Origin of the sequence: Lysobacter sp. cf310 (assembly GCF_900114355.1) — a bacterium.
In the GTDB taxonomy this organism is placed as follows: Bacteria; Pseudomonadota; Gammaproteobacteria; order Xanthomonadales; family Xanthomonadaceae; genus Lysobacter.
Genome location: NZ_FOSS01000006.1, coordinates 114,394 through 172,064 on the forward strand (window position 1 = coordinate 114,394; position 57,671 = coordinate 172,064).

General features: G+C 69.9%; 48 protein-coding genes (2 of these 48 only partly in view). 38 read left to right on the forward strand and 10 right to left on the reverse strand.

Annotated elements, in window-relative coordinates; all coding sequences use genetic code 11:
* On the reverse strand, nt 1–393 hold the 5' portion of the coding sequence (locus BMZ45_RS19185; RefSeq protein ID WP_056182314.1) for a Dps family protein. 183 nt of this gene lie to the left of the window's left edge; only the first 393 of its 576 coding nucleotides appear in the window; it begins with the start codon at nt 391–393; its stop codon lies off the left edge, out of view.
* Between the two features lie 144 nt (nt 394–537).
* Here BMZ45_RS19185 and hrpA point away from each other — a divergent pair, with 144 nt between their 5' ends.
* A complete protein-coding gene (gene hrpA, locus BMZ45_RS19190; RefSeq protein WP_254776699.1) occupies nt 538–4,728 on the forward strand; it encodes an ATP-dependent RNA helicase HrpA in 4,191 nt (1,396 codons plus the stop codon).
* A gap of 128 nt (nt 4,729–4,856) precedes the next feature.
* Here hrpA and BMZ45_RS19195 read toward each other — a convergent pair whose 3' ends face one another.
* Both BMZ45_RS19195 and BMZ45_RS19200 read right to left on the reverse strand, forming a co-directional pair.
* The gene (locus BMZ45_RS19195; protein ID WP_091638131.1) at nt 4,857–5,363 is read right to left on the reverse strand and encodes a hypothetical protein; all 507 of its coding nucleotides are present in this window, start codon (nt 5,361–5,363) and stop codon (nt 4,857–4,859) included.
* Between the two features lie 425 nt (nt 5,364–5,788).
* The gene (locus tag BMZ45_RS19200; RefSeq protein ID WP_091638132.1) at nt 5,789–6,283 is read right to left on the reverse strand and encodes a hypothetical protein; all 495 of its coding nucleotides are present in this window, start codon (nt 6,281–6,283) and stop codon (nt 5,789–5,791) included.
* A gap of 76 nt (nt 6,284–6,359) precedes the next feature.
* On the opposite strand from BMZ45_RS19200, the gene BMZ45_RS19205 reads away from it, so the two are divergent.
* Nucleotides 6,360–8,540: a RelA/SpoT family protein gene (locus tag BMZ45_RS19205; RefSeq protein ID WP_091638133.1), complete on the forward strand. Its 2,181-nt coding sequence runs from the start codon at nt 6,360–6,362 to the stop codon at nt 8,538–8,540.
* A 79-nt stretch (nt 8,541–8,619) separates the two neighbouring features.
* Nucleotides 8,620–10,236 carry a hypothetical protein gene (locus BMZ45_RS19210; protein ID WP_254776700.1) on the forward strand — a complete coding sequence of 539 codons (1,617 nt, stop codon included), beginning with the start codon at nt 8,620–8,622 and terminating at the stop codon, nt 10,234–10,236.
* Nucleotides 10,237–11,051: 815 nt separating this feature from the next.
* Here the strand turns inward: BMZ45_RS19210 and BMZ45_RS19215 are convergent.
* A complete protein-coding gene (locus BMZ45_RS19215; RefSeq protein WP_091638134.1) occupies nt 11,052–13,154 on the reverse strand; it encodes a glycosyltransferase in 2,103 nt (700 codons plus the stop codon).
* Nucleotides 13,155–13,292: 138 nt separating this feature from the next.
* Between BMZ45_RS19215 and mrcB the strand changes: the two genes are divergently transcribed.
* The 7 genes from mrcB (at nt 13,293) to lepB (ending at nt 20,649) form a co-directional block, all read left to right on the forward strand.
* On the forward strand, nt 13,293–15,683 hold the full coding sequence (gene mrcB / locus BMZ45_RS19220; protein WP_091638244.1) for a penicillin-binding protein 1B: 2,391 nt from the start codon (nt 13,293–13,295) through the stop codon (nt 15,681–15,683).
* A gap of 7 nt (nt 15,684–15,690) precedes the next feature.
* Entirely contained in the window at nt 15,691–16,263 is a 573-nt protein-coding gene (locus tag BMZ45_RS19225; RefSeq protein WP_139215589.1) for a hypothetical protein, read from the forward strand.
* A gap of 19 nt (nt 16,264–16,282) precedes the next feature.
* Nucleotides 16,283–18,394 carry an ATP-dependent DNA helicase gene (locus BMZ45_RS19230; RefSeq protein WP_091638135.1) on the forward strand — a complete coding sequence of 704 codons (2,112 nt, stop codon included), beginning with the start codon at nt 16,283–16,285 and terminating at the stop codon, nt 18,392–18,394.
* Nucleotides 18,387–18,815: a VOC family protein gene (locus BMZ45_RS19235; protein WP_091638136.1), complete on the forward strand. Its 429-nt coding sequence runs from the start codon at nt 18,387–18,389 to the stop codon at nt 18,813–18,815. The genes BMZ45_RS19230 and BMZ45_RS19235 overlap by 8 nt, the downstream gene beginning before the upstream one ends.
* 21 nt (nt 18,816–18,836) lie before the next feature.
* Nucleotides 18,837–19,592: a tRNA (adenosine(37)-N6)-threonylcarbamoyltransferase complex dimerization subunit type 1 TsaB gene (tsaB, locus tag BMZ45_RS19240; RefSeq protein ID WP_091638137.1), complete on the forward strand. Its 756-nt coding sequence runs from the start codon at nt 18,837–18,839 to the stop codon at nt 19,590–19,592.
* Nucleotides 19,593–19,612: 20 nt separating this feature from the next.
* Nucleotides 19,613–19,909 (forward strand): hypothetical protein, encoded by a 297-nt coding sequence (locus BMZ45_RS19245; RefSeq protein ID WP_091638138.1) that lies wholly within the window; start codon nt 19,613–19,615, stop codon nt 19,907–19,909.
* 122 nt (nt 19,910–20,031) lie between these two features.
* Nucleotides 20,032–20,649, forward strand: coding sequence for a signal peptidase I (lepB, locus tag BMZ45_RS19250; RefSeq protein WP_091638139.1), 618 nt, complete (start codon nt 20,032–20,034; stop codon nt 20,647–20,649).
* Between the two features lie 84 nt (nt 20,650–20,733).
* Here lepB and BMZ45_RS19255 read toward each other — a convergent pair whose 3' ends face one another.
* Together BMZ45_RS19255 and gshB are read right to left on the reverse strand one after the other, a co-directional pair.
* Nucleotides 20,734–21,618, reverse strand: coding sequence for an energy transducer TonB (locus BMZ45_RS19255; protein ID WP_091638140.1), 885 nt, complete (start codon nt 21,616–21,618; stop codon nt 20,734–20,736).
* Entirely contained in the window at nt 21,615–22,568 is a 954-nt protein-coding gene (gene gshB / locus BMZ45_RS19260; RefSeq protein ID WP_091638141.1) for a glutathione synthase, read from the reverse strand. Before gshB ends, BMZ45_RS19255 begins: the two co-directional genes overlap by 4 nt.
* A 339-nt stretch (nt 22,569–22,907) precedes the next feature.
* Here gshB and pilG point away from each other — a divergent pair, with 339 nt between their 5' ends.
* The 8 genes from pilG (at nt 22,908) to BMZ45_RS19315 (ending at nt 36,188) form a co-directional block, all read left to right on the forward strand.
* A complete protein-coding gene (pilG, locus tag BMZ45_RS19265) occupies nt 22,908–23,306 on the forward strand; it encodes a twitching motility response regulator PilG (protein WP_055900524.1) in 399 nt (132 codons plus the stop codon).
* 19 nt (nt 23,307–23,325) lie between these two features.
* Nucleotides 23,326–23,691 (forward strand): response regulator transcription factor, encoded by a 366-nt coding sequence (locus BMZ45_RS19270; RefSeq protein ID WP_056182274.1) that lies wholly within the window; start codon nt 23,326–23,328, stop codon nt 23,689–23,691.
* An 18-nt stretch (nt 23,692–23,709) separates the two neighbouring features.
* Complete coding sequence (locus tag BMZ45_RS19275; RefSeq protein ID WP_056182272.1) at nt 23,710–24,261, forward strand: chemotaxis protein CheW; 552 nt, start codon at nt 23,710–23,712, stop codon at nt 24,259–24,261.
* Nucleotides 24,262–24,372: 111 nt separating this feature from the next.
* Complete coding sequence (locus BMZ45_RS19280; RefSeq protein ID WP_091638142.1) at nt 24,373–26,397, forward strand: methyl-accepting chemotaxis protein; 2,025 nt, start codon at nt 24,373–24,375, stop codon at nt 26,395–26,397.
* Between the two features lie 106 nt (nt 26,398–26,503).
* Nucleotides 26,504–33,037, forward strand: coding sequence for an Hpt domain-containing protein (locus tag BMZ45_RS22050; RefSeq protein ID WP_139215590.1), 6,534 nt, complete (start codon nt 26,504–26,506; stop codon nt 33,035–33,037).
* A complete protein-coding gene (locus BMZ45_RS19305) occupies nt 33,030–34,586 on the forward strand; it encodes a chemotaxis protein CheB (protein WP_091638143.1) in 1,557 nt (518 codons plus the stop codon). The genes BMZ45_RS22050 and BMZ45_RS19305 overlap by 8 nt, the downstream gene beginning before the upstream one ends.
* 11 nt (nt 34,587–34,597) lie before the next feature.
* A complete protein-coding gene (locus BMZ45_RS19310; protein ID WP_091638144.1) occupies nt 34,598–35,080 on the forward strand; it encodes a chemotaxis protein CheW in 483 nt (160 codons plus the stop codon).
* 19 nt (nt 35,081–35,099) lie between these two features.
* Complete coding sequence (locus BMZ45_RS19315) at nt 35,100–36,188, forward strand: acyltransferase family protein (protein WP_256374563.1); 1,089 nt, start codon at nt 35,100–35,102, stop codon at nt 36,186–36,188.
* 115 nt (nt 36,189–36,303) lie between these two features.
* Here BMZ45_RS19315 and BMZ45_RS19320 read toward each other — a convergent pair whose 3' ends face one another.
* Entirely contained in the window at nt 36,304–37,041 is a 738-nt protein-coding gene (locus BMZ45_RS19320; RefSeq protein ID WP_091638145.1) for a 16S rRNA (uracil(1498)-N(3))-methyltransferase, read from the reverse strand.
* Nucleotides 37,038–38,432 carry an adenosylmethionine--8-amino-7-oxononanoate transaminase gene (gene bioA / locus BMZ45_RS19325; protein WP_091638247.1) on the reverse strand — a complete coding sequence of 465 codons (1,395 nt, stop codon included), beginning with the start codon at nt 38,430–38,432 and terminating at the stop codon, nt 37,038–37,040. The genes BMZ45_RS19320 and bioA overlap by 4 nt, the downstream gene beginning before the upstream one ends.
* Before the next feature lie 80 nt (nt 38,433–38,512).
* Here bioA and nudE point away from each other — a divergent pair, with 80 nt between their 5' ends.
* The 9 genes from nudE to BMZ45_RS19370 all read left to right on the forward strand — a co-directional run bounded on the left by nudE (nt 38,513) and on the right by BMZ45_RS19370 (nt 45,598).
* Nucleotides 38,513–39,076 carry an ADP compounds hydrolase NudE gene (gene nudE / locus BMZ45_RS19330; RefSeq protein WP_091638146.1) on the forward strand — a complete coding sequence of 188 codons (564 nt, stop codon included), beginning with the start codon at nt 38,513–38,515 and terminating at the stop codon, nt 39,074–39,076.
* Entirely contained in the window at nt 39,073–39,906 is an 834-nt protein-coding gene (gene cysQ, locus BMZ45_RS19335) for a 3'(2'),5'-bisphosphate nucleotidase CysQ (RefSeq protein ID WP_091638147.1), read from the forward strand. Before nudE ends, cysQ begins: the two co-directional genes overlap by 4 nt.
* A complete protein-coding gene (mazG, locus tag BMZ45_RS19340) occupies nt 39,899–40,747 on the forward strand; it encodes a nucleoside triphosphate pyrophosphohydrolase (protein WP_091638148.1) in 849 nt (282 codons plus the stop codon). Before cysQ ends, mazG begins: the two co-directional genes overlap by 8 nt.
* A gap of 444 nt (nt 40,748–41,191) precedes the next feature.
* Nucleotides 41,192–41,986 carry a hypothetical protein gene (locus tag BMZ45_RS21435; protein ID WP_139215591.1) on the forward strand — a complete coding sequence of 265 codons (795 nt, stop codon included), beginning with the start codon at nt 41,192–41,194 and terminating at the stop codon, nt 41,984–41,986.
* 22 nt (nt 41,987–42,008) lie between these two features.
* Complete coding sequence (locus BMZ45_RS19350; RefSeq protein ID WP_139215592.1) at nt 42,009–42,851, forward strand: 2-dehydro-3-deoxygalactonokinase; 843 nt, start codon at nt 42,009–42,011, stop codon at nt 42,849–42,851.
* A complete protein-coding gene (locus tag BMZ45_RS19355; protein ID WP_091638151.1) occupies nt 42,848–43,672 on the forward strand; it encodes a Fic family protein in 825 nt (274 codons plus the stop codon). Before BMZ45_RS19350 ends, BMZ45_RS19355 begins: the two co-directional genes overlap by 4 nt.
* 170 nt (nt 43,673–43,842) lie before the next feature.
* The gene (locus BMZ45_RS19360; protein ID WP_139215593.1) at nt 43,843–44,484 is read left to right on the forward strand and encodes a hypothetical protein; all 642 of its coding nucleotides are present in this window, start codon (nt 43,843–43,845) and stop codon (nt 44,482–44,484) included.
* Nucleotides 44,485–44,555: 71 nt separating this feature from the next.
* Nucleotides 44,556–45,260, forward strand: coding sequence for a hypothetical protein (locus BMZ45_RS19365; protein ID WP_091638153.1), 705 nt, complete (start codon nt 44,556–44,558; stop codon nt 45,258–45,260).
* Between the two features lie 32 nt (nt 45,261–45,292).
* A complete protein-coding gene (locus tag BMZ45_RS19370; protein WP_091638248.1) occupies nt 45,293–45,598 on the forward strand; it encodes a DUF962 domain-containing protein in 306 nt (101 codons plus the stop codon).
* A gap of 15 nt (nt 45,599–45,613) precedes the next feature.
* Here the strand turns inward: BMZ45_RS19370 and BMZ45_RS19375 are convergent, their stop codons facing one another.
* On the reverse strand, nt 45,614–45,955 hold the full coding sequence (locus BMZ45_RS19375; protein WP_091638154.1) for a DMT family protein: 342 nt from the start codon (nt 45,953–45,955) through the stop codon (nt 45,614–45,616).
* A 106-nt stretch (nt 45,956–46,061) separates the two neighbouring features.
* Here BMZ45_RS19375 and BMZ45_RS19380 point away from each other — a divergent pair, with 106 nt between their 5' ends.
* The 7 genes from BMZ45_RS19380 (at nt 46,062) to BMZ45_RS19410 (ending at nt 54,279) form a co-directional block, all read left to right on the forward strand.
* Nucleotides 46,062–46,772 (forward strand): response regulator transcription factor, encoded by a 711-nt coding sequence (locus BMZ45_RS19380; RefSeq protein WP_055900565.1) that lies wholly within the window; start codon nt 46,062–46,064, stop codon nt 46,770–46,772.
* A 10-nt stretch (nt 46,773–46,782) separates the two neighbouring features.
* Nucleotides 46,783–48,060, forward strand: coding sequence for a sensor histidine kinase (locus BMZ45_RS19385; RefSeq protein ID WP_091638155.1), 1,278 nt, complete (start codon nt 46,783–46,785; stop codon nt 48,058–48,060).
* Between the two features lie 313 nt (nt 48,061–48,373).
* On the forward strand, nt 48,374–49,942 hold the full coding sequence (locus BMZ45_RS19390) for an efflux RND transporter periplasmic adaptor subunit (protein ID WP_091638156.1): 1,569 nt from the start codon (nt 48,374–48,376) through the stop codon (nt 49,940–49,942).
* Nucleotides 49,939–50,652 carry an ABC transporter ATP-binding protein gene (locus BMZ45_RS19395; RefSeq protein ID WP_175489159.1) on the forward strand — a complete coding sequence of 238 codons (714 nt, stop codon included), beginning with the start codon at nt 49,939–49,941 and terminating at the stop codon, nt 50,650–50,652. The genes BMZ45_RS19390 and BMZ45_RS19395 overlap by 4 nt, the downstream gene beginning before the upstream one ends.
* Nucleotides 50,649–51,884, forward strand: coding sequence for an ABC transporter permease (locus BMZ45_RS19400; protein ID WP_091638157.1), 1,236 nt, complete (start codon nt 50,649–50,651; stop codon nt 51,882–51,884). Before BMZ45_RS19395 ends, BMZ45_RS19400 begins: the two co-directional genes overlap by 4 nt.
* Before the next feature lie 124 nt (nt 51,885–52,008).
* Complete coding sequence (locus tag BMZ45_RS19405; protein WP_091638158.1) at nt 52,009–53,211, forward strand: hypothetical protein; 1,203 nt, start codon at nt 52,009–52,011, stop codon at nt 53,209–53,211.
* 42 nt (nt 53,212–53,253) lie between these two features.
* Nucleotides 53,254–54,279, forward strand: coding sequence for an isoaspartyl peptidase/L-asparaginase family protein (locus BMZ45_RS19410; RefSeq protein WP_091638250.1), 1,026 nt, complete (start codon nt 53,254–53,256; stop codon nt 54,277–54,279).
* A gap of 287 nt (nt 54,280–54,566) precedes the next feature.
* Here BMZ45_RS19410 and BMZ45_RS19415 read toward each other — a convergent pair whose 3' ends face one another.
* Nucleotides 54,567–55,034 carry a VOC family protein gene (locus BMZ45_RS19415; RefSeq protein WP_091638159.1) on the reverse strand — a complete coding sequence of 156 codons (468 nt, stop codon included), beginning with the start codon at nt 55,032–55,034 and terminating at the stop codon, nt 54,567–54,569.
* Between the two features lie 531 nt (nt 55,035–55,565).
* On the opposite strand from BMZ45_RS19415, the gene BMZ45_RS19420 reads away from it, so the two are divergent.
* The 4 genes from BMZ45_RS19420 to BMZ45_RS19435 all read left to right on the forward strand — a co-directional run.
* Entirely contained in the window at nt 55,566–55,946 is a 381-nt protein-coding gene (locus BMZ45_RS19420) for a diacylglycerol kinase (protein ID WP_091638160.1), read from the forward strand.
* A 70-nt stretch (nt 55,947–56,016) separates the two neighbouring features.
* A complete protein-coding gene (locus tag BMZ45_RS19425) occupies nt 56,017–56,751 on the forward strand; it encodes a TerC family protein (RefSeq protein WP_254776701.1) in 735 nt (244 codons plus the stop codon).
* Nucleotides 56,752–56,876: 125 nt separating this feature from the next.
* Nucleotides 56,877–57,521, forward strand: a complete 645-nt coding sequence (locus BMZ45_RS19430) for a LemA family protein (protein ID WP_091638162.1) — start codon at nt 56,877–56,879, stop codon at nt 57,519–57,521.
* 25 nt (nt 57,522–57,546) lie between these two features.
* Nucleotides 57,547–57,671: the 5' portion of a TPM domain-containing protein gene (locus tag BMZ45_RS19435; protein WP_091638163.1), read on the forward strand. The gene runs 799 nt beyond the window's last position; only the first 125 of its 924 coding nucleotides appear in the window; it begins with the start codon at nt 57,547–57,549; its stop codon lies beyond the right edge, outside the window.

Below are 57,671 nucleotides of genomic sequence, written 5' to 3' on the forward strand. Positions count from 1 at the left end.
GTCGCTCAGGCCCGGCTCCTCCGGGATCGAGCTCAGGCGCACGAACTCGGCATAGGAGCCCGGCGCGTTGAAGCCCAGGGCGCGGATGCGCTCGGCGATCTCGTCCAGCGCGGTCCACTGCTCGGTGTACTGGGTTTCGAACATCACGTGCAGGGCGTTGAACATCGGGCCCGTCACGTTCCAATGGAAGTTGTGGGTCTTCAGGTACAGGGTGTAGCTGTCGGCCAGGAAGCGCGACAGGCCCTCGGCGATCTTCTTGCGATCGGCCGGCGAGATCCCGATATCGATGGACGGCGCGCTGCTGCCCGGCGCGGGCGAGGCGGCCTGCGCCAGCGGCTTGGCGGCTTTGGTCTTGCTGGTCTTGCTCTTGTCGGGCTTGGTCGACTTGGCCATGGGGGGCTCTGTCCTTGTGTGGGGATGCGGATGGGTGGGAAAGGGCGCCGGATAGGGTTTTTCCGGCATTGCGACGACAATAGGCGCTGTCGCCGCCGATGTGAAATGGTTTGTGCCTAGCGCTGCGATGCAGACGATCTATCGATGAAGAACGAGTCCTCCAAACAATCACCTGCCGACGATGCTAGCGCCACGAACGCTAGCGCCGCGTTACGCCAGGCCCGGCGCGCCATCGATGGCGCGATGAGCCGCGACCGCGGCCGTCTGCACGGGCTGTGGTCGCGCTGGAGCGGCAAGCCCGCCGACGCGGCCGCGCGCGACGCGTTCGCGCAGGCCCTGGCGGTGTCGGTGGCGCAGCGCGAGGCGCGCGCCGCGGCCCTGCCCAGCGCGCCGGTCGAGGCCTCGCTGCCGATCGCGGCCGAGGCCGAGCGGATCGTGGCGCTGATTCGCGCGCACCCGGTGGTGGTGATCGCCGGCGAGACCGGTTCCGGCAAGACCACCCAGTTGCCCAAGCTATGCCTGGCGGCCGGGCGCGGCGCGGCCGGCATGATCGGCTGCACCCAGCCGCGCCGGATCGCCGCGCGCGCGGTGGCGCGGCGCGTGGCCGAGGAGCTGAACACTCCGGTCGGCGGCGCGGTCGGCTACCAGGTGCGCTTCAACGAGAACGTCGGCGAGCGCACCGCGATCAAATTCATGACCGACGGCATCCTGCTGGCGGAGATCCAGTCCGACCGCTGGCTGTCGGCCTACGACACCATCCTGATCGACGAGGCCCACGAGCGCAGCCTCAACATCGACTTCCTGCTCGGCTATCTGAAGCAACTGCTGAAGAAGCGCCCCGACCTCAAGCTGATCGTGACCTCGGCGACCATCGATACCGAGCGTTTCGCCGCCCATTTCGACAATGCGCCCGTGGTCAGCGTGGAAGGCCGCGGCTATCCGGTGTCGGTGCGCTATCGGCCGCTGGAAGGCGAAGGCGAGAGCGAGACGGCCGACGGGCGCGTGCGCGAGGCGCGCCAGGGCGAGCGCAGCGTCAACGACGGCATCGTCGCCGCCTGCGACGAGATCACCCGCGAGGACCCGCGCGGCGACGTGCTGATCTTCCTGTCCGGCGAACGCGAGATCCGCGACGCCCACCAGGCCCTGGAACGGCGCAAATACCGCGAGACCGAAGTGCTGCCGCTGTACGCGCGGCTGTCGGTGCGCGACCAGGACCGGGTGTTCAATCCCGGTCCGAAGCGCCGCATCGTGCTGGCCACCAACGTCGCCGAGACCTCGCTGACGGTGCCGCGCATCCGCTACGTGGTCGACCCCGGCCTGGCGCGGGTGAAGCGCTACAGCCCGCGCGGCAAGCTCGACCGTCTGCATATCGAGCCGGTCTCGCAGGCCAGCGCCGACCAGCGCAAGGGCCGCTGCGGCCGCATCAGCGAAGGCACCTGTTACCGGCTCTACAGCGAGGCCGATTTCGAATCGCGGCCGCGCTACACCGATCCCGAAATCCGCCGCGCCGCCCTGGCCGGGGTGATCCTGCGCATGCTCTCGCTGGGCCTGGGCAGCATCGACGGCCGCGCCGGCAAGCGCGCGGGCGAGGCCGACGCCGGCGGCGCGGCACGCATCATCGAGGACTTCCCGTTCCTGGAGCCGCCCGACAGCCGCGCGATCGCCGACGGCTGGCAGCAGCTGACCGAACTGGGCGCGGTCGACGAGCAGCGCCGCCTGACCGCGGTCGGCCGCAGCATGGCGCGCCTGCCGGTGGACGTGAAACTGGCGCGCATGCTGGTGGCCGCGCAGGCCCACGGCTGCCTGCGCGAGATGATCGCGATCGCCGCCTTCCTCGGCATCCAGGACCCGCGCGAACGCCCGGCCGATCAGCGTGGCGCGGCCGACGCCGCGCACGCCGAGTTCGCCGATCCGCGCTCGGAATTCGTCGGCATCCTCAAACTGTGGGAGGCCTACCAGAGCGCGCACGAGGAGCTGACCCAGTCCAAGCTGCGCAGCTGGTGCGAGAAGCACTTCCTGGGTTTCCTGCGCATGCGCGAATGGCGCGAGCTGCATCGTCAGCTCAAGCTGCTGTGCGAGGAGCTGGGGTGGGCGAGCGACCGCGCTCATGAGCCGCAGGCTGCGGCCGCGAGCGCCCGGCCACGGGCGAGCGGGCAGGACGATCCGCGAGCGCGCCTGTCGCGCCAGGGTGGGCAAGCGCGCAAGCCCGGCGAAGACGAGGCCGTCAGCTACGACGCCTCCGCCTACGCCACCTTGCACCGCGCGCTGCTGGCCGGTCTGCCCAGCCAGATCGGCCAGCGTGGCGACAAAGGCTTTTACGACGGCCCGCGCGGCCGCAAGTTCCAGCTGTTCCCCGGCTCGCCGCTGGCCAAGAAGCCGCCGCCGTGGGTGCTGGCCGCGACCCTGCTCGACACCGAGCGAGTGTGGTCGATGACCAACGCCGGGATCGAGCCGGATTGGGCGATCCAGGAGCTGCCGCATCTGCTCGCGCGCCGTTATCACGACCCGCGCTGGGCGCGTTCGCAGGGCCGCGTGGTCGGCAGCGAGCAGATCAGCCTGTTCGGCCTGGTGCTGGCGCCGAAGCGGCCGGTGCACTACGGCGCGCTGTTCCCGGAGGAGAGCCGCGCGATCTTCGCCCGCGATGCCCTGGTCACCGGCGAGATCAACACCCGCGCCGCCTTCCTGCAGCGCAACCTGGCCACGCTTGCGAAGGCGCTGGACGAAGAGGCCAAGCAGCGTCGCGCCGGCCTGGTGGTCGACGAGGAGTGGATGGCGCAGTGGTACCTGGACCGGTTGCCCGCGCAGATCCATAACGCGCAGGCCCTGGACGCCTGGTACGCCAAGTTGTCGGCTGCCGAGAAAGCGGCGCTGGAATGGTCCAATGCGGACCTGATGGTCGGCGGCGAGAGCGAGGCTGCGCGGTTTCCGCCTTATCTGCAGCTCGGCAACGCGCGCCTGGCGGTGCGCTATCGCTTCGAGCCCGGCGCGCCCGACGACGGCATGACCCTGGCGGTGCCGCTGCATCTGCTCAACGCGCTGGATCCGGCCCAGCTGTCGTGGCTGGCGCCGGGCTTCGTCGCCGACAAGGCGGCGGCGCTGATCAAGTCGCTGCCCAAGACCCTGCGCCGCAACTTCGTGCCCGCGCCGGACTTCGCCAAGGCCTTTCAGCAAGCGCACACCCAGCCCGAGGCCGACGATCTGGCCGGCGCGCTCGCGCGCTTCCTGCGCAAACTGACCGGCACCGAGGTCGCGGCCACCGATTTCGATCCGAGCGCGATCGAAGCGCATCTGCGCATGAACCTGCGTCTGCTCGATGCCGGCGACGACAAGAGCGGTGGACGCAAGAGCGAACCGCTGGTGCTGGCCGAGTCGCGCGATCTGGACGAGTTGCGCGCGCGCTTCGGCGAGCGCGCGGCGCGCGCGTTCGCGGCGCGGGCCGCCGACGGCCTGGGCCAGCGCGGCTTGCTGACTTTCCCCGAGCCACCGATCCCGGTCTCGGTGCCCGGCGCGGCTGGCGTGCCGGCGTTCCCGGCTCTGCACGACGACGGCGACAGCGTGTCCCTGCGCGTGCACGCCGAGCGCGAGGCCGCGCTGCGCGCGCATCCGGACGGGGTGCGCCGGCTGCTGGCGATCGCGCTGGCCGACAAGCTCAAGCAGGCGCGCAAGCAACTGCCGGTGTCGCCCAAGACCGGCCTGCTGTACGCGGCGATCGAATCGGCCGCGCCGCGCGCCGACGGTCCGCGCGACAGCGATCGTTTGCGCGACGACCTGGCCGGCGGCGCGCTGCGCTCGCTGCTGGGCGACGACGACGAATTGCAGCAGGTGCGCGATGCGGCCGCGTTCGAGGCGCGCCGCGAGGCCGTCGCGCGCAAGCTGTTCCCGGAAGCGATGGAGCGCTTGCGTCAGGCCGAAGTCATCCTGGGCGCGGTCGCCGAGGCGCGCGCCAAGCTGGAATCGCCGTTGATGGGCTGGGCCAGCGGCAACCTCGACGACATGCGCAAGCAACTGGCGACGCTGACCCCGCCGGGCTTCCTGCGCGAGGTGCCGGCCGAAGCGTTGCGCGAGTACCCGCGCTACCTCAAGGCGCTGGCGCTGCGCGGCGAACGCGCCCTGCGCGACCCGGTGCGCGACCAGGCGCGGATGCTGGAACTCAAGCCGTTCGCCGACGCGCTGGCGGCCGCGAACGCCGCCGGCCACGCCGGTTCGGCGGGCTGGCAGGCGCTGCGCTGGGACCTGGAGGAGCTGCGGGTGTCGCTGTTCGCGCAGGAGCTGGGCGTGCGCGGCGGGGTGTCGCCGAAGAAGCTGGCGAATCGGTTGGCGCAGTTGCGGGGGTGACGTTTCGGCGAAGCCTCGTGCGTCGCACCTACTCTCGCACCGGCGGCACAACGCCTAGTCGCTGGATCCCCGCTTCCGCGGGGATGGAGCACTGGCAAAGCCGCACGCTGCGCGTGCGGGTCATTGCCTCACTTGATCCGCTGCACCCTCGCCTTGGGCAGATCCTCATCCACCTGCAGGAACCAGCGCCCGCTCACGCCCGGCACCACCACGATCGCCGGCGCCTGCATCGGCTTGGGCAGCTTCAGGCTGCCCTTGAGCACGCGCCACTGCTGGCCGTTCTCCAGCGCGAACACGGTGCCCGGCGCCCACTGCGCGATTTCGCCGACCAGACGGCTGCGGATCGGGCCATCGCCGGCGCCTTCGAGCAGGCCGGCATCGTCGCGGCTGGGCGCGACGCTTGCGAACGCCGGAGCGGGAGCCGGCGGCGCGGCCGCGGCCTCGCGTTCGGCGTCCTCGCGCAGCAGGCGGTTGAGCAGGGCCAGCTGGGCGGGCGTGAGCGCGTCCAGGCCGGTCTCGCGCAATTGTTCGGGGCTGAGGCGGCGTTCGACGTTGCGGTAAGCGGTCTGCGCGCCGGCCAGGGCGGGCAGCAGGGCGAGCGCGAGCAGGAGGGCGGTGCGGTGGAATCGAGGCATGGATTCGGGCCTGGCGACAGCGGAGTCGGGTACAGGCGCGGTCGCCAGCCGGAGTAAGGCGGCAGCAGGCGGCGCGCTCAGGCCGCCCACACTATTGCGGTGGCGTGACAGTTTCTTGACACGGGTAACGGTGGCGGTGGCCACCACAGTCGGGATTGGAGCGCGCGGCCGTCGCGTTGCCGTTTGCTCGTCGTCTTCGCGAAGGCGGGGGAGGGCGCTCGCTGCGAGCCGCTGGTTCGCGCTCGGCCTGCAAGGAGTTACTTCAGCGCCATCCGGATACGGCGCGACTTGCCGCCCCGGCCCGAGCGCGTGGCGCTCGGGCGTTCGCGAATGCGCGAGCCCATGGCTGGCAAGCGCATCCGCTCACTCCGCCTGCGAGGGGCGAGGCAATGGCAAAGCCGTGCGCCGCGCGCACGGCCATGGCGTCACTTGGTGCGCTGGACCTTGGCGCGGGCGTTGTAGCCCTGCACCGACAGATACCAGACGTTGCCGATCAGGCCCGGATTGATCTTCACTTCCGGATTGCTGAGCTTCACGCCGGCCAGCGTGGCGTCGTCGGACTGCTGCCAGACCTGGCCGTTGTCGAGCGTGTACTGGCGGCCGCGGCCGAAACCGCGGAACTCGCCGCTGATGCGCGAGACGATCGGTTCGCTGGAGCCGCCGAAGTTGAAGAAACCGCGGTGTTCGGTCTCGATCACTTCCTTGGCGCTCTTGGCGGCTTTGGCGCTCTCGTCGCCGATCTTGCGGTTGAGCCAGTCGTTGAGGCGGGCCAGCTCCTCCGCGCTGAGCTTGTCCAGGCCCGCGGCCTTGAACTGCTCGGGCGTCATCTCCTGTTGGATCGGCGGCAGCGATTGGGCGAAAACGGCCAGCGGTGCCAGCGCGAGCAGGGTGGCGACGATCAGCGGACGGGTGCGGAGCATGTGCTGTTCCTCGGGTCGGTTGGCGGCTAGTGTAGACGCTCCCCCAAACCGCTTCGATCCCGATACGCAATCCGCGATGAACGCATCGCCTTCCGCCCCCACTCCGGTCCAGACCGCGCTCGCGCACGCCTCGGCGGCGGCGATCGCCGGTCCGCTGCGGCAGCGCCTGGAGCAGGCCGCGCAGGACCCGGCCGCCACGCGCGACGCGCTGGACGCGCCGCCGGTGGTGGCGGCCACCCTGGACGCACTGGGCCTGCTCGGCGCCGACGGCGACACCGTCGCGGCCGCGCTGCTGCATGCCTATCCGGGCTTGGCGGCGGCGTTGGGCGCGGCCTTGGACAAGCAATTCCCGGCAGTGGCCGCGTTGCTGGACGGCCAGCGCGCCGCCGCCCAGGTCTGGACCCTGCACGCCGAGCACGGCGCGCGCTCCGGCCACGAAGGCCTGCGCCGCTTGCTGCTGGCGATCGTGCGCGACCTGCGGGTGGTACCGATCCTGCTGGCGCGCCAGCTCGCGCGCATGCGCAACGCCGACGCCCTGGCGCCGGACGCGCGCCGCGAACTGGCCGCGCTGACCCGCGACATCCACGCCCCGCTCGCCAACCGGCTCGGCATCTGGCAGCTGAAATGGGAACTGGAGGACCTGGCGTTCCGTTACCTGGAACCGCAGACCTACCAGAAGATCGCGCGCCTGCTCGACGAGAAGCGCGGCGACCGCGAGCGCTACATCGAACAGGTCAAGCGCACCCTGCGCGGGGCCTTGGCCGCGGCCGGCCTGCAGGGCGCGGAGGTCGCCGGCCGGCCCAAGCACATCTACAGCATCTGGAAGAAGATGCAGCGCAAGGACGTGCCGATCGGCGAGCTCTACGACCTGCGCGCGGTGCGGGTGATGGTCGAGGATCTGGCCGCCTGCTACGCCGCGCTGGGCGTGGTCCACGCGCAATGGACGCCGATCCCCAGCGAGTTCGACGACTACATCGCCCGGCCCAAGCGCAACGATTACCGCTCGCTGCACACCGCCGTGGTCGGGCCGGAAGGCAAGACCCTGGAGGTGCAGATCCGCACCCACGACATGCACCGCCAGGCCGAGCTCGGCGTGGCCGCGCACTGGAAGTACAAGGAGGTCGGCAGCCAGGCCGCCGACGCCTCGTTCGACCGCAAGATCGCCTGGATGCGCAAGCTGCTCGACGCCCACGGCGAGGGCGGCCGCGACGGCGGCGACGCGACCCTGGCCGGCGAACTCGACACCGAGCTGGTCGAGGATCGGGTTTATGTGCTCACGCCCAAGGGCGAGGTGATCGACCTGCCGACCGGGGCGACGCCGCTGGACTTCGCCTACCACGTCCACACCGAGGTCGGGCATCGCTGCCGCGGCGCCAAGGTCGACGGCCGCATCGTGCCGCTGGACCACAAGCTGCGCAGCGGCGACCGCGTCGAGATCCTCACCGCCAAGACCGGCGAACCGCGCCGCGACTGGCTGGTCGCGGCCAACGGTTTTCTCGCCAGCGGACGTTCGCGCGACAAGGTCCGGGCCTGGTTCCACAAACTCGACCGCGCGCGCAACGAACAGGCCGGGCGCGAGCTGCTGGACAAGGAACTGCGCCGGCTCGGCCTGCTCGGCGCCGACCTGGCACCCGCGCGCGAACGCTTCAATCTGAGCAACGACGCCGAGCTCTACGTGCAGGTGGCGCTGGGCGATCTCGGCCCGCATCAGGTCGGGCGCGCCCTGCACGAGCACGAACGCGCCGCCGCCGCGCCGCCGCCGGCGAGCGGAGTCACCACCCTGGCGCCGGCCCCGCGCCGGCGCCCCAGCAAGAGCACCGACTTCACCGTCGAAGGCGTCGGCAACCTGCTGGTGCAGCTGGCGCGCTGCTGCCAGCCGCTGCCGGGCGAGCCCATCGTCGGCTACCTCACCCGCGGCCGCGGCGTCAGCGTGCACCGACCCGGCTGCGCCGCGTTCGAGCGCCTGGCCGCGGGCCAGCCGCAGCGCGTGCTGCCGGTGGAGTGGGGGCGCAAGGGCAGCGGCTACGAGACCGACATCGAAGTACTGGCGCTGGATCGCAAGTGGCTGCTCAAGGAAGTCACCAACCTGATCGCGCAAGGCAACGCCCATGTGGTCAGCATCCGCAGCGACGTCGAACGCAGCGGCGCGCGCGTGCGCCTGCGTCTGCGCCTGCGGGTGGCCGACTACGGCCAGCTCTCGACCCTGCTGGGCAAGCTGTCCTCGCTGCCCGGCGTGGAGCAGGCGCAGCGCTGCTGAGGCGTCTTCGGCGCCGCGCCATCCCGCGCCCGTCGCCACCGTCACTCAGACGCAGCCACGACGGGGCTATGCTTCGGCCGTGACGTCAGAACGCCCGCCCCGCAACGACCGCAACCCGCCCGCCGGCGCGCACGCGCCGGGTCCCGCGCCGACGCGGATCGAGCCCGAATTCGGGCGTTGGAACGAGCTGCGTTTCGATCGCCGCGAGCGCCCGCAGCGGCCGCCGGGCCCGCAGCCCTGGTTCGGCTGGGGCGCCGCCGGCGCGGTGATGCTGGTCCTGCTCGCGCTGGTGCTGCTGCGCCAGCCGCTGTCGGACCGGTTATGGCCGAATTCGCGCCTGCAGCAATTGCGCAGCGATGCCGCGCAGGCCCTGCGCGAAGGCCGATTGAGTTCCGCCGACGGCCGCGGCGCGCGCCAACTCTACGAGGCCGCGCTGGCCCTGGATCCGGACCGCGACGAAGCGCGCGCCGGCCTGACCCAGGTCGGCCAGGCCGCGCTGGCGCAGGCCGAACGCGCGATCGCGCAGCGCCGCTACGCCGACGCCCACGCCGCCCTCACCCTGGCCGCCGAGCTGGCGGTGCCGCGCGCCCAGGCCGAAGCGCTGGAGCGACGCCTGCGCGCGCGCGAAGCCGCCGACGCCGGCCTCGATCAGTTGCTGGCGCAGGCCGCCAGCGCGCGCGCGGCCGGCCACCTCGACGACGGCGAAAGCGCCGCGCTGCCGCTGTACCAGCGCGTGCTGGCGCTGCAGCCCGAGCGCGTCGAAGCCCTGGAGGGCCGCGAGGACACCCTGGCCGATCTGCTGCAGCAGGCGCGTCAGGCTCTGGCCCACGGCGATCTGCTGGCCGGCGCGGCGCGCATCCGCCGCGTCCAGGCCGCCGATCCCGGCCATAGCGAACTGCCCGACGCGCTGACCGACCTCGCGCGTCGCGCCGATGCCGGCCGCGGCGAGGCCGAGCGCGCGCTGCGCCGCGGTCGCCTGCCCGAAGCCGCCGCAGGCTATCGCGACCTGCTGACGGCGCTGCCCGAAGACGCCGCGGCCCAGCGCGGCCTGAGCGCGGTCGCGACGGCGTATGCGCAACGTAGCGAACGCCTGGCCGCGGATTTCCGCTTCGACGAAGCCGCTGCCGCCCTGCGCGAGGCCGACGCGATCGCGCCGGGGACGGCGGCGGTGAGCGAGGCGCGTCAGCACCTGGAACGCGCGCGCCAGTCGCGCAAGCGCCTGGGCGGCGAGCTGCCGGTCGCGCAGCGCCAGCAGCGTCTGCGCCGCCTGCTCGAGGAGGCCGCGGCCGCCGAGGCGCGCGGCGAACTGCTGGCGCCGCCCGGCGACAGCGCCTACGACAAGCTGCGCGCGGCGCAGGCGATCGCGCCGCAGGACCCCAAGGTGCGCGCCGCCGCGGGCCGTCTGCTGCCGGCGGCGCGCCGCTGTTTCGAGGACGAGCTGCGCGGCAACCGCCTCAGCCGCGCCGGAGAATGCCTGGACGCGCGCCGCGCGCTGGAAGGCGAGGGGGCGGCGCTGGGCGATGCGCGCCGGCGCTTGGCCCAGCGCTGGATCGCGGTCGGCGACGAGCGTCTGGGCGCGGGCGAGCTGCGCGCGGCGCAATCGGCGCTGGACGCGGCGCGCCGCTTGGACCCGGGGGCGCCGGGTCTGGACGACTTCGCCAGGCGCGTGCGCGCGGCTGCGCCTGGGGCGAACTGAGGGCGGCGCGGCTTTGCTTTCGTCGGCTTGTCACGAAAGTCAAAGATTCCGCCTGCTGCGCACCCGGGCTACCTTTTCTTGCTTCTGGCTCCCTCCTTTGAAAAAGGGTGAAACCGTGCGGCTTACGAACCGCAAGTTCGTGCACGGCTGAGCGCCGGCAGGCTCTTGCTCCTAGCTCCTCCTTTGGAAAAGGGTGAAGTCGCGCGGCTTACGAACCGCAGGTTCGTGCACGGCTGAACGCCAGCAGGCTCTTGCTCCTAGAGCTCCCTCCTTTGAAAAAGGAGGGTTGGGGAGGATTTGCTTTTGCTTTGCTTTCGTCTTTTCTGACCGAAGGTCAAAGGCTTCCGCCTGCTGCGCATGCGGGTCACTTTCTCTTGCTAGCCCAAGAGTCCGTCTGGATTCCCTTCGGTCAAAAGTAACCAAAGAGAAGGGCTAGCGTGACCAAACCTCCCCTGCGGGTTCGGGGCTGGCGCCGGGATTTTTCGAATGGACATCCTTGTCCATTCGAAAAACGGCGCGCGTCCTGCGCGCCGCCCTTCGGGTCTACGGTTGGTCGGATGAGTGCGGGGCTTTTGGGCTTCAATGCCGCGGCAACGGCAACGGCAACGGCAACGGCAACGGCGCGCGCTATGCCGGTCGTAGGATGTGGTGAGCCGTAGGCGAACCGCATCGTTCGCGCGGTGTGGCAGGGCGTCGGGAAATCGGCTTGCGATCTGGCCACGATCGCCGCAACGCGGCGGTGCGTGCGAGGCCGAGGCGTGTGTTCGGCTGTGCCCGGAGGAGAACGCTGTCGCTCGCTCCTCACTGCTCCAAACTCACTCCTGCCTCAATAGCACCCTGCGCACCACGTCGCGCGCGGCGTCGAGCGAGAAATGCGTTTCGACGTTGCGCAGGCCGTTCTCCGACAGCCGCTGCCACAGCGCCGGGTCTCGGTACAGGCGCAGCACCGCTTGCGCGTAGCCGGCGGCGTCGTCGGCGACCAGGGCGTCTTCGCCGTCGCGCAGGTGCATGCCTTCGACCGCGCAGCGCGTGGCCACCACCGGCTGGCCATGGGCCATGCTCAGGTTGACCTTGCCCTTGACGCCGGCGCCGTAGCGCAGCGGCGCCACCGCGATGCGCGCGCCGTCCATGTACGGGTCCAGGTCGGGCACATGGCCGTGGATCTCGATGCCGGGCTGTGCCGCGAGCGCGGCGATCTCCGGCGGCGCGTCGGCGCCGATGCAGTGGAAGCGCAGCTCCGGCAGCTCGGCGCGGATCAGCGGGAACACCTCGGTCGCGAACCAGCGCACCGCGTCCACGTTCGGCGGATGGCGGAAGCCGCCGACGAAGACCAGATCGCGGCGCTGTTCGAACGGGCGGCCGGCGCCGGCGACGCGATGCAGGTTGGACAGGATGTCGACCCGGGCCTGCGGCGCGTCCTGGGCCAACAAGCTGCGCTCGACCTCGCTGACCACGAAGGTCGCGTCGGAGCGCGCGATGATGTCCAACTCCAGCTTGCGGGTGGCCTCGGCCGCGCGCGCCAGCGCCGGGTCGGCGGCGACTTCGGCACCCCGGCGTTCGCGCAGGTAGTGCAGGTCGACGGTGTCGAACACCAGCCGGGCCTGCGGCGCGTACTTGCGCAGCAGCGGCAGCAGTTCGCGCAGCACGTAATGGCGGCAGACCATGACGGTGTCGAAGCGCGGCCCGTGCTCGCGCAGCCAGGCCGGCGCGCGCTGCGCGTGCGGCGCATGCCAGACCTCCACGCCCATGCGCTGCAGGTCTTCGGTATAGCGGCCGTCGTTGGCACGGTTGGCCGGCAGGAACACCACCTGCGCGCCTTCCTCCAGCAGCAGCCGCATCAGATTGACCAGGCGCAGCGAACCCGAATCGCGGTCCGGCTGCGGCACCAGCGCGTCCACGATCAGCACGCAGCGGCGCCCGCGCGCGTGCGCGGCGCGGTCGGCCGGCGTGTTCGCCGGCCATTGCGCGTCCAGCGTCTCGCGCCACTTTTCCGCGAACACGCCGCGGTTGCGCACCTGGTAGGCCTTCACGCCCGAACCGGTGTCGGTGCCGGCGGTGATGCCTTCGCAATGCACGACCCGCGACTTGGGCTGGTAGACCACGCGCAGACCGGCGGCGCGCACCGCGAAGGCCAGGTCGGTGTCTTCGTAGTAGGCCGGCGCGTAGCGCGTGTCGAAACGGCCCAGGCGCTCGAACAGCGCGGTCGGCAGCGCGATCGCCGCGCCCGAGCAATAGTCGGCGTCGCGCAGGAAGGCGTAGCGCGGATGGTCGGGGGCGTCGAAGCGGCCGTAGTTCCAGCCGCTGGCGTCGGCGAACACGATGCCGCCGGCTTCCTGCAGGCGGCCGTCCGGGTAGACCAGCTGGGCGCCGACCAGGCCGACGTTCGGCTGTTCGTCGAAGGTCGCCAGCAGCACGTCCAGCCAGCCCGGCTGCGGGATGGTGTCGTTGTTGAGGAAGACCACGTACTCGCCGCGCGCCATCGCCGCGCCGTCGTTGCAGGCGGCGATGAAGCCGCCGTTGCGGACGCGGCGGTGGTAGCGCAGGCCGGCGACCTGGCGCAGCGAGGCTTCGGTGGCGTCGGAACTGCCGTCGTCGACCACGATCACTTCGAACGCCGCCGCGGGCGCGCGCGCGGCGAGCGCGCGCAGACAGGCCAGGGTGTGGGCGAACTGGTTGTAGACCGGGATCACCACGCTGGCGCGCGGGCGCTCGGAGGTCGGCAGCGCGAACGGGGCGAAGGGCTGCTCCTGCGGCAGCCACAGGGCCGCACGCTGGGCGTCGGGCACGCGCCGGAACTGGCGCAGCACGCGCTGCCAGGAAGCGGCGAGACCGCGGGTACGCAGGCTGATCAGGCCGCGTCGCGCCAGACCCGTTCCCCGGTCCAACATAAACCGAAGATCGGTCCAACTCATCGCCATCGAACGCTCGCCATTGCTGAAGGGATTCCCTAATACGGATACGGTGGCCGGGCCCGCCGCGCGGCGGCGCCGGCCGGCTGCGTTAGACTCGATGGCTACGAGGGCGCAGCCCCGTCATTGTCCCATGCCGTGGCCCGAATCGATTACGACGAAGACGACAGCTCCGACGACGCCCGCTCGCACGACGGCGCCGCCCCCACCTGGAAACGGCGCCTGGTCACCTGGACCCTGGCTGCGATCGGCCTGGGGCTGGGTTTCCTGATCCCATATACGCTCTACCTCAATCACGAGGTCGGGCAGCGCTTCGGTCAGCTGCGCTGGCAGATCCCCACGCGCGTCTACGCCCGCCCGCTGGAACTGACTCCCGGCTTAACCCTGGATGCGACCACGCTCAAGACCGAGCTGGACGCGTCGGCCTACCGCGACGACGGCGCCGGCGCGCGCACCGGCACCTACGCCCGCGAGGGCGGGCGCTGGACCATCTCCAGCCGCGGCTACAACGACGTCGACGGCGCGATCGCCGGGCGCCGGATCGAAGTGGTGCTGTCGGGCGGCCGCGTGGCCAGCCTGCGCGAGGCCGGCAACAAGAAATCGCTGAAGGTCGCGCGCCTGGATCCGGCCCGCATCGCCACCCTGTACGGGCAGAAGCAGGAGGAGCGCCGCCTGGTCCGGATCGAGGACGTGCCCGAGCTGCTGGTCACCGGCCTGCAGGCGGTCGAGGACCGCGATTTCAACAGCCATTTCGGCATCGATATCTCCGGCATGATCCGCGCGGCCTTCAAGACCGCGACCGGCACCCGCCAGGGCGCCAGCACCCTGACCCAGCAGCTCGCGCGCAGCGGCCTGCTCGGCATCGGCCAGGAGCAGACCCCGACCCGCAAGGCCAAGGAAATCCTGTACGCGCTGCTGATCGAGGCGCGCTACGACAAGCGCACCATCCTCGAGGCCTACTTCAACCAGGTCTATCTGGGCCAGCGCGGCTCGCAGGCGATCCACGGCGTCGCCGCCGGCGCCGAGTTCTGGTTCGGCCGCGACCTGCGCGACCTGAGCACCGAGCAGATCGCGCTGCTGATCGGCATCGTCAAGGGACCGTCCTACTACGATCCGCGCCGCAATCCCGAGCGCGCGCTGGACCGGCGCAACTTCGTGCTCGGCGAGATGCACGAGACCCAGCTGATCGACGACGCCGAGTACCAGCGTGCGCTGAAGACCCCGCTGGGCATCACCAAGACGCCGGGCAGCACCGCCGCCAACCGCTTCCCGGCCTACGTCGACCTGATCCGCCGCCAGCTCGCGCGCGACTATCCGGCCGACGCGCTGGCCGGCGCCGGCTTGAGCGTGATGAGCGGCATGGCGCCGTCGGCGCAGGCCCAGGCCGAAGGCGCGGTCGCCCGCACGCTCAAGAGCCTGGACAGCAAGCGCCGCCCGCCGCTGCAGGCCGGCCTGGTGGTCACCGACGTGCACAACGGCGAAGTGGTGGCCGTGGTCGGCAGCCGCGACGTCGCCCAGCACGGTTTCAATCGCGCGGTCGAAGCGCAACGTCCGGTCGGCTCGCTGCTCAAGCCCTTCGTGTATCTGCTCGCGCTGGCCCAGCCGGGCAAGTACTCGCTGGCCAGCTACGTCGACGATTCGCCGGTCACCGTCACCCTGGGCAAGGGCAAGCGCTGGAACCCGGGCAACTCCGACGGCCGCAGCCACGGCACGGTGCGCCTGGTCGACGCCCTGGCGCAGTCCTACAACCAGGCCACGGTGCGCGTGGGCATGCAGGTCGCGCCCGAGCGCGTGGCCGGCCTGATCAAGACCCTGGCCGGCATCGAGGCCGATCCGAACCCCTCGCTGATCCTGGGCGCGGTCGATCAAAGCCCGTACGCGATGGCGCAGCTGTACCAGTTCCTCGCCTCCGGCGGCGAGATCCAGCCGCTGCACGCGGTGCGCGGCGTGCTGGACGCCAACGGCAAGGCGGTCAACCGCTACGACAAGGAACCGGCGCCGGCGCAGGAAGGCGATGCGATCGCGGCGCGTCTGATCACCATCGCGCTGCAGCAGGCGGTGTCCAGCGGCACCGGCCGCCAGCTCGTCAACGACGGCCTCGGCCGTCTGTCGCCGGCCGGCAAGACCGGCACCAGCAACGACGGCCGCGACAGCTGGTTCGCCGGCTGGACCGGCGATCATCTGGCGGTGATCTGGGTCGGCAACGACCAGAACAAGGAAACCGGCCTGTACGGCGCCACCGGCGCGATGCGGGTGTGGTCGTCGATCTTCTCGCGCCTGCCCAGCGCGCCGCTGCAGGTCGGCGACAAGGGCATCGACTGGCAGTTCATCGTCAACCAGAACACCACCGACCCGGGCTGCGCCAGCGCGCGCCGTTTCGCCTTCGTCGCCGGTTTCGCCCCCGACTACGCGCCGTGCCCGATGCCGCAGGCCGAGCCGGAGTCCGAAGGCGGCGGCTGGCGCGACTGGTTCGGTATCGGCAAGCGCGACGACGAAGAGGCGCCGGCCGAGCCGGCGCCGGAGCAGCAGGAGCAGTGAAGTGCGTATGAGGTTCCGTACCAGCGTGTGGCTGGCCTTGAGCGTCGCGTGCGCGGCCTGCAGCACGGCCCCGCAGGCGCCGCCGCAACCGCCGTACGACGCCGAGGCCGCGGTCGCCGCGATCCGCAAATCGGCGGTGGCCGCGCGCGAGCTCGACGTGCAACCCCTGCGCGACAACCGCGTCGAGGACCTGCGCCAGAGCGCGAGCGCGCTGGAGAAGCAGCGCAAGTACGCCGAATCCGCCGCCGCGCTGGACCAGGCCCTGGCGATCAACGCCAGCGACCCGGCCCTGCTGCAGGAGCGCGCCGAAGCGGCGCTGCTGCTGCGCAAGCTCGACGATGCCGAGCGTTACGCCAAGCAGGCCTACGACGGCGGCTCCAAGGTCGGGCCGCTGTGCCGCCGCCACTGGAGCACGATCGCGGCGGTGCGCCAATCGCGCCTGGACGTGCTCAAGACCACGCCGGTCTACAAGGAGGAGTTCGACGCCGTGCTGGCGCGCATCTCCCAGGCCGGCCGCGACGTCGCCGCCGCGCGCGCGCAGGCCGACGCCTGCACCGTTTCCGCGCCGCCGCGGTATTGAAGGCGAGGGGGTGGGCGTAATGGAACCTGGCCGCCTCGGCGTCGCCAGCCGCGCCGCGTTGAGCGAAGGCGGCGACCTCGCGCGCAGCATCGCCGCGTTCGCGCCGCGCCCGGCCCAGCAGGACCTGTCGGCGGCGATCGCCGACGCGTTCGAGTCGCGCGGCACCCTGTTGGCCGAGGCCGGCACCGGCACCGGCAAGACCTATGCCTACCTGGTGCCGGCGCTGTTGTCGGGTCTGAAGACCATCGTCTCCACCGGCACCCGCGCGCTCCAGGATCAGCTCTATCACCGCGACCTGCCGCGCGTGCGCGACGCGCTCGGCGTCGGGCTGAAAACCGCCTTGCTCAAGGGCCGCGCGAACTACCTGTGCCTGTACCGCATGAAGCAGGCCCAGGGCGAGCCGCGCTTCGGCAGCCGCGAGCTGGCCGCGCAGTTTCAGCGCATCGTGTCCTGGGCCGGGCGCACGCGCATGGGCGATCTGGCCGAGCTCGAAGCCCTGCCCGAGGACTCGCCGCTGCTGCCGATGGTCACCTCGACCGCGGAGAACTGCCTGGGCAGTGAGTGCCCGATGTTCGGCGATTGCTTCGTGGTGCAGGCGCGCCAGCGTGCCCAGGCCGCCGACATAGTGGTGGTCAACCATCATCTGTTGCTCGCCGACCTGGCCCTGAAGCAGGAGGGCTTCGGCGAAATCCTGCCGGGCGCGCAGGCCTTCGTGGTCGACGAGGCGCATCAGCTGCCCGACCTGGCCGCGCAGTTCTTCGGCGAGGCGCTGAGCGCGCGCCCGCTGGTCGAGCTGGCGCGCGACGCCCTGGCCGAGTGCAAGCATTCGCCGGGCTCGCTGGCGGTCATGCAGGGGCCGGCGCGCGACCTGGAACAGGCCGTGCGCGCGCTGCGCGCGGCGATGGACGAACTGCCGGTGCGCGCGACCCGCAAGCGCGCCGCCGAGCTGCCCGCGGTCGAGTACGCCTTCGACGTGCTGGCCGCGTCGCTGCAGCAGATCCAGACCGCGCTGGCGCCGCTGCGCGAGGCCGCCCCCGGTTTCGACGGCTGCCACGCGCGCGCCAAGGAATTCGAATCGCGCCTGCGCCGCTGGCGCGGCGAACCGCGCCGCCATGGCGAAGCCGACGATATCGTCGACGAGCAGGGCGACGACTTCGAAGTGCGCATGCCGCTGCCGACGAGCATCGACGACGAAGGTTTCGGCGAGGAGCCGACGCCGCCGCAGGCCGACGCCAGCGTGCTGTGGTACGAGCTCACCGCGCGCGGCTTCCGTCTCAGCCGCACGCCGCTGGACGTGGCCGGTCCGCTCGCCGAGCACCGCGAGCGCTCGCGCGCGTCCTGGGTGTTCACCTCGGCCACGCTCGCGGTCGGCGGCCAGTTCCAGCATTACGCGCACAAGCTCGGCCTGGTCGAACCGCAGACCCTGCTGGCGCCCAGCCCCTTCGATTGGGAGCGCCAGGCGCTGTGCTATCTGCCGCGCGGGCTGCCCGATCCGATGGTGCGCCACTACAACGAAAGCCTGGTCGACAAGCTGCGGCCGGTGCTGGAAGCCTCCGGCGGCCGCGCCTTCGTGCTGTTCGCCTCGCACCGCGCCCTGCGCGAGGCCGCCGAGCTGCTGCGCGGCGGGCCCTGGCCGCTGTTCGTGCAGGGCGAGGCGCCGCGGCCGGTGCTGCTGGAGCGCTTCCGCGCGTCCGGCAACGGCGTGCTGCTGGGCGCGGCCAGTTTCCGCGAAGGCGTGGACGTGGCCGGCGAGGCGCTGAGCGTGGTGGTGATCGACAAGCTGCCGTTCGCCGCGCCCGACGACCCGGTGTTCGAGGCGCGCCTGGACGCGATCCGCCGCAGCGGCGGCAATCCCTTCCGCGACGAGCAGCTGCCGCAGGCGGTGATCGCGCTCAAGCAGGGCGCCGGCCGCCTGATCCGCACCGAGACCGACCGCGGCGTGCTGGTGCTGTGCGACCCGCGCCTGCAGTCCAAGAGCTACGGCCGGGTGTTCATGGAGTCGCTGCCGCCGTTGCCGCGCACCCGCGAGATCGCCGACGTGGCCGCGTTCTTCGCCCCCGGCGCCGATGCGGCGCGGGCCGAGTCGCTAGAATCCAGTCAGGACCCCAGCCAGGAGCAGGACCGTGACTGACAACGATCAGGGCCGCAAGCCGCGCGTGCACGGCCTGGGCGGCGTGTTCTTCAAGGCCCAGGACCCGGCCGCGCTGTCGCAGTGGTACGCGCGCCATCTCGGCATCGACGCCCAGGACTGGGGCGGCGCGCTGATGTTCTGGAACCGCGCCGACACCGGCGAAAGCGCCTGCACCGTGTGGTCGCCGTTCAAAGCCGACACCGAGTACTTCAAGCCCAGCGACAAGCCCTACATGCTCAACTACCGCGTCGACGACCTCGCCGGCACCCTGGCCGCGCTGCGCGCCGAGGGCTGCCAGGTGTTGGATCGCTACGAGGAAAGCGAGCAGGGCAAGTTCGGCTACGTGGTCGATCCCGAAGGCGCGCTGATCGAGCTATGGCAGCCCGCGCCCGACGACGCTTCGACCGCGCCGCCGGCCTGAGACCCGCATGAGTCACGCCGCATGAAACTGCTCGCCTTCGAAACCGCGACCGAGGCCTGTTCGGTCGCGCTGTGGATCGACGGCGAACTGCGCCAGCGCCACGAGCTCGCGCCGCGCCGTCACGCCGAGCTGTCCCTGCCCTGGGCCGAGCAGCTGCTGGCCGAAGCCGGGATCCGCAAGTCGCAGCTGGACGCGATCGCGTTGGGCCGCGGCCCGGGCGCGTTCACCGGGGTGCGCCTGGCGATCGCGATCGGGCAGGGCATCGCGTTGGCCTTGGACCGGCCGATCGTGGCGGTGTCGACCCTCGCGGCCCTGGCCCTGGGCGCGCGCACCGCGCCGTGCGCGATCGACATGATTCGCGCTCCGCTTGCCGACGCGAGCATCGGCGAGCCTCAGCGCGTCCTGGCCTGCATCGACGCGCGCATGGGCGAGGTCTACACCGGCGCCTTCGAACTGCGCGACGGCGACGCGTTCGCGCTGGACGCCGAGGCCGTGCTCGCGCCGGAAGCCGCCACGCTGCCCGACGACCGCGACGGCTGGCTGGGCGTGGGCACCGGCTTCGGCGCTGCCGACGGTGCGCTGGCGCGGCATCTCGGCACGCGCTTCCTGGCGATCGACGCCGGCGCCCTGCCGACCGCCGGCGACGTGGCGCGGCTCGCGGTCGCCGCCTACGCGCGCGGCGAAGCGCTGGCGCCGGAACGCGTTGAGCCCGCCTATCTGCGCAACAACGTTGCGTTGACGATCGAGCAGCAACGCGCGCTGCGCGCCAGTCGCTGATCGCGGTCGTCGCAAGAACGATGGATAAGTCCGAGTTTGCCGCGCTCATCCGGCTGCCTCGCCAGTGGCTGGATCTGGACCTGTATCCCGACGAGTTTTTCCAAGCGCAGCTGCAGCTTTTCCTCGAAGATGGCGGCTCCGCGCAAGACGATACCGGCGATGGAATTCCCGGCGCCGAGCACTACCGCAATGGCGTGTACTGGTACTGGATCAAGCGTCCGGACGAATGCGATCGGGCTCTGATCGAACGTCTGATCGCCTTGGATCCGTGCGAGTTGCTGAGCCGTCATCTGCTGAAGCAGTTGCGCGGCGCTTAAAGACTGCGCCGGTGTTCTAGTCGCCTACCGCCCCATTGGTCGCCATGACGTCCGGCCTAGGCGTGTGGGAACTCCGACGATGCCGCGCGGGTCACTCCTGCACACCTTAAGGAGAAAGCGCCATGACGAATAAGGGAAGGCAGCCCGGTCTGCGCGGTTGGATGCGCAGCGAAGGTCGGTCCCTGCTGGTGATGCTGGTCTTGCTGACCGTGGCGCGCACCTCGTTCGCCAATCACTACGTGGTGCCCAGCGGCTCGATGGAGCACACCCTGATGCCGGGCGACCGGGTCGCGGTGGACATGTCGGCCTACGGTCTGCGGATTCCGTTCACCGAAACCACGCTGCTGGCGCGCGGCGAGCCGCAACGCGGCGACGTGGTCGTGTTCAAGTCGCCGGCCGACGGCACCCGTCTGATCAAGCGCGTGGTCGCGGTCGGCGGCGACCGGGTCAGCGTGATCGACGGGCATCTGGCGATCGACGGCCTGCCGATGGCCTCGGCGAGCGAGCCGGAGGTCGAACGGTTCGGCGCGCATCGCGCGCGGCTGAATCTGGATGCCGGCGGCGGCCCCGACGTCCTCGACGCGGTCATTCCGCCGGGCCAGGTGCTGGTGATGGGCGACCACCGCGGCAACAGCCAGGACGGCCGCTACTTCGGCCTGGTGCCGGCGAAATCCCTGTACGCCAAGGCGCTGGGCGTGTACTGGCGCAGCGGCGAGGGACCGGTCTGGAAGTCGCTGTGAGGCCGGCTTTGCGGCCGGATCGTGCGGCGCTCGCCGTGTTCGCGGCGAGCGCGTCCTGGCGCTAGGAATCCGGCCGCGGCCGGCTCAGTCGTCGACCAGGGCCCCGTCCGGCAGGAACTGCCAGGTCCGGGTCACGTGCAGGATGTCGGGGTCTTCGTCGGTGTGCGGCAGCGGCGGGTAGGGCTCGGCCAGGCGGGCGATGCGCAGCGCCGAGGCGTCCAACAGTGGGATGCCGCTGGACTGGACGATGTCGGCGCGTTCGACGCTGCCGTTGCGGCGCACCGCCACGCTGATCACGACCTGGCCCTGCAGGCGGCGTCGGCGCGCTTCGTCGGGGTAATTGAGGTTGCCGACGCGCTCGACCCGGTCGACCCAGCCGCGCAGATAGCCGGCCCAGGCGTATTCCTGGGTGCTGGCGGAGACGAACTTGCGCTTGGGTCGCTTGGCGTAGCGCTCCGAGCGCAGGTGGATCTCGGCGGCCAGGCGCGCCATGCGGATGTCGCGCTCGATCTTTTCCGGGCCCACCGGCAGCGGACGTTCGCTGGGCGGGGTGGTGGCCTGGGCGCGCGCGGCCACGAATTCGCCGCGCGAGGAGCTGATCACCCGCGCCTGCGGCGGCGGGGCCGGGGCCGGCGACTGCGCCTGCAGGGCGCGCGCGGCCACCCCGGGCTCGGGCTGCGGGGCCGGGCCGGACTGGTTTTCGCGCGGGCGGCTGCTCTTGTCGTGCTCGCCGCCGCCCTGGTTGTTGGCCTGGGCCATGAAATCGGCCTGCTTGGGCGTGAGCGCGGTCGAGGTCTGGGTCAGGATCACGTCCAGGGTCGGCATCACCGGCGCGGCCTGCTCCAGGGCGTAGCCGACGCCGAGCACGAACACGCCGTGGATCAGCAGGGACAGCACCATGGTCGCGCTGAAGCGGCCCTCGCCGTCCAGACTGGCGCCGCCGGGGGCAGGGGCCGCCGCCGCGCTCATGCCGCCCGCACCGCCCGGGCTTCGATGGCATCGAACAGCAGGCCGGCGATGTTGAGGCCGAACTGGGCGTCCAGCTCGCGGATGCAGGTCGGGCTGGTCACGTTGACCTCGGTCAGGTAGTCGCCGATCACGTCCAGGCCCACGAACAGCATGCCGCGGCGCTGCAGCTCCGGGCCGACCTGGGCGGCGATCCAGCGGTCGCGCTCGCTCAGCGGGCGGCCTTCGCCGCGGCCGCCGGCGGCCAGATTGCCGCGGAACTCGTCGCCCTGCGGGATCCGCGCCAGGCAATAGTCCACCGCCACGCCGTCGACCAGCAGGATGCGCTTGTCGCCCTGCGCGATCTCCGGCAGGTAGCGCTGGGCCAGGGCCAGGCCGTGGTCGCCGGTCAGGGTCTCCAGGATCACGTTGAGGTTGGCCTCGCCCGCGCGGGCGCGGAAGATCGAGCGCCCGCCCATGCCGTCCAGCGGCTTGAGCACCGCCTCGCCGTGCTCCTGCACGAAGGCCTTGAGCTCGGCCGGGTCGCGGCTGACCAGGGTGGGCGGGCAGCACTGCGGGAACAGCAGGGCGGCCAGCTTCTCGTTGTAGTCGCGCAGGCCCTGGGGGTCGTTCACGACCAGGGCGCCGGCGTTCTGGGCCACGCTCAGGATCTGGGTGTCGTGCAGGTAGTTGGCGTCGACCGGCGGGTCCTTGCGCATCAGCAGCACATGGCCGCGGCCGAGCACGAGTTGTGACCAGGGCCCCAGTTCGTACCAGCCCTTGGGGTCCTCGCGCACCGTCAGCGGGGCGACCGTGGCCAGGGCCTCGCCGTTGCGCAAACTCAGCGCACCGGGGCGCACATAGTGCAGTCGGTGGCCCCTTCGCTGCGCTTCCAGCAGCATCGCGAAGGTGGAATCTTTGGCGATCTTGATCGACCCGATCGGGTCCATCACGACGACGATGTCGAGCGGCATGGGCGATTCGTACCTGGAAATGTGCGCGATGGTAGCAGGCGGGTCATCGATATCTGCCATCATGTAGCGTCAGGATTGGTCCTTGCCGGGCCCTTTCTGACTCGTCGGGTCGGCCTTCGCCGGATTCCCGACGGGACCGACCCAATTCGTGCGCACGCTCGGACGCGAACGGGCCCTCGCGCCAGCCGCAGCCTCAGGGCTCGGCGGGCGCCATGGTCCACGCGTTCAGCTTTATTGCTGGAAAAACGCGTGCTTGACAGCATGCGCGCGGCTTGGAATAAAGGCATCTTCGCGACGCGCCGGGGATTGCGCGGCGTTTCGCTCCGGGGGATACAAAGAATGCTCGATGAGGCTCGTAACGGCAGCCTCGACGGTTTGAAGGTCATGGTGATCGATGATTCCAAGACCATCCGTCGTACCGCCGAGACGCTGTTGAAACGCGAAGGTTGTGAGGTGGTCACGGCCACGGACGGATTCGAAGCACTGGCGAAGATCGCCGACCAGCATCCACAAATCATCTTCGTGGATATCATGATGCCGCGTTTGGACGGCTATCAAACTTGCGCGCTGATCAAGAACAACCAGTTGTTCAAGAGCACGCCGGTGATCATGCTGTCCTCGAAGGACGGTCTGTTCGATAAGGCGAGAGGACGCATCGTCGGTTCGGAGCAGTACCTCACCAAACCGTTTACGCGCGAGGAACTCCTCGACGCGATCCGCAAGCACGTACACGCCTGACCGGGGGGTAGGGCATCACATGGCACGCATTCTTCTGATCGAGGACTCGCCGACCGACACGGCGGTCCTGACCCAGCTGCTGGAACGCAACGGACACCAGGTGTTCGCGTCCGGCAGCGCCGAGGATGGCATCGAGGCGTGCAAGCGCGAGTTGCCCGATCTGGTGCTGATGGACGTGGTGCTGCCGGGCATGAACGGGTTCCAGGCGACCCGCGCGCTGTCGCGCGACGCCGCGACCAGCGCCATCCCGGTGCTCATCGTGAGCACCAAGGGCATGGACACCGACAAGGCCTGGGGCATGCGCCAGGGCGCCAAGGATTACATCGTCAAGCCGCCGCGCGAAGACGAGCTCATCGCGCGCATCAGCGCGTTGCTCGGCGGCTGACGCCATCAGGTACGGTCTATGAACACGCAGTCGCCGTTCGATGTGCTGGTCGATTACGAGCGCCGTAGCTTGGCGCACGTGGTCGGCTTGCCCGAGCAGCTCGACGCGCCGGGCCTCTGGCGCGGCGTGGGTTACCGCATCGGCGATCGCCGCCTGGCCTCGGGTTTCGACGAGGTGGTGGAAATCCTGCCGCTGCCGCAGGTCACCGCGGTGCCCGGCGCGCAGCCGTGGATGCTCGGCCTGGCCAACGTGCGCGGCAACTTGCTGCCGGTGGTCGACCTCAAGCAGTTCCTCGAGGGCACCCGCACCGTGCTGCACGAAAGCCAGCGCGTGCTGCTGGTGCGCCAGCCCGGCGGCGACGTCGCGGTGCTGATCGACGAGCTCTACGGCCAGCGCAGCTTCAACGACCAGCAGTTGGTCGCGGCCGACGAGATCGCGCTGGAACGCATGGCCGAAGGCCGCTACGCCAATTTCATCGACCGGGCCTACCGCCTGGCCGATCACCCGTGGGGGATCTTCAGCCTGGAACGGCTGGCCCGCACGCCCGAGTTCCGCCAGGCCGCGGCCTGACCGGCCCCGGTCCGCACCGATACGCATTGCCCTGGCTACACCGCTGCACCCCGAACCGCTCCCCCGCCCAAACCATCAAATCCGCATAAGCAACACTTTCTGAGGTCGAACATGAGCACTGTGATGGACAACGTGGCCGGCAAGGGCCGCAACCTGGGCGTCAACACCTGGCTGATCATCCTGGGCATCTCGGTGGCGGTGTTCGGTTTGAACACGGGCTACGCGACCTGGAAGGCGGCGCGACTGGGCGGCGCGAGCACCTCGGCCTCGAAGCTGCAGGTGAACTCGCAGAAGCTCGCGGTGCAGGGGCGAGAGGCGGTCGGCGGCGCCAAGGAGGCCTTCGCGGCGTTCAAGGCCACCAAGACCCAGATCGACAGCGACATCAAGCAGCTCAACGACGTCTACGGCAACACCTTCGAAGTGTCCGCCCCGATCGGGACCGTGAGCAATACCTGGGACCTGCTGGGCAAGAACGCGGACCAGGTGCTGAACTCCGAGAAGCAGGTCCTGGACCTGGCCGGCAACTTCGACAGCTTCTCCGGCCGCGTGCCGCAGCTGCAGGCGCGCCTGGACGAACTGGTGCGCGCGATGTCGGCCTCCGGCTCGCCCTCCTCGCAGGTCTACATCGCCCTGCGCCAGGTCTTGCTGGCCGGCAACATGGCCCGCCGCATCACCGAAATTCGCGCCGGCGGCAGCGGCGCCTCGCTGGCCGGCGACGCGCTGGGCCGCGACGCGGCGGTGTTCGGCAACGTCCTCACCGGCCTGCGCAAGGGCGGCGACACCTCCACCGGCGTGCTGCCGCTGAGCAACGGCGGCGCGCTCGCCGCGCTCGGCCAGGCCGAGGCGCTGTGGACCGAAATGAAGAAGGACCTGGACGCGATCGCGGCCAGCTCGCCCAAGCTGTTCGCCGCGCAGGCCGCGGCCGAATCGATCACCAGCGGCTCGGAAAAGCTGCTGAGCGACAGCGAAAACCTGTTCAGCGCCTTCACCTCGTTCGGCTCGGTGCGCAGCACCAACCCGCTCGGCCACATCCTGGTCTCGATCATCTCCGGTATCGTCGCGCTGCTCGCCATCGCCGGCTTGCTGTTCTCCTTGAACCGCGCCCAGCAGAAGCGCTACCAGACCACCAAGGAACTCAACGACCGTAACCAGGAGGCGATCATGCGCCTGCTGGACGAAATGGGTTCGCTCGCAGAAGGCGACCTGACGGTGAAGGCGACGGTCACCGAGGACATGACCGGCGCGATCGCGGACTCGATCAACTTCGCCGTCGAACAGCTGCGCAGCCTGGTGCAGACGATTACCGACACCTCGGTGCAGGTGGCGTCCTCGGCCCAGGAAACCCAGGCCACCGCCATGCATCTGGCCGAGGCCGCCGAACACCAGGCCCAGGAGATCAACTCGGCCTCCGACCGCATCAGCGAAATCGCGGCCTCGATCGACCAGGTGTCGAAGAACTCGGCCGAATCGGCGGACGTGGCGCAGCGCTCGGTGCAGATCGCGACCAAGGGCGCGGGCGTGGTGCGGCAGACGATTCAGGGCATGGACTCGATCCGCGACCAGATCCAGGAAACCTCGAAGCGCATCAAGCGACTGGGCGAAAGCTCGCAGGAAATCGGCTCGATCGTCGAACTGATCAACGACATCTCGGAACAGACCAACATCCTGGCGCTGAACGCCGCAATTCAGGCCGCCTCGGCCGGTGAGGCGGGCCGCGGGTTCGCGGTCGTGGCCGACGAAGTGCAGCGACTCGCGGAACGCGCGTCCAACGCGACGAAGCGAATCGAGACGCTGGTCCAGACAATTCAGTCCGACACCAACGAAGCTGTGAGCTCCATGGAGCAGACGACCTCGGAAGTGGTCGCCGGCGCCCGACTGGCCGAGGACGCGGGTACCGCGCTGGGCGAGATCGAAAAGGTGTCGTCCGACTTGTCCAACCTCATTCAAGGCATTTCCAGCGCGGCGCAGCAGCAGTCCAGCGCGGCCTCGAACATTACTCAAACCATGAACACGATTCAGCAAATCACCTCGCAGACCTCCCAGGGCGCCAACCAGACCGCCGAGTCGATCGGTAATCTGGCGCAGTTGGCCGCCGACCTGCGCCGCTCGGTCGCCGACTTCAAGCTGCCGGCCTAAGCCAAGCCCAGGACGACGAGGTCGCAATCAGGATGAAGATCCCAGCCGCAAGGCTTCTCCAGGACCGGCGAACACGCCGAGGCCTCGCTGACGGGCGGGGGGCGGCATGACCGCACTGCGAGAAGCGATCGATACCACCACGCTGGGCTGGATCAAGCCGGAGCTGGACGAGACCCTGCGCCAGGCGCGTCAGGAGATCGAGGCCTACGCCGAAGATCCCACCGACACCAGTCGCATGCGCTTCTGCGCCAGCCATCTGCATCAGGTGCACGGCACCCTGCGCATGGTCGAGCTGTACGCGCCGGCCATGGTGGCCGAGGAAATGGAGCGCCTGGCGCTGGCGCTGCAGCAGGGCCAGGTCGGCGACCGCGACGAAGCCTGCGCGGCGCTGATGCGCGGCGTGGTGCTGCTGCCCGACTACCTGGAACGCCTGCAGGGCGGCCACCGCGACATTCCGATCGTGCTGCTGCCGTTGCTCAACGAGCTGCGCGCCTCGCGCGGCGAGGCGGGCCTCAACGAAAGCGTGCTGTTCGCGCCCGATCTCGACCGTCCGCTGCCGGCGCACCTCGCGCCGCCGCCGCCGAGCTCGGCCGCGCGCGGCAGCACCAATATGCATCTGTCCGCGCTGCGCGATGCGCTGGCGGCGTGGCCGGAAGACGGCGCTCCGGCCGATCCCAGCAAGCTCGCCCAGGCGGTCGACGGCCTGCTCGCCGACGTCGTGCTGGAGCCGGTGCGGCGCATGCTGTGGGTGGCCTCCTCGGTCGCCGGCGCGCTGCGCGACGGCGCCCTGCCGCCCACGCGCGCGCTGCGCCAGGCCTTCGGCGGCGTCGAGCGCGAAGCCCGGCAGATGCTCGCCGACGACGGTTTCTCCAGCCCGCGCGGCGAACCCGCGGCCGAGCCGACCCGTCAGCTGCTCTATCACGTCGCCCACAGCGACGGCCGCCATCCGGCCCTGGACGATCTGCGTCAGACCTTCGAGCTCGCCTCGCACCTGCCCAGCGAGTCGGAACTCGAGCACGCGCGCGGCAGCCTCAGCGGCCGCAACCGCGCGCTGCTGGACACCGTGTCGGCGGCGATCAAGGAAGACCTGCTGCGGGTCAAGGACGCCCTCGACCTGCACCTGCGCACCAATCAGACCGAGGCCGGCGAACTGCGTCCGCAGATCGAGGCCTTGGCACGCGTCAGCGATACCCTGGGCATGATGGGGCTGGGCGTGGCCCGCACCGTGGTGCTGCAGCAACGCGACGCCATGATCGAAATCGTCGAGGGCAAGCGCCCGGCCGACGAGGGCGCTCTGCTCGATGTCGCCGGCGCCTTGTTGTACGTCGACGCCTCGCTGGACGACCAGGTCTCGCGCCTGGGCCTGCCGGAAGAGAAGGCCGACGAAGACCTGCTGGCCGGCGAATCGCGCAAGGTGTTGGACGTGGTCGTGCGCGAAGCCATCGCCAACTTCGGCGACGCGCGCCAATCCTTCGTCGCCTTCGTCGAGACCAATTGGGATCACGCCGAGCTGGTCGAAGTGCCGCGCGTGCTGGACGAAGTGGCCGGCGCGCTGCGCATGCTGGAACTGCCGCTGCCGGCCGACTACCTGACCGGCGTCAAGCGTTACACCGAAGTCGAGCTGATCGGCCGCCACCGCGTGCCCAACGGTCAGCAGCTGGACACCCTGGCCGACGCGCTGGCCAGCCTGGAGTACTACCTCGAGGCGCTGCGCGAGCAGCGTCCGAACCGCGACGACATCCTCGACATCGCGCGCCAGAGCCTGGAAGCCCTGCGTTACTGGCCGCTGCCGGAAGTCGTGCGCGCGCCCGATCCGGCCGCCGTTTCCGCCGCCACGCCTAGCGCCGGCCGCATCGAACTGCCGGAAGCGGCCGAAATCGACGCCATGGTCGCCGGCCGCGCGCATCTGGACTACGTCGCGCCCGAAGCGCTGGCGCCGGTACCGGCCGCAGCGCCGGTCGAACCCGCGCCCGCGCCTGCGGTCGCCGAGGCCCCGCGTCAGTCCGCCGCCACCGGCGGTTTCGCCCACAGCGACGACATCGACGACGAGATCCGCGACATCTTCCTGGAAGAGTTCAAGGAAGAGATCGGCAACCTCGACGACTTGCTGCCGGCCTGGCGCGAGTCGCCGGACGATCTGGAGCGCCTGTACCCGATCCGTCGCGTCTTCCACACCCTCAAGGGCAGCGGCCGCCTGGTCGGCGCCAAGACCCTGGGCGAGTTCAGCTGGAAGATCGAAAGCCTGCTCAACCGCGTGCGCGACCACGGCCGTGCGGTCAGCCCCGAGCTGATCGATCTGGTCGGCCACGCCCATCGCGCGCTGCCGCAGCTGTACTCGGCGCTGCGCAACGAAGGCCCGATCACCGCCGATCTGGCCGGTATCGAGGCCCACGCCGACCTGCTCGCCACCGGCGAGGAAGCCTTCTACCGGCCGATGCATCTGGTCGCGCCGGCCGCGCCCGCGGTCGAAGCGCCGGTCGAGCCGGTGCTGGAAACCGTCGTCGAAGACGCGCCGGCTCCGGTCGAGGTCGAAAGCGAAAGTTTCGTGCTGGATGTCGAGCCCGAAGCGCTGGAGCTGGAGGCCGAGCCCGAGGCGCCCGCCGCCATCGAGAGCGTCGGCGCCGACAGCGTGCCGGCCTCGGTCGACGCGGTGCTGCTGGAAATCCTCGACACCGAAGTCACCGGCCACCTGGTCACGATCCAGCGCTGGCTCGCCGCCGCGCAGGCCGCGCCGTCGCCGGCCGACGACGGTCTGCAGCGCGCGATCCACACCCTCAACGGTGCGTTCGCGATGACCGAGGTTCCGGTCATCACCGACGTGATCGCGCCCACCGAGGTCTACGTCAAGCGCCTGTTGGCCGCGGGCGGTCCGGCCAGCGACGAGGGCGTCGCCGCCATCGGCGCGGTCGCCGTCGCGATCGAACGCACCCTGGCCAGCCTCAAGTCCGAGCCGCAGAGCGTACCGGTGTTCCCGGGCCTGGCCGAGCGCATGATCGCGCTGCGCGACAGCCTGCCGGATGCGCGTTCCAGCCTGCAGGTCGAAGAGCCGCATCTGGAAACGGTGGAATCGGCCGAATCGCCGTTCGCCGACACCAGCCTGGACAGCGAACTCACCGCGCTGGACCTGAGCGAGTTCGGCCAGCTCGACGACGAAGCCGTGCCGGCGGGTCTGGTCCGCGGTCACAGCGCCGCCGATCTGGATGCGCCGGAGTCCGAAACCTCCGCCGCCGGCGAATTCGTCGGCGTGATCGCGGGCGCCATCGCCGCGGCGATTCCGAGCGACGACGCCCTGTCGTCCGCGGCGGACGCCGAGCGTGCCGCCGCCGAAGCCGAACGCCTGGCCGCGGAGCGTGCCGAGGCCGAGCGCCTGGAAGCCGAACGCGTCGCCGCCGAACAGGCGGACGCCGAGCGGCTGGCCGCCGAGCGGGCCGAGGCCGAACGCCTCGAAGCCGAGCGCGTGGCCGCCGAGCAGGCGGAAGCCGAGCGCATCGCCGCCGAACAAACCCAGGCCGAACGCGTCGAAGCCGAACGCCTGGCTGCCGAGCAGGCCGAAGCCGAGCGTCTCGAAGCCGAACGTCTGGCCGCCGAGCAGGCCGAAGCCGAACGCGCCGAAGCCGAACGTCTGGCTGCCGAGCAGGCCGAGGCCGAGCGTCTCGAAGCCGAACGTCTGGCCGCCGAACAGGCCGAAGCCGAGCGCCTCGAAGCCGAACGTCTGGCCGCCGAGCAGGCCGAAGCCGAGCGCCTCGAAGCGGAGCGCCTGGCCGCCGAGCAGGCCGAAGCCGAGCGCCTCGAAGCGGAGCGTGTGGCCGCCGAGCAGGCCGAAGCCGAGCGCCTCGAAGCCGAACGTCTGGCCGCCGAGCAGGCCGAAGCCGAGCGTCTCGCAGCCGAACGTCTGGCCGCCGAACAGGCCGAAGCCGAACGTCTGGCCGAAGACGAGCGCGAGTACGCGCGTCTGGAAGCCGAATACGCCGAAGCCGAGCGCGTCGCCCGCGAGCAGCAGGCCGCCGCCGAAGCCGCGATCGCCGCGGCGCTGGCGCCGCCCGCCGACGCCCTGGCGCCGTTGCCGGCTGCGAACGACGAGACCGAATCGGTCGAAACCGAGTCGCTCGAAGCCCAACCGCTCGACGCACAGCGCGACGACGAACTCGAGGAAATCGAGTACTTCAACGACGATCCGGTCGAAGACGGCCACGTCGTCGCCGAGCCGGTCGCGGTCGAAACGGTGGAAGTCGCCGAGCCCGCGCCGCTGCCGGAAACGCTCAAGCGCATCGTCGAAGCCAACCCCGATCCGGACGAAGCCTTGGATCTGGCCGAGCTCGATCCCGAGCTGGTCGACATCTTCGTCGAGGAAGGCGGCGACCTGCTCGACCATTCCGACGGCCTGCTCGCGCAGCTGCGCGAGGCGCCGAACGAGCGCGAGCCGCTGGTCGGCCTGCAGCGCGATCTGCACACCCTCAAGGGCGGCGCGCGCATGGCCGGCATCATGGCCGTGGGCGAACTCGGCCACGCCATGGAGTCGTTGCTGGAGGCCGTGGTCGATCAGCGCAGCGAACTCGGCCGCGACGGCGTGCCCTTGCTGGAGCGCGGTTTCGACCGCCTGCACGCGATGGTCACCCGGGTCGGCACGCGTCGCGCGATCGCCATGCCCGAGGCGCTGATCGCCGAATTCGACGCCCGTGCGCGCGGCGAGATCTACACCGCGCCCACCGTCACCGACGACGGCACCATCATCCCGGCCAGCGCGCCCAAGGTCGAACTCAAGCCGCTGTCGGCGCCGATGGTCGAGGTCGCCGTCGGCGACGACGACGACATCGGCGTTCGCGCGCCGCAGGAGCAGGTGCGTATCCGCGCCGACCTGCTCGACCGTCTGGTCAACTACGCCGGCGAAGTCGCGATCTACCGCGCCCGCCTGGAACAGCAGCTGGGCGCGTTCCGCGGCGCGATCGCGGAAATGGCGCAGACCAACACGCGTATGCGCGACCAGCTGCGCCGCCTGGAAATCGAAACCGAAGCCCAGATCATCGCGCGCTACCAGCGCGAGGGCGACGCCAGCGACCAGTCCTTCGATCCGCTCGAGCTCGACCGCTTCTCCAACCTGCAGCAGCTCTCGCGAGCGCTGTCGGAGTCCGCGGCCGACCAAGGCAGCTTGCAGACCACGCTGGACGACCTCACGCGCCAGTACGAAACCCTGCTGCTGCAACAGTCGCGAGTCAGCTCGGATCTGCAGGAAGGCCTCATGCGCACGCGCATGGTGCCGTTCGACGCGCTGCTGCCGCGCCTGCGCCGCGTCGTGCGTCAGGCCTCGGGCGAACTGGGCAAGCAGGTCCAGCTCAAGCTGGAAGGCACCCAGGGCGAACTCGATCGCAACGTGCTCGAGCGCATGACCGCGCCGCTGGAACACATGCTCCGCAACGCCGTCGCGCACGGTCTGGAAGCGCCCGCGCAACGCAAGAAGGCCGGCAAGCCCGAAGAAGGCACGGTCCGCATCGCGGTGCGCCGCGAAGGTTCCGAAGTCGTGCTGGAAGTGGCCGACGACGGCGCCGGCCTGGACCGCGCCGCGATCCGTCGCCGCGGCGAAGAGCGCGGCCTGGTCCGCAGCGAAGCGGTGCTGGCCGACAGCGACCTCGACGCGCTGATCCTGGAACCCGGCTTCTCCACCGCCGACGAGGTCAGCCGCCTGGCCGGCCGTGGCGTCGGCATGGACGTGGTCGCCAGCGAAGTGCGTCAGCTCGGTGGCACGCTCGACATCCAATCGCGTCCTGGCAAGGGCGTCACCTTCCTCCTGCGCCTGCCGCAGACGCTCGCGGTCACCCAGGCGGTGTTCGTGCGCATCGGCGACACGACCTTCGCGGTGCCGATCGCCTCGGTGCGCGGCGTCGGCCGGATCGCGCGCGAGGGCCTGGAAGCCGAAGGCGCCAACTACCGTTACGGCGGCGAAGACTACGCCGTGCACGACCTGGGCCTGCTGTTGGGCCATGCCCCGGCCAAGGCCGAAGGCCAGTTGCAGATGCCGCTGCTGCTGATCCGCTCCGGCGATCTGCGCGCCGCGGTCACCGTCGACCAGGTGGTCGGCAACCGCGAAATCGTGGTCAAGCCGGTCGGTCCGCAGGTCGCCTCGGTGCCGGGCATCTTCGGCGGCACCATCATGGGCGACGGCCGCGTGGTCGTGATCCTGGACGTCGCGCCGCTGGTGCGTCGCCACGCCCTGCTGCCGCGCGACTACGTGCCGGCGCCGGTGGTGCCGGTCGAAACCCGCCGCGTGCCGCTGGTGATGGTGGTCGACGACTCGGTCACCATGCGCAAGGTCACCGGCCGCGTGCTGGAGCGTCACAACTTCGAGGTGCTGACCGCGAAGGACGGCCTGGATGCGCTGGAGCGCATGACCGACGTGGTGCCGGACCTGATGCTGCTGGACATCGAAATGCCGCGCATGGACGGTTACGAGCTGGCCACGCAGATGAAGTCCGACGCGCGCCTGCGCGACGTGCCCATCGTCATGATCACCTCGCGTACCGGCGACAAGCATCGTCAGCGCGCGTTCGAGATCGGCGTGGAACGCTACCTGGGCAAGCCTTACCAGGAGCCGGAACTGATGCGCAACGTGTTCGAACTGCTGGGAATCGCGCGACACCATGAGTGATTCGAGCAGACGCGTTGTACTGCTGGCGCGCGAAGGCGCGGCCCGCGACCGCCTGCGTGGCGCCTTGAACGACGCCGGCGCGCAGTTGGTGCTGGAAGCCGATCCGACCCGGCTGCTGCCGGCCGAGCTCAGCGCGGCCTCGCCGGACGTGGTCGTGGTGGCGCTGGACCAGGTCACCGAGGACGCGCTGGACCGTTTCGAAAGCGTGCTGGTGGACCCCTCGATCGAAGTGCTGTTCGAGGAAGCCGAGCTCGCCGCCGCCCGCGAAGGCTGGGACGCGGCGCGCTGGGTGCGCCACCTCAGCGCCAAGCTGCACCACCACAACGATGTGCTGCCGCCGGGCCGCGAGCCGGAGCCGGAGCAGGCGCTGTTCGCGCCCGAGGCCGACCGTCCCTACGTGCCGCCGGTGCGCGAAGAGGCCTATACGGCTTTCGATCCGGTCGCGGTCGAGATCCCCAGCGGCGGGCTGTCCTTCGTCGCGCCCGATCACGTCGCCGAGTTGCCGCCGGAACCGCCGGCGGAGATTCAGGCCGAGCTGGCTCCGATCGAGATCGAGGGCGCGCTCGACGATGCGCCGATCGCGCTCAAGCCGTTCGAGTCGACCTTCGACATCGATGCCGACCCGGCCGCCGCCGCCGTACCGGAAGCGCCGGTGGAACTGGCGCCGTTCGAGTCCAGCTTCGATTTCGAGGCCGAGCCCGCGCGCGAGCCCGCCGCGCCGGCGGCCATGCCGAGCGCGCCCGCCGAAGCGCCGGTGGTGATGTACTCGACCCAGTTCGAATTCGTGTCCGAGCGCGTGCCGCCGCCGCTGCCGCCGCAGGACGAGCCCGCCGCCGAGGCGCCCGCGCCCGCGGCCGAAGTAGCCGTGCCGGTGGCGCCGGAGTGGGGCTTCGACGATGAGGCGCCGGCGCTGCGCGCCGTTGCCGAGCCGCGCGCGCGCGACAACGCCGACGGCAACCTGCATCGCGATCTCGACGCGATCGAACAACGCATTTCCTCGCTGGAACTGGTCGACGACCGCCCGACCCAGACCGTCGGCGGCGCCGTGCTGGTGCTGGCCGGCATCGGCGGCCCGGATGCGGTGCGCCAGTTGCTGGGCGCGATGCCCGAAGATTTCCCGCGTCCGCTGCTGGTGCAGCAGCGCCTGGACGGCGGCCGCTACGACAAGCTGGTCGCGCAGATGCAGCGTGCGACCTCGGTACTGGTCAAGCTGGCCGAGCCGGGCTCGCGCGCGATCGCCGGCGTGATCTACATCCTGCCCGCGGGCGTCGGCATCAACGTCGGCGACTCCGGCATCCAGTTCAACGGCGACGGCACCGACGTGCTGGCGGCGCTGCCGCCCGCCGACAGCGCGGTGCTGATGCTCAGCGGCAGCGATCCGGCCCTGGTCGACGCGGCCATGAATCATGCCTGGGCCGGCGCGCTGGTCGCCGGGCAGGCGCCCGACGGCTGCTTCGACGCGGCCGCGCCCAACGCGCTGATCGCGCGCGGTGGGGAAGCGGGTCAACCGGCCGAACTGGCCGCGCGCCTGGCCGCGCGCTGGTCCTGAGGAAGCGAACGATGTCCGAACAGAACACCACCGCACCTAGCGACATCCGAGGCGTGCTGATCCAGGTCAAGGGCGCGCGTCTGTTGCTGCCCAACGCCACCATCGCCGAGGTGCTGTCGTACGCGCCGCCGGAGCCGATCGCCGATGCGCCGCACTGGCTGCTCGGCCGCCTGCGTTGGCGCGGCTGGCAGTTGCCGCTGATCGCCTTCGCCGAAATGGCCGGCTTCGCCCAGGAAGACGCCCAGCTCGGCAGCAAGGTCGTGGTGCTGAAGGCGCTGGGCGGCGATCCGCGCGCGCCGTATTTCGCGATGCTGACCCAGGGCTTCCCGCGCCTGGTCACGGTGTCGCAGGACGGCCTGCTGCTGGACAGCAACCAGGAAGGCATCCCGCAGGGCGTGCATGCGCGCGTGGTCTTGAACGAGGACGTGGCCTTCGTGCCCGACCTGATGGCGGTCGAAGCCTTGATCGGCAGCGCGCTCGCGCAGGCCGCCTGAGTCCGACCCCCAGCGCGGCGTGGGCGCCTCCGCGACCTCCGCTGCAGCGCCGCGCTACGCCTCGGTCGATGCGCTGCGCGGTCTGACCGTGGCGGCGATGCTGCTGGTCAACAATCCCGGCGACTGGAACCACGTCTACGCGCCGCTGTTGCATGCGCATTGGCACGGCTGCACGCCCACCGACCTGATCTTCCCGATGTTCCTGTTCATCGTCGGCGTGTCGATCGCGCTGGCGCTGAATCCGCGCGTGGAACGCGGCGACGCCAGGCCCGCGCTCGCGCGCGGGGTGTTCGCGCGCGCCGCGCGCATCTTCGGCCTGGGCCTGCTGCTGCACGTGTGCGCGTGGTGGGCCTTCGATCTGGAGCATTACCGCGTGATGGGCGTGTTGCAGCGCATCGGCCTGTGCTTCGGTGCGGCCGGCCTGTGCGCGCTGTGGTTGCCGGCACGCGCGCAATGGGCGCTGCTGGCCGCGTTGCTGCTCGGCTACGGCTTGCTGTTGGCGGCGGGCGGCAGCTACGAGCCTTACGCGAACATCGCCAGCCGCTTCGACAGCCAATTGCTCGGCGTCCACGTCTACCAACTGGAACCGGGCAGCGGCCGCGGCCACGATCCCGAAGGCCTGCTCAGCACCCTGGGCGCCTTGGCCACGGCCCTGCTCGGACTGCGCGCGGGCGACTGGCTGCGCCGGGGGCGTGTGCCCGCGCTGTGGATCGCCGGCGCGGTGTGCATGGCGCTGGGCTACGCGCTGTCGTACGCGCAACCGTTCAACAAGAATCTGTGGACGCCCAGCTACGTGTTGTGGACCGGCGGCATCGCCTGCTGGATCCTCGCCGTGTTCCATCGCGCGATCGACCAGCGTGGCTGGCCGCCGCTGGGGCGCGCTTTCGGCGTCAATGCGATCGCGGCCTATGCCGGCTCGGCTTTTCTGCTCTATGCGCTGGCCGCGGCCGGCTGGCTGGAACCTCTGTACCGCCATGCGTTCGCGGACTGGATGACGCCGCGCTTCGGCCCGACCTTGCCGTCGCTGGCCTACGCGCTCGTATTCGTCGCCCTGTGGTGGGTCGTGGTGCGGGCGCTGGATACGCGTCGGATCTACTTCAAGATCTAGCCGCCGTGGCGGCGCGCGATGCGGTTCGCCTATGGCTCACCACATCCTACGTCCCCGACGAACCGTGCACCTCGTAGGATGCGGTGAGCGCAGCGAACCGCATCGCACGCCATCTTCAAGCCAGATCGCCGAAACGCGCCTGCAAGGCCGCGATCGCGGCCAGGCCGGCGGTTTCGGTGCGCAGGATGCGCGGGCCCAGGCGCAGCCCCAGGAAGCCGGCCGCGCGCAGTTGCTCGCGATCCAGCGGCGACCAGCCGCCCTCGGGGCCGATCGCGAGGTGGACCGCGGCGTCCGCGTCCACGCTCAGGGTCGAGAACGCGAGCTCGCCTTCCGGGTCCAGGATCAGGCGCAGCCCGCCGGCCGGCAGCGCCGCCAGCGTCGCGCTCAGCGACAGCGGCGCGGCGACCTCGGGCACGTGCGCGCGGCCGCTCTGCTCGCAGGCCGAGGCCACCACGCTGCGCCAATGCGCGAGCCGCTTCTCGGCGCGCGCCTCGTCCAGCTTGACCTCGCTGCGCTGCGACCACAGCGGACGCACTTCGGCCACGCCCAGTTCGGTCGCCTTCTGCAGGATCAGGTCCATCTTCTCGCCGCGCGCGATGCCTTGCAGCAGCACCAGGCGCAACGGCGATTCGCGCTCCACCATCGTCGCCGCATCGATCGCGACGCGCAGCTCGCGCTTGCCCAGGGCGACGATGCGCGCGGAATAGTCGTGGCCGTCGCCGTTGAACAGCACACAGGCATCGCCCACGCCCAGACGCAGCACCCGCGCCAGATGGGTGGCCGGGCCTTCGGGCAGGGCGATCTCGGCGCCGGCGCGCAGCGCTTGATCGACGTGCACGCGGGTCAGCCTCATACGCCGGCCTCCGCGACCGCGTGGTCGATGGCCTCGCGCGTGGTGCGCGCGAGCAGCGTCAGCGCCTCGTCGTCGATGCAGTAGGGCGGCATCCAGTACAGCACGTCGCCGAGCGGGCGCAGCAGCACGCCGCGCTCCAGCGCCGCGCGGTAGGCGCGCAGGCCGATCCGCGCCGAGGCCTCGAACGGCGTGCGCTTGTCGCCGCCTTGGGTGAGCTCGAAGGCGACGATCATGCCGGCCTGGCGCACGTCGGCGACGTGCGCATGCGCGGCCAGCGGCGCGGCCAGTTCGGCCATGCGCGCGGCGGTCGCCCGGTTGCGCGCCAGGATGTCGTCGCTGGCGAAGATGGCCTGCGCGGCCAGCGCCGCGGCGCAGGCCAGCGGGTTGCCGGTGTAGCTGTGCGAATGCAGGAAGGCGCGCTCGCGCGAGTCGTCGAGGAAGCCGTCGTAGATGGCCTGGGTGGCCAGCACCGCGGCCAGCGGCAGCGCGCCGCCGGTCAGGCCCTTGGACAGGCACAGCAGGTCGGGCGCGATGCCGGCCTGCTCGCACGCGAACATCGTGCCGGTGCGGCCGAAGCCGACCGCGATCTCGTCGGCGATCAGGAACACGCCGAACTCGTCGCACAGCGCGCGCGCGTGGCGCAGGTAGGAGGCGTCGTGCATGCGCATGCCGCCGGCGCACTGTACGCGCGGTTCCAGGATCAGCGCGCAGACTTCGCCGGCATGGTGTTCGAGCAGGGCGCGCAGGCCGTCGGCCGCATGCCGGGCGCGTTGCGCGGGCGTCTCGCCGGGCTCGCACAGGTAGGCGTCGGGCGAGGGCGCGAACAGGGCCTCGGCCAGCAGCGGCGCATACACGCGCCGGTACAGCGGAATGTCGCCGACCGCGAGCGCGCCCAGGGTCTCGCCGTGGTAGCCGTTGTCCAGGGCGATGAACTTGGTGCGTCCGGGCTCGCCGCGGTTGCGGAACCAGTGGAAGGCCATCTTCAGCGCGACCTCGACCCCGGCCGAGCCGTTGTCGGCGTAGAACACCTTGGCCAGCGGTGCGCGACCCGGCTCGCGCGGGGCGATCCGCAGCAGGCCCTCGGCCAGTTCCACCGCCGGGGCGTGCGAGACGCCGGCCAGGATCACGTGCTCCAGGGTGCGCGCCTGGGTCGCGATGGCCTCGGCGATGCGCGGCTCGGCGTGGCCGAACAGGTTGGTCCACCAGCTCGAGATCGCGTCCAGGTAGCGGCTACCGTCGCGTCCGATCAGCCATGGCCCCTGGCCGCCGGCGATCGGCAGCAGCGGCAGCGTGTCGGGGTGTTCGCGCATCTGGGTGCACGGGTGCCAGAGCACGGCGAGGTCGCGTTTGCGCCAGGCGTCGGCCTCGGAGACGCCGCCCTCTGCTAGCATCGCGGCATGCTGATTCGTATCTTGCATCCCGCCATTATCCCGCCTTTTGCCCCGCGTACACGCACCGCAGGAGTGCGTTCGTGAGCCGGCGCCTGCCCATCATCCACGGGGTCACCGAGCACGACGCCGGGCCCTACAAGCTGGAGCGGCTGGACCTGGAGTTTTCCAACGGCGAGCGCCGCCGCTACGAGCGCCTGCTCGGGCGCGGCCACGGCGCGGTGGTGGTGGTGCCGATGATCGACGCCGAGACCGTGCTGCTGGTGCGCGAATACGCCGCCGGCGTGCACCGCTACGAGCTGGGCCTGGTCAAGGGCCGGATCGACGAGGGCGAGACCGCGCTGGAGGCCGCCGACCGCGAGCTCAAGGAGGAGGCGGGCTACGGCGCCCATTCCCTGACCCTGCTGCGTTCGCTGTCGCTGGCGCCGACCTACATGAGCCATCAGGCGCAGTTGGTGGTGGCGCGCGATCTGTACCCGCAGCGCCTGCCCGGCGACGAACCCGAAGAGCTCGAAGTCGTGCCCTGGAAACTCGACCGCCTGCACGAGCTGATCCTGTGCGAGGACTTCTCCGAGGGCCGCAGCATCGCCGCCTTGTTCATCGCGCGCGAATGGTTGCGCACCCAGGTAGAGCATCCCCCCGCATGACCGATACCGCACCCGATTACGTGGACCAGGCCCTGGTCGAAGGCGCGATCGCGATCGCGCGCGACGCGGCCGCCGCGATCCTGACGATCTACGAGCAGGACTTCGACGTCGAGCACAAGGCCGACGCCTCGCCGCTGACCGCGGCCGACCTGGCCGCCCACCATTGCATCGTAGACGGCCTGGCCCGGCTCACCCCCGATATCCCGGTGCTGTCGGAGGAATCCGCGCACGAGGTCTCGTTCGAGCAGCGCCGGCAGTGGCGGCGGCTGTGGCTGGTCGATCCGCTCGACGGCACCCGCGAGTTCGTCAAGCGCAACGGCGAGTTCACCGTCAACCTGGCCCTGATCGACGATGGCGTGCCGGTGTTCGGCGTGGTCCAGGCCCCGGTCGGCGGCGCGCTCTGGTACGGCGTGCGCGGCGGCCGCGCGTTCCGCCGCGATGGCGAGCGCGAACAGGTTTTGCAGGTGCGCATCCCGGCCACGGCGCCGCTGCGCGTGGCCGCCAGCCGTTCGCACCGCGACGCGCGCACCGAAGCCTTCATGAGCCGACTGTCGGCGTTGGCCGGCGGCCAGGTAGAACCGATCGGGCTGGGCTCCTCGCTCAAGTTCTGCCGCATCGCCGAGGGCGGCATGGACATCTATCCGCGCTTCGGCCCGACCAGCGAATGGGACACGGCCGCCGGCCAATGCGTGCTCGAAGCCGCGGGCGGGCAGGTGCTGGATCCGCAGGGGCGGCCGTTCCGCTACAACCAGCGCGCGCGCATCCTCAACGGCGACTTCATCGCCCTCGGCGATCCCTCGCTGCCCTGGCGGGACTGCCTGGATGGCTGAGGGCGCGCCGCTGCCGGACGGTATCGCCGGCCTGATCGCGATCATGGCGCGTCTGCGCGACCCGGTCGGCGGCTGCCCCTGGGACGTGGAGCAGACCTTCGCCACCATCGCGCCCTACACGGTGGAAGAGGCTTACGAAGTCGCCGATGCGATCGACCGCGAGGACCTGCCGGCGCTGAAGGACGAACTCGGCGACCTGCTGCTGCAGGTGGTGTTCCACGCGCGCATGGCCGAGGAGCAGGGCGCGTTCGCGTTCGCCGACGTGGTCGCCGCGATCAGCGACAAGATGGTGCGCCGCCACCCGCACGTGTTCGCCGGCGCCAGCGTCGAGGACGCCGAGGCCCAGACCGTGGCCTGGGAAGAACAGAAGCGCCGCGAACGCGAGGCGGCCGGCGAAGCCGACACCTCGGCGCTCGCGGGCATCGCGCGCGGCCTGCCGGAATGGCAGCGCGCGGTGAAACTGCAAAAGCGCGCCGCCTCGGTCGGCTTCGACTGGCCGAACGTGACCCCGGTGATCGCCAAGCTGCACGAGGAAATCGAGGAAGTGCGCGCCGAGTTCGACGCCGTCGCCGCCGCGCCCGACGACGCGGCCGCGCGCGACCGCCTCGAAGACGAGATCGGCGATCTGCTGTTCGTCGCCGCGAATCTGGCCCGGCACGGCAAGGTCGACGTGGGCGCCGCGCTGCGGCGTGCGAATCTGAAGTTCGAGCGGCGGTTTCGGGCCATGGAGCAGCTGGCCGAGCAAGACGGTTCGCGTCTGGCCTCTCACACGCTGGTCGAGCAAGATGCCTACTGGGAACGCGCCAAGCGCCTGCTGCAGGGCGACGAACCGGGCATCTGATCGAACCAGAGTGTGCCCGCAATGCGGCGCGCACGAAGCTGTCGCGCACTTCGACATCGATTTCGCGCAACACGCGCAGCGACATTCGTTTCGCCGCTCACCCATACCGTTTCGACGCAGCGATGCGATGCCGCGAAACGCTCGTGTCGGTGTGGGATTTCGTCTTATCGATAATTGCCACCGGCTGGTCGCATTAGTCCATCGCGACGTCCGTGGCGGCGATGCGCGGATGCTTTACTCGACTGCAAGCGTGGTGAAAGCCGTTCTCCGATGGAGCGCCGCTCACGCGAGCCGATGAGGTCGCAGTTGGGGAGTCGAACGGGAATGGCCTGCGTGCCGGTCGCGCAGCGGGCAGCTGCGCGAAAAAAAAGGCGCTATTCCAGTCCGTCTCGAACGACATATGCGAATGGACACACGACCGTCATCGTTCGACGAAGCACTGACATGGAGTGGGATATGGATCGTTCTAGGGCACTGAAACTCGTGATTTCCGCACTGCTGGGCTTGGGCGGCGTTGCGGCCGCCGCCGCGGTCACCGCGCAAAGCTATTGCACCATGGGCGGTTGCACCGTCTATGGAGCTCCGTATCCAGGAGGTAATTGGGGCATAGGCGCTCCAGGTGGCGGTTCTTCAGGCGCCGGCGGTTGGGGTGGCGGTTCCAGCCAGCAATCTGGCATCCCGACCGGCCAAGGCTGCGAGGCATGGCAGATATGGGGGCCTGGCGGCTGTTACGACAGCAACCAGCAAATGTGCGAGGCGCTGAGGCAGGACGTACCGGAAGGCTGCAATGTGAACGCGCCGCCGCCGGTGACGATGAATGGTTGTGGCAGCGCCGGCACGGCGGGGTTGGTGCCCGATCACCTGCTCGCTCCGCACTACGTGGTCTACGGGCCTTCCACCGGAACCGTCGATCACACCGCGCTCGTGGTTGCGCCGTTTGGCGCTGTGTTCACCTCGGCCTGCAATGCGCACGATGCTTGCTACGGGCATTGGGGAGCCGACAAGGCGACCTGCGACAATTCTCTGCGCAACGATATGGTCAACGGCGCCAACAGCCTGATTCCGAGCAGCGAACTGCCGCGGTACAGCACTTACATTCAGCAGCAAGCCAATTGGTACAGCCAGGGATTGCAGAACCCGATCGTGGAATCGTTCGCCTCCAATGCCGCATATCAAAGTGCGCAGAAGCAGGGGCAGTGCCGGGCCTACCGGAATTTGATCGATCAGTACTGCAATTGATGGGCGTTCGGGATCATTGGCGATGAGCATCGGTCGGCGCAGGGTAGCGGCCCTGATGATTGTCCTTGCTGGCATAGCGCTGTTCGTGCTGGTATCAGGCGGACGGCGCGATAGCGGCCTGCATAGGCCCACAACGGATTCACGCGTGGGAGATTCAGAGCGCTCTCAACTGGGCGAGTATCCGCAGGCCTCGAGGAATACGAGGCCTGCGGCGGACGTCACTCAAGCGAAAGAGTTGTCGATCGCGGTATTAAAGCGCATCGATACACGCACGATCGCACTTTCGATGGAGGAAGCGGCCTGGTTGGATCGGCACCATTACCCTACGGTCCAGGAGTTGGCCGGATTGTCCGAGCTCTCGGTCGACGACCTGTTACGGGGCATGCGAGACGATCGCGACCCTAAGGCTGCGGTGCTGCTGGGCCTGCGAAAAGCCAAGGACGGAGACGACAGTGGCGCCCTGGCCGCGCTCTCTGTAAGCACCAGCCGCGGTTCGCTCTACGGTCGAGAACAGTTGGCGATCGCAGTGGTCGAGCGCACCGCCGGACGCGCGGGTACCCTAAGTGCAGACCAGCGCGCCTCGATCATTTCCGGCCTGGAGGTCGCGGAAATGCTGGGCGACCACCGCGCAGCGCCGTTGATCAATCGATACGCGATCGGTCTGGATCGCCAGGCTTACGCAGACGCGATTCAACTGCAGAAAACGGAGTATCTGCGCCAGGCCAAGGCCGAGGCCGAGTCGCTGGGATATCCCGAACCGAAGCAGGACCTGCGCCCCAATGCGGCTTTGTGGAAGCAGATTGACGAAGCGCCGGCGAGCGCTAGGATGATCCGCATCTACCCGCGGCGACCCAGCCATCAATGAGGCTTCCCTTCACCGCGTCGCGTGAATGGATGGGGGGCGTGTTTCGAACTGCCGGCAGGTACTCGATCCACGCGCCGACGGTGGTGCCGGCGCCATTGGCAAGGCGCGCGTTCGAACTACTGCTCCCGATCTGCCATCACGAAGGCCTGAGTTCGGGCGAGCATTTCCGCGCCGAAGTCGAGTTGGTGATGAACAATAGCGATGCCGGCCTGCCTAGGTTGTTGGCGTCCGCGTTTCCGGCCGCCGACCGCAAGCGCTTCCTGCGCGGCTGTCGCCGAGTAAGCCGTGAGGCTCTCGAGTTCCGGACAGGACACATGCTGATTCATAGCGACAACGCGCTCAGCGTCGATTTCATCCCGCCGGCTCCGAGCCAGGTCGTCAAGCTCCTTGAAGAGTTGTTGGGACAAAGTGCGACTGGCTTGGCTGGGGCAACGCATTCGCGCCCTGGCGTCGCGCTGGCGACATATTTCGCCTTGTTAACGCTGCATCCTCTTGCGGACGGCAATGGTCGCTCGGCGCGCTACTACTTTGCAGCTTGCGTGGCTGCGCTGCCGGAAGCCCCCGCTTTGCTGCTAGCACTGGCTCTGATGCACAGCCGGCGCAGCGCGGGATTCCATCTGGTGGCCAAGTTGGCTCGACTGGGCGACAGCGAGCCATTTTTGGATCTGTTCCAAGCCAGCGTGGATGCGGTCGAGCGGACGTTCTCCGCCGAACTGTCCTCCCTTGCCGAGGGAATTGCCGACGAAGCTCAGGCGCGCGAGGCCCTGATTCAGTCGTTGACGGCAGTGCAGGTGCGGCTGCGCGCCTACCTGTTCCATTGATCCCGGGTCGCCAGAGCAGGGCAGGCGACCGGAGTCGGTGCAGCGCAGTATGATCGGCAACAGTCGCACGCTGCACGTCCGGCGGTTCCGCGCCATGGAGCAGCTCACGGCCGGGTCGCTTGACGCGCAGGACCATTATTGGAATCGGGCCAAGGCCGGAGAGCGTTGACGTGGGTATGGGGAATTCGGGATGGCTGGCAGTCTGCGCTGCGCTGACTTTGGCTGCGTTCTGGCCGCAAGGCGCGCGCGCGGCCGACGATCCGAACATGGGCTACCTGGTCCAGCAGGCGTTCGCCGACAACTGCAAGCAGACGCTGCCGGCGCTTTCCAAACTCATCGACAGCTCGCTGGCGGCGTCGCAGTCGCGCCTGCCGCAGGAAAGGCTGGCGGCCGCGCGCGAGTACGCGCGCAGCGCGGCGGGGAAGCGGGCCGCGCAGGCCGTCGGCATCGCGATCACCGCGGCCAGCAACGACAATAAGCTGATTGCGTCGTACGAGTGCAGCAAGAAGATCAACGAATGGGGCCAGCCCGCGTATCCGCAGGTGTCGGGTTCGCAGATCGGCCCCGACGCAAGCAGGTCCCTGGTTTCGTCCATCGCGCCGCTGGCGCTGGCGCGTCTGGATTGCCAGGTCTTGGACAGTGTCGCGGCGAAGGAGATCGCCATGCCGATGGCGGTCGACGCAGGCAAGTCGGTACCGGCGGAACAGTGGACCTTCTCAGGCTGCGGACGTACGCACTCGGTGAGCATCGACCGACGCGAGGGCCGTTACGGGCTCGCGGCACAGGACAGATTCGATTTGGCAGGCATGTAGGCGGCTTCATGAACCGGTACGCCGGTTCGCGCGAGCGCTAGCCGTGCCGCCTCAAACCGTCTGGGGGGCGAATGTCGACTTACAACATCTGGATGGTGGGTCTGCTGGTCTTGCTGTCGTCGGCCATCGCTCCGGCGACGGCGCAGGAGTCGGGCGATTTCGAGATAGTCCAAGCGCGTCAGGGCGAACAGCTGTTGGCGTTTGTGGGGCGCAAGCAATCGGTGCGCGACATCAGCGAGGAAGTGCGCAGAAAAAACGGAGACGCGCTGCTGTTCGACGCCTTCTTTCGCGCCAAGTACCGCGTGGAACAGGTCGTGTACGGCGAGTACGCCGGTGACTCGATCGAGTTCACTGCTGCGGACCACTACGGACGCCCCAGATTCGCGCAGTTCGAGCACGTGATGCTGTTCGTGTCAGCGGCCGACGACGGTGCCTATTACCACGAGAAGTACCAGTTCTACCCGGTGTTCCGCACGCGCTCCGGCGCTTGGGCGGCATGCGCGCCCATCGACGAGTACGATGCCGAGGAGCGCGAAAGCGTGATCGGGCCGCATCCGATCGATTTCGGTCCGGACGCGTACTTTCCTCTAGGCGAATTGAGTCTGGCGGAGGCCGCGCAGCTGCTTCCGGCGCCGCAGTTCCGGATCGAGGGACGCAAGGCCTATTGCGTGCAAGGCAACACGGCCGAAGAATTGCTCAAGATCAAACAACGTACAGTGCTGAAGGCGCGCGGATTGTTCGTCGAAGATCAGGCTCCGGCCGACGCCGCGCAATGAGTCACCCACCCGCATTGCTGCAGGAGGCGGCCATGGCCAGCCGATTCGCCAATTTCCGCGAGTTCTACCCCTTCTACCTCAGCGAACACAGCAACCGCACCAGTCGGCGTCTGCACTTCATCGGCAGCTGCGGGGTGCTGGTGTTGCTGGCGCTGGCCGTGATCCAGGGCCGCCCCTGGCTGCTGCTGGGGGCGCTGCTGTGCGGCTACGGCTTCGCCTGGGTCGGGCACTTCTTCTTCGAGAAGAACCGCCCGGCCACCTTCAAACACCCGCTGTATTCCTTCGTCGGCGACTGGGTGATGTTCAAGGACATCCTGACCGGCAAGATCCGGTTCTGAGGCCGGCGCCCGGCCTCAGTCCAGAAAGATCAGCCAGGCCGCGACCACGATCAGGCCGAAGCCGGCCCAATGGTTCCATTTCAGCGGCTGGTCCAGGTACCAGGCCGAGAAGCCGGCGAACACCAGCAGGGTGATGACCTCCTGCATGCCCTTGAGCTGCGGGGCCGAGTAGACCGCGCTGCCGATGCGGTTGGCCGGCACCATCAGGCAGTACTCGAAGAAGGCGATGCCCCAGCTGACCAGGATGGCGGCGGTCAGCGGTGCGGATTTGTACTTGAGGTGGCCGTACCAGGCGAAGGTCATGAACAGGTTGGAGCCCAGCAGCAGCAGGATCGGGTACAGGCGGTCGGCGAGCATGGGTGCGGTTCGCGGAGGAAAGCGGCCAGCTTAACGCCCCGCCTTCACGGGGCGTCCACCCCGGCCACGGCAGTCTTCACAAAACTGAAGGAATATGGAGAGCTGCATGCAGGGCACTAGAGACGGGGGCTTGGTCCTGATCGTGGAGGACAACCGCAACATCTCCGAGATGGTGGGCGAATACCTGGAAGGGCGTGGTTTCGAGGTCGACTACGCCGCCGACGGCCTGGACGGCTACCGTCTCGCGGCCGAGAACAGCTACGACGTGGTCGTGCTGGACTTGATGCTGCCGCGTCTGGACGGCATCGAAGTGTGCAAACGGCTGCGCGAGGAAGCGCGCAAGTCGACGCCGGTGCTGATGCTGACCGCGCGCGACACCCTGGACGAAAAGCTGACCGGCCTCAGCGCCGGCGCCGACGACTACCTGACCAAGCCCTTCGCGATCCAGGAACTCGAAGCGCGCCTGCGCGCCCTGATCCGTCGCGAACGCCGCCAGGTCGGCGGCGAGGTGCTCAAGGTCGCCGATCTGGTGCTGGACCCGGCCAGCCTGCGCGTGACCCGCGGCGGCAGCGAACTGCAGCTGTCGCCGATCGGGCTGCGCCTGCTGACCATCCTGATGCGCGAATCGCCGCGCGTGGTGAGCCGCCAGGAAATCGAGCGCGAGATCTGGGGCAACGGCCTGCCGGACTCCGACACCCTGCGCAGCCACCTTTACAACCTGCGCAAGACCATCGACAAGCCGTTCGGCAAGCAGCTGCTGCACACCGTGCAGAGCGCCGGCTACCGGGTCGCGGACATTTCGCAACCGCCGGATTGAGCCTGCCGCCATGCCGCAGGGGTTGCCGCGCAAGATCAAGCTTGCCTTCATCGCGCAAGCTTTGATCGGCAGCATCGTCATCACGCTGGGCATAGGCCTGGCGGGATTGGCGGTGCGCAATCTGGTGCTGGAACAGCGCATGCAGCGCGAGGCCGATGCGTTCTGGGCCGGGCATGCGCGCGATCCGCAGCATCCGCTGCCGATCACCTCGACCACGGCCGGCTACTTCATTCCCGCCGGCGCCAGCGACGAGGTGTTGCCGCCGGCCGCGCGCGGCACCAGCCGGCAGGGTCTGAACGAACTGCCCGACGACGACCGCGTGATGCTGGTCGACAGCCGCGCCGAGGGCACCTTCTACCTGTTGTATTCGTCGGAATTGATCGACGAGGCGATCGCGTTCACCGGTCTGGCCTCGCTGCTGCTGTCGCTGTTGACCATGTACTTCATTTCCTGGCTGACCTACCGCAACACCAAGCGCCTGGTCACGCCGGTCAACCGCCTGGCCGCGGCGGTCGCGCACTGGGACCCGCGCGACCCGCGCGCGGTCGCGGCCTCGCTGGAGGACCTGCCCGGCGAGATCGGCAGCGAGGTGCGCCAGCTGTCCAGCGCCTTGCGCGGGTTGGCCCAGCGCGTCGGCGATTTCGTCCAGCGCGAACGCGACTTCACCCGCGACGCCAGCCACGAGCTGCGCACCCCGCTGACCGTGATCCGGGTCGCCACCGACCTGATGCTGGCCGACCCGGAAACGCCGGTGCGCGCGCAGCGTTCGCTGGCGCGCGTGCAGCGCGCCGGGCGCGACATGGAGGCGGTGATCGATGCCTTCCTGATCCTCGCGCGCGAGGCCGAGATCGCGCCGCAGAGCGAGGAATTCCCGGTCCGCGAGATCGTCGATCACGAGGTCGAGCGGGTGCGGCCGATGCTGACCGGCAAGGACGTCGAGCTCAGCGTGGTCGACGACGGCGCGCCGCGCCTGCTGGCGCCGCCGCACGTGCTCAGCGTGATGGTCGGCAACCTGCTCAGCAACGCGGTGCGTTTCACCGACGCCGGCCGCATCGACGTGCACCTGGCGCGCGACCGCATCGAGATCCGCGATACCGGCATCGGCATGTCCGCCGAGACCCTCAACCGCGCCTTCGACCCGTTCTACCGCGCCGATTTTTCCGGCGTGGACGGCAAGGGCATGGGGCTGTCGATCGTGCGCCGCCTGGGCGACCGTTTCGGCTGGCCGGTGCAGTTGAGCAGCGTGCCGGGGCAGGGCACCTTGGCGGTGATCCGCTTCAGTCACTGAGGCGCAGCGGCGGCCATGCCGGGTCTGGCGGCGCGATGGGAGATTCGCGAATGCCGGCCGCGCCGCCGGATCGGCCCGTAGCCAGTCGCGCCGGGCAGGCGCTCGGATTCGCGAGGTCGGATCGGGATTTGGGGGGCGCGCGACGGTTCGCGCCCCGCCCGCATCTTCATGGCGGCGTATCGGGCGCACCGGGCTTGCCGCTAAGCTGAGTGCGCCGTGAAGCGGCCCCGCCCGGGAACGAAACCGTCTCCCGGCCTGTCAACCGAAAGCGGCCGCGCGCGTTGCCGGCTCCATACCTTTCAGTCAGAACCTCATGAGCGCAGCCCGTAAGCCGCAGTCGCCCGTTCGCAAATCCTCGCCCTGGATCCGCCGCGCCGTCGTCGCCGCGGTGCTGCTGGCCCTGGCCGGCGGCGGCTACTACTACTACACGCAACGCAACCAGCAAGCGGAGGCCTCCGCCTATCGCACGGCCAAGGCCGAGCGCGGCGACATCCGGGTCGCGATCTCGGCCACCGGCGCGCTCGCCGCGATCTCGACCGTGGACGTGGGCAGCCAGATCTCAGGCCAGGTCACCGACGTGCTGGTGGACTTCAACGACCGCGTGCACAAGGGCCAGGTGATCGCCAAGATCGATCCCAGCACGTATCAGGCGCAGATCGCCCAGGGCTCGGCCCAGGTCACCAGCGCGCGCGCCAGTCTGGCCACCGCGCAGGCGACCTTGCGCAACGCCGAACTCGATTTCCAGCGCAAGTCGGCCCTGGTCGAACGCCAGTTGGTCGCGCGCAGCGATGCCGACCTCGCGCGCGCCGCGCGCGATCAGGCGCGCGCCCAGGTCGCTGCGGCCGAGGCGCAGATCAACCAGCAGATCGCCTCCACCCAGACCTCGCGCCTCAACCTGGAACGCACCGTGATCCGCGCGCCCGTGGACGGCGTGGTCCTGACCCGCACCGTCGAGCCCGGCCAGACCGTGGCCGCCAGCCTGCAGTCGCCGGTGCTGTTCCAGATCGCCGAAGACCTGTCGAAGATGGAGATCGTGCTGGCCATCGACGAGGCCGACATCGGCCAGGTCAAGGCCGGCCAAGGCGTGAGCTTCACCGTCGATTCCTTTCCCGACCGCCAGTTCCGCGGCAAGGTCCAACAGGTGCGCCTGTCGGCGACCAACACCAGCAACGTGATCACCTATCCGGTGGTGGTGTCGGTGGACAACGCCGAACAGATCCTGCTGCCGGGCATGACCGCCAACGCCGAGATCGAAGTCAGCCGCCGCGACGACGTGCTGCGGGTCGGCAACGCGGCGCTGCGCTACAAGCCGGCCGAGGACGATCCGGCCGCGCAAGCCGCGGGCGGTCCGGGCGCGCCCGGCGGCGCGGGTGGCGGACGAGGCGGCATGGCCAACGATCTGCCGCGCGTGGCCCAGCAGCTCAAGCTCACGCCGACCCAGCAGGCCACCTTCGAAGCCGCGCTGGAAGCGATGAAGCAACGTTCGGCCGCGCGTCAGGCCGCGCCGCCCGCGAACGGCGGCGGCAGCACGCTGTTCGGCGGCCGCGGTCCCGGCGGCGGTGGCGGCGGCATCGTGATCCGCGGCGGCGGCGCCAATGCCGGCGCGGCCGCGGGCGCACTGCGTCAGCGCATGCAGGAACGCTTCAACCAGCAGTTCGGCGAGTTCCGCACCAGCCTGACTCCCGAGCAGCAGAACCTCTGGGACAGCGAGGTCGCGGCCCTGCTCAACGCGCGCCGCGCGCCGCTGTACAAGCTGGTCAACGGCAAGCCGGAGCAGGTCGTGGTGCGGGTCGGCGCCAGCGACGGTAGCTGGACCGAGGTGTCGGGCAACATCAAGCAGGGCGATGAGGTCATCGTCGGCAGCGGGCGCAAGGAACCATGAGCGAGGCGTCCGCCGCCGGCGCCGCGGTGATCGAAACGCGCGCGCTGGGCAAGGTTTATTCGCCGGGCACCGAGGCCGAGGTGATCGCGCTGCACGCGGTCGATCTGCGCATCGGCCGCGGCGAGTTCGTCGCGATCATGGGGCCGTCGGGCTCGGGCAAATCGACCCTGATGAACCTGATCGGCTGCCTGGACACGCCCAGCAGCGGCCAGTACCTGTGCGACGGCGTCGATGTGGCGACCCTGGACGCGGAAGAGCGCGCGGCGCTGCGCCTGGAGAAGATCGGCTTCGTGTTCCAGGGCTTCAACCTGCTGCCGCGCATGAGCGCGCTGGAGAACGTGGCGATGCCGATGGGCTACGCCAACGTGCCGCGCGAGGAGCGTCTGGAGCGCGCGCGCGAGGCCCTGGCCTCGGTCGGCCTGGCCGAGCGCGCCAGTCACCGGCCCAGCGAGCTGTCCGGCGGCCAGCAGCAGCGCGTGGCGATCGCGCGTGCGCTGATCAACCGTCCGCCCATCCTGCTGGCCGACGAGCCCACCGGCGCGCTCGACACCAAGACCGGCGAGGAGATCCTGGCCCTGTTCAAGCGTCTGCAGGCCGAGGACCACACCGTGGTGCTGATCACCCACGACCCCGACGTGGCCGCGCACTGCGACCGCGTGTTCGCGATGCGCGATGGCGAGCTGCACGAGCAGCAAGAGGGCGCGGCATGAACTTCCTCGAAGTCCTGCGCACCGCGGTGTTCGCCTTGCGCGGCAACTGGCTGCGCAGCGCGCTGACCTCGCTGGGCGTGATCATCGGCATCGCCGCGGTGATCGTGATGGTGTCGGTGGGCCAGGGCACCCAGGCCGAAATCGACAAGCTGGTGTCGGGCCTGGGGTCGAACCGGCTGGACATCAGCTCCGGCGCCGGCCGTGGCGGCGGTGGCGCACGCCAGAGCGCGTCCAGCTTCTTCACCTTGAACGAGGGCGACGTCGACGCGATCCGGCAGGAAATTCCGGAAGTGCAGTTCGTCGCCGGCTCGCTGCGCGGCGGCACCCAGGTGGTCTACGCCGAGAACAACTGGTCCACCCAGTGGCAGGGCGTGCAGCCGGAGTTCTTCGACATCAACGGCTGGAGCATCGCCTCCGGCAACGGCTTCGAGTCGCGCGACTACAGCGGCGGCGGCAAGTCGGTGATCCTGGGCGAAACCGTGCGGCGCGAGCTGTTCGGCGACGAGGACGCGATCGGCCAGACCCTGCGCCTGGGCCGGGTGCCGTTCACCGTGGTCGGTACGCTCAAGCCCAAGGGCCAGGGCGGTTTCGGCCAGGACCAGGACGACATCCTGCTGGTGCCGCTGGAAACCGGACGCCGCCGCCTGCTCGGCGCGATGGGCCTGCCGCCGGGTGCGGTGATGCAGATCGCGGTCGGGGTGGGACGCGCCGAGGACGTGACCTACGCGCAAGGCGAGATCGAGGCGCTGCTGCGCCAGCGCCACAAGATCCAGCCCGGCGCCGACGACGACTTCACCGTGCGCAACATCGCCGAAGTGGTGGCCACGCGCACCGCCACCACCAACCTGATGTCCAAGCTGTTGGGCGCGGTGGCGACGATCTGCCTGATCATCGGCGGCATCGGCATCATGAACATCATGCTGGTGTCGGTGACCGAGCGCATTCGCGAGATCGGCCTGCGCATGGCGGTCGGCGCGGGGCCCAGCGACATCCGCCGCCAGTTCCTGGCCGAGGCGATGGTGATCGCGATGATCGGCGGCGTGATCGGCATCGCGATCGGCGTGGTCGGCGCGCTGCTGGTGGGCAAGCTGGGTTCGCTGCCGGTGGCTCTGAACGCGCAGGTGGTGGGCTTGGCGGCGGCGTTCTCGATCGCCACCGGTTTGTTCTTCGGTTATTACCCGGCGCGCAAGGCTTCGTTGCTGGATCCGATCGAGGCGCTGCGGCAGCAGTAAGCGGGGGGGCGCAGGGTTCGCGCCGTCGCGTCATGCCGATATCGGCGCGAACCACGACCACCGGCACGGGCAGGCGCCAGCGCAGGCTGGCATCGTGCGTCCGACTATCGCGACGGGAACGACTATGAGCAAGTGGTGGCCCTGGGCCGTGTTGATGTCGGTGGCGTTCGGCGCCCAGGCCGCGGACACGGCCGCGGCGCCGACGACGGTGACCATCCTCGGCGTCGACCACGCCGCGCAGCTGGTCGCGCCGCGCGATCCGCCGGCGTTGCTGGAGGCGTTCCTGGCGCGCGTGAAACCCGATGCGATCTGCATCGAGCGCGCGCCGGAAGCCTACGCCCGCGGCGACTACTACGAGTTCACCTACGAAGTGCAGGACGTGGTGGTGCCGTATGCGCGCCGCAGCGGGATCGAGCTGTGCCCGATCGACTGGGAGCCGCCGGTCGAGGACCAGCGCCTGGGCTTCGGCATGGCCCTGGACGCGCCGCCGGAGCTGCGTCTGCTCAAGGGTTTCCCCAGCTTCCTCAACTTCGGCGCGCAAACGCTGCAGCGCGATTTCTTCCATGCCGACGATGCGGCCAATCTGCAGAAAGTGACGCAGTGGGCGACCACACCGGCCGCCAACGCCAAGAACGATCTGGCGCGGCGCCTGTACTTGTACCGGACCTACATGCAGGCGCGGCGCATCCTGGCCGCCGCACGCGCGCATCCCGGCGGCACCGTGGCGGTGGTGGTCGGCGAATTCCACAAGCACGACATCGAAGCGATCCTGAAGGACGAACCCGGCCTGCGCCTGGTCCAGCCCTCGAGCTACGGCCGCCCCGGTGCGGCCGATATCGCCGCGCACGAGCGGCCCGAGTACCTCACCGCGATCGCCAGCTTCAACCTGCTGGGGCTGCAGTCGCAGTCCGGCCAGGTGGACTACGCCTATGCGACGCGCGCGCTGGATGCGCTGGAGGCCCGGGGCGCCACGCCGCAGACGCGTTTGTTCCGGGTCCGGCTGGATCTGCTGCAGGCGCGGATCCGGCGCGAGGACGCGATCGTGCGCTACCGCGCCATCGCCGCCGACGCCGGCGATGCGCGCTTCGTCTGGAACGGCGTCAAGGACGCCGCGCGCGTGGACTCGTACTTCGATCCGTTCGGCAATCTCGATGTGCGCCGGCGCGCCCTGCTGGAGGCGGCGCGCGAGACCTGGGCGCTGGGCGATGCCGCCGCCGCGCAGTCGCTGTGGGAGGCCTGCGCCGAGGGCCTGAGCCCGCGCCAGCGCAACCAGTTGCGCGGCTATTGGGAGCGCGACGTGGCGACCGCGGCGGCCAAGCAGCCTTAGCGCGCGCAAGCGGCTATCCTCGCGTTCTTGAAGGAGACCGCCATGCGCCTGCCGATCCTGCTGTTGAGCCTCGCCGCCATGTCCAGCCCCGCCGCTCTCGCCCAGACCCCGCCCGCCGGCGAACGCCCGATCGCGTTGGTGATCCACGGCGGCGCCGGCTTCGTGCCGCGCGATTCGCTCAGCGAGGCCGACCGCAAGGCCGCGCACGCCGATCTCAATCGTGCCCTCGACGCCGGTTACGGCGTGCTCAAGGGCGGCGGCAGCGCGCTGGACGCGGTGTCGGCCGTGGTCGTGGTGCTGGAGGACTCGCCGATCTTCAACGCCGGCAAGGGTGCGGTGTTCAACGCCCGCGGCGGTCACGAGCTGGACGCCTCGATCATGGAGGGCCACACCCGTCGCGCCGGCGCGGTCGCCGGCGTCACCACGATCAAGAACCCGATCAAGCTGGCGCGCGCGGTGATGGAACACAGCCCGCACGTGATGCTGGCCGGCGCGGGTGCGGAAGCGTTCGCCGACACGCGTCCCGAGATCGAACGCGTGCCCAACACCTACTTCGACACGCCCAAGCGCCGCCAGCAGTTGGAGAAGGCGCAGCGCGAGGAAGCGGCCAAGGGCAAGCGCGAAGCCAACGCGACCGTCGACCCGGGCAAGTACTTCGGCACCGTGGGCGCGGTCGCGTTGGACCGCCAGGGCCATATCGCCGCGGCCACCAGCACCGGCGGCATGACCAACAAGCGTTACGGCCGCGTCGGCGATTCGCCGGTGATCGGCGCCGGCACCTGGGCCGATGAGCGCTGCGGCGTGTCCGGCACCGGCTGGGGCGAGTACTACATCCGCTACAACGCCGCCCACGACATCTGCGCGCGCGTGGCCTACCGCGGCGACAGCCTGCAGGCGGCGGCCGACGAGGTCATCAACAAGATCATTCCCGCCGCCGGCGGCGACGGCGGCGCGATCGCGCTGGACCGCGAAGGGCACATCGCGATGCCGTTCAACAGCGGCAGCATGTTCCGCGGCTGGGTGAAGCCGGACGGGAGCCGGGGAACGGCGATACACGAAGAGGAGTGAGCGAGACGCTGCTCACATCCGCCCTTCGGGCCCCCGCTCGGCTTTGCGCTTCCTACGCTCGTCGCAGGCAGGGTGAAGGGCAGCGCTTGCGAGCCGGTGGTCGGCGCGTTACCGAAGGCCCGACCGCGCTGCGGTCGGGCCTGGGTGCGATAGGGGCGAGGGTCCGCTGCGAACATCGGGTCCCACCACAACCCGGATCCTCATCCGGCCCCGCGGGCCCAGGGCAAGGAAAGAGCAGCAGCTCGTCGACGTCTGCGCGGAAGGAGTGAGGTTCGAAAGCGCCGCGCTCACGCCCCCTGCTGCGACGACCACTCCTGCATCCGCGCCTGCATTTCCTCCTCCGACACGTCCTCGACGTGCGTGGCCAGGGTCCACTTGTGGCCGAAGGGATCGACGATGGTGCCGGTGCGGTCGCCCCAGAACTGGTTCTGCAGCGGCTTGTCGACCTTGCCGCCGGCCTGGGTCGCTTGGGCGAACGCGGCATCGGCGTCGTCGACGTAGATCATGAAAGCCGTGGTCGCGCCGCCGCGGGTCTTGGGGCTGAGCGCGTTCATCTCGGGCCACTCGTCGGACAGCATGATCACGCTGTCGCCGATACGGATCTCGGCGTGGCCGATCTTGTCGCCCATCGGCAGGCGGTAGATCTCGGTCGCGTTCAAGGCGCGCACGTAGAAATCGATGGCGGCATTGGCGTCGTGCACGATCACGTAGGGCGTGACGCTGTGGTAACCATCGGGGCGGGGCTGTACGGCCATGTCGGTGTCTCCGTGAGTGGGTGGGTTCGGTCGGGCGCCGCCTGCGCAAGGCTCGGATGCGCGCGGGTGGGTCGAAACGGTCGCGGCGGCGCGGCGGTGGCGCCGATGCTGACCCGCGCGATTCTCACCGGCTGCGATTGCACGCCGGCCTGGCCCGGCCGGCGTCGGCTGCGGTCCGTCCCTGGCTGGAAGTTCCGGCGCCACGCGTGGGGCCAGGCAGGGCGGCAGGCGCCTTGGATCGGTTCAGGCGCGCGCAGGCTAGCGCCGGCCGCGCTAAGCGGGCGCGAAACCCGGTGCGGACCCGCGTTCGCCGCATCCGGCACGGTCGTCGCCGGGGCGGGCGAGCGGGGCTTATGGCAAAATCCATGCCCTGTAGCGGCCGCCGGCTGCGCCCCGCCGGCCCGTCCGGAGAGAGCCCGACCCTCATGCCCATGACCGAGCAGTCCCGCCGCGGCCGCGCCGCCGCGACTTCCGTCCTGCCACCGGCCGCTCCGGCCGGCGTCGCTCCCACTCTCGCTCCCTGAGGCCGCCATGGCAGACGAATTCGGCCATCTGCCGCGCGGCCCTGCGCGCATCTTCAAGGCGGCGATGTGGTCCATGCAGGGCCTGCGCGCGGCCTGGCTGCACGAATCCTCGTTCCGGCTCGAGGTCTATCTGTTCGTGGTGCTGGCGCCGCTGGGCTGGTGGCTGGGCCAGACCCCGGTCGAGCGCGTGCTGCTGATCGGTTCGATGCTGCTGGTGCTGAGCATCGAGCTGTTGAACTCGGCCGTGGAAGCGGTGATCGAACGCTACGGCCCGGAATTCCACGAACTCGCCGGCCGCGCCAAGGACATGGGCTCGGCCGCGGTGTTCGTGCTGATGATGAACGTACTGCTGACCTGGGGCGCGATCGTCGTGCCGCGCCTGTTCTGAGCGCACCCGCCCCCAAACCGTCGCGCGCCTGGCGCGTGCCCACCGTTTTGTAAGCCTAGGAAACCCGCTAGTGATTGAGCTGCTAACCGATCCGCAAGTCTGGATCACCCTGGTCACCCTGAGCGCGATCGAGATCGTGCTGGGCATCGACAACCTCGTCTTCATCTCGATCGCGGTCAGCAAGCTGCCGTACGCGCAACGCGAGAAGGCCCGCAAGTTCGGTATCGCGGTGGCCTGCATCACGCGTATCGCGCTGCTGCTGACCCTGGCCTGGCTGGCCGGTCTGACCAGCGACCTGTTCTCGGTGTTCGGCCAGGGCATCTCGGTGCGCGACCTGGTCCTGATCCTGGGCGGCGCCTTCCTGCTGGTGAAGGGCTCGATGGAAATGCGCGACATGATCGTCGGCGCGGGCGAGTCCGAGGACATGCACACCAAGCCGGCCGCTTCGTTCATGGCGGTGATCGCGCAGATCGCGGTGATCGACATCGTGTTCTCGCTGGACTCGGTGATCGCCGCGGTCGGCATGGCCAGCCACACCCCGGTGATGGTCGCCGCGATCCTGTTGGCGGTGGCGGTGATGCTGCTGGCCTCCAAGCCGCTGGGCGAGTTCATCGACCGCAACCCGACCATCAAGATGCTGGCCCTGGCCTTCATCGTCCTGGTCGGCGTGTACCTGATCGCCGACGGTTTCGAGCTGCACATCCCGAAGGGCTACATCTACGGCGCGATGGGCTTCTCGGCCCTGGTCGAGTGCCTCAACCTGTGGGCCAAGCGCCGCGCCATGGCGCGGGTCAAGCCCGACTGAGGCCAGACGCGCACGGCGCCGCCCTCGCGGCGGCGCCGCGACCGTGACGCGATCCTCACGCGGCGTCCATTGCAAGCGCAGGGCGCGGGTGGTGCAATGCGCCATCCTCACGAAGGAGTTGCGCCATGCGTAAGCTCATGATGTCGCTGCTGCTGGTAGCGGCGGCCGCCCTGCTCAGCGGTTGCGGCTACAACACCATCCAGCAGAAGGACGAAGCGGTGAAGGCGTCCTGGTCGCAGGTGCTCAACGTCTACAAGCGACGTGCCGATCTGGTGCCCAACCTGGTCGCGACCGTGAAGGGCTACGCCAGCCACGAGCAGCAGGTGCTGACCCAGGTCACCGAGGCGCGCGCCAAGGTCGGCAGCATCAACGTCAACGCCGACGATCCGGCCTCGGTGGAGCAATTCCAGCAGGCCCAGGGCGAACTCAAGAGCGCGATCGGCCGTCTGCTGGTGGTCAGCGAAAACTATCCGCAGCTCAAGGCCGACCAGAACTTCCTGCAGCTGCAGGCGCAGCTGGAAGGCACCGAGAACCGCATCACGGTGGAGCGTCAGCGCTACATCCAGTCGGTGCAGGACTACAACACCTACGTGCGCTCGTTCCCGCAGAACCTGACCGCGATGATGTTCGGCTACAAGGCCAAGCCCAACTTCTCGGTCGAGAACGAGCAGCAGATCCAGGAAGCGCCCAAGGTCGACTTCGGCCAGCCGGCCGCGCAGCCCGCGCCGCAGCAGGCGCCCGCGCAGCAGCAGCCGGCGCCGGCGGGCTGATCGGCGCGGCGGCGGACGCCGGGCGATGAAGCGCGCATTCGCGAACGCCGGCCGCGCCCTGGCGCGCGGCTGGTTCGCCGTGTTGCTGCTGTGGCTGGCCTGCGCGCTCGCGCAGGCGCAGTCGCTGGCGCCGATCCCGGCCCTGGATGC

Coding starts and splice junctions, on each gene's coding strand:
- hrpA (WP_254776699.1), top strand. CDS start 538: ATGAAGAACGAGTCCTCCAAACAATCACCTGCCGACGATGCTAGCGCC.
- BMZ45_RS19195 (WP_091638131.1), bottom strand. CDS start 5,363: ATGCCTCGATTCCACCGCACCGCCCTCCTGCTCGCGCTCGCCCTGCTG.
- BMZ45_RS19200 (WP_091638132.1), bottom strand. CDS start 6,283: ATGCTCCGCACCCGTCCGCTGATCGTCGCCACCCTGCTCGCGCTGGCA.
- BMZ45_RS19205 (WP_091638133.1), top strand. CDS start 6,360: ATGAACGCATCGCCTTCCGCCCCCACTCCGGTCCAGACCGCGCTCGCG.
- BMZ45_RS19215 (WP_091638134.1), bottom strand. CDS start 13,154: ATGGCGATGAGTTGGACCGATCTTCGGTTTATGTTGGACCGGGGAACG.
- BMZ45_RS19225 (WP_139215589.1), top strand. CDS start 15,691: ATGAGGTTCCGTACCAGCGTGTGGCTGGCCTTGAGCGTCGCGTGCGCG.
- BMZ45_RS19230 (WP_091638135.1), top strand. CDS start 16,283: ATGGAACCTGGCCGCCTCGGCGTCGCCAGCCGCGCCGCGTTGAGCGAA.
- tsaB (WP_091638137.1), top strand. CDS start 18,837: ATGAAACTGCTCGCCTTCGAAACCGCGACCGAGGCCTGTTCGGTCGCG.
- BMZ45_RS19245 (WP_091638138.1), top strand. CDS start 19,613: ATGGATAAGTCCGAGTTTGCCGCGCTCATCCGGCTGCCTCGCCAGTGG.
- lepB (WP_091638139.1), top strand. CDS start 20,032: ATGACGAATAAGGGAAGGCAGCCCGGTCTGCGCGGTTGGATGCGCAGC.
- BMZ45_RS19255 (WP_091638140.1), bottom strand. CDS start 21,618: ATGAGCGCGGCGGCGGCCCCTGCCCCCGGCGGCGCCAGTCTGGACGGC.
- gshB (WP_091638141.1), bottom strand. CDS start 22,568: ATGCCGCTCGACATCGTCGTCGTGATGGACCCGATCGGGTCGATCAAG.
- pilG (WP_055900524.1), top strand. CDS start 22,908: ATGCTCGATGAGGCTCGTAACGGCAGCCTCGACGGTTTGAAGGTCATG.
- BMZ45_RS19270 (WP_056182274.1), top strand. CDS start 23,326: ATGGCACGCATTCTTCTGATCGAGGACTCGCCGACCGACACGGCGGTC.
- BMZ45_RS19275 (WP_056182272.1), top strand. CDS start 23,710: ATGAACACGCAGTCGCCGTTCGATGTGCTGGTCGATTACGAGCGCCGT.
- BMZ45_RS19280 (WP_091638142.1), top strand. CDS start 24,373: ATGAGCACTGTGATGGACAACGTGGCCGGCAAGGGCCGCAACCTGGGC.
- BMZ45_RS22050 (WP_139215590.1), top strand. CDS start 26,504: ATGACCGCACTGCGAGAAGCGATCGATACCACCACGCTGGGCTGGATC.
- BMZ45_RS19305 (WP_091638143.1), top strand. CDS start 33,030: ATGAGTGATTCGAGCAGACGCGTTGTACTGCTGGCGCGCGAAGGCGCG.
- BMZ45_RS19310 (WP_091638144.1), top strand. CDS start 34,598: ATGTCCGAACAGAACACCACCGCACCTAGCGACATCCGAGGCGTGCTG.
- BMZ45_RS19320 (WP_091638145.1), bottom strand. CDS start 37,041: ATGAGGCTGACCCGCGTGCACGTCGATCAAGCGCTGCGCGCCGGCGCC.
- bioA (WP_091638247.1), bottom strand. CDS start 38,432: ATGCTAGCAGAGGGCGGCGTCTCCGAGGCCGACGCCTGGCGCAAACGC.
- cysQ (WP_091638147.1), top strand. CDS start 39,073: ATGACCGATACCGCACCCGATTACGTGGACCAGGCCCTGGTCGAAGGC.
- mazG (WP_091638148.1), top strand. CDS start 39,899: ATGGCTGAGGGCGCGCCGCTGCCGGACGGTATCGCCGGCCTGATCGCG.
- BMZ45_RS21435 (WP_139215591.1), top strand. CDS start 41,192: ATGGAGTGGGATATGGATCGTTCTAGGGCACTGAAACTCGTGATTTCC.
- BMZ45_RS19350 (WP_139215592.1), top strand. CDS start 42,009: ATGAGCATCGGTCGGCGCAGGGTAGCGGCCCTGATGATTGTCCTTGCT.
- BMZ45_RS19355 (WP_091638151.1), top strand. CDS start 42,848: ATGAGGCTTCCCTTCACCGCGTCGCGTGAATGGATGGGGGGCGTGTTT.
- BMZ45_RS19365 (WP_091638153.1), top strand. CDS start 44,556: ATGTCGACTTACAACATCTGGATGGTGGGTCTGCTGGTCTTGCTGTCG.
- BMZ45_RS19370 (WP_091638248.1), top strand. CDS start 45,293: ATGGCCAGCCGATTCGCCAATTTCCGCGAGTTCTACCCCTTCTACCTC.
- BMZ45_RS19375 (WP_091638154.1), bottom strand. CDS start 45,955: ATGCTCGCCGACCGCCTGTACCCGATCCTGCTGCTGCTGGGCTCCAAC.
- BMZ45_RS19380 (WP_055900565.1), top strand. CDS start 46,062: ATGCAGGGCACTAGAGACGGGGGCTTGGTCCTGATCGTGGAGGACAAC.
- BMZ45_RS19385 (WP_091638155.1), top strand. CDS start 46,783: ATGCCGCAGGGGTTGCCGCGCAAGATCAAGCTTGCCTTCATCGCGCAA.
- BMZ45_RS19390 (WP_091638156.1), top strand. CDS start 48,374: ATGAGCGCAGCCCGTAAGCCGCAGTCGCCCGTTCGCAAATCCTCGCCC.
- BMZ45_RS19395 (WP_175489159.1), top strand. CDS start 49,939: ATGAGCGAGGCGTCCGCCGCCGGCGCCGCGGTGATCGAAACGCGCGCG.
- BMZ45_RS19400 (WP_091638157.1), top strand. CDS start 50,649: ATGAACTTCCTCGAAGTCCTGCGCACCGCGGTGTTCGCCTTGCGCGGC.
- BMZ45_RS19405 (WP_091638158.1), top strand. CDS start 52,009: ATGAGCAAGTGGTGGCCCTGGGCCGTGTTGATGTCGGTGGCGTTCGGC.
- BMZ45_RS19410 (WP_091638250.1), top strand. CDS start 53,254: ATGCGCCTGCCGATCCTGCTGTTGAGCCTCGCCGCCATGTCCAGCCCC.
- BMZ45_RS19415 (WP_091638159.1), bottom strand. CDS start 55,034: ATGGCCGTACAGCCCCGCCCCGATGGTTACCACAGCGTCACGCCCTAC.
- BMZ45_RS19420 (WP_091638160.1), top strand. CDS start 55,566: ATGGCAGACGAATTCGGCCATCTGCCGCGCGGCCCTGCGCGCATCTTC.
- BMZ45_RS19430 (WP_091638162.1), top strand. CDS start 56,877: ATGCGTAAGCTCATGATGTCGCTGCTGCTGGTAGCGGCGGCCGCCCTG.